The organism is Aeromonas sp. V90_14 (genome assembly GCF_029967615.1).
Classification (GTDB): domain Bacteria; phylum Pseudomonadota; class Gammaproteobacteria; order Enterobacterales; family Aeromonadaceae; genus Aeromonas; species Aeromonas hydrophila.
Genome location: NZ_JASCAS010000030.1, coordinates 1 through 56,794 on the forward strand (window position 1 = coordinate 1; position 56,794 = coordinate 56,794).

The 56,794-nt window shown below is 62.7% G+C and carries 50 protein-coding genes (1 of these 50 cut by a window edge); 26 read left to right on the plus strand and 24 right to left on the minus strand.

Translation table 11 applies throughout. The features are described 5' to 3' along the window. Positions 1-319: 319 nt before the first annotated feature. The gene (locus QLG02_RS11215) at positions 320-652 is read right to left on the minus strand and encodes a cupin domain-containing protein (protein WP_005306245.1); all 333 of its coding nucleotides are present in this window, start codon (positions 650-652) and stop codon (positions 320-322) included. Positions 653-878: 226 nt separating this feature from the next. On the opposite strand from QLG02_RS11215, the gene QLG02_RS11220 reads away from it, so the two are divergent. The 5 genes from QLG02_RS11220 (at position 879) to QLG02_RS11240 (ending at position 6,123) form a co-directional block, all read left to right on the plus strand. After that, on the plus strand, positions 879-2,237 hold the full coding sequence (locus QLG02_RS11220) for an NCS2 family permease (protein ID WP_049048057.1): 1,359 nt from the start codon (positions 879-881) through the stop codon (positions 2,235-2,237). A 231-nt stretch (positions 2,238-2,468) separates the two neighbouring features. Next, entirely contained in the window at positions 2,469-3,539 is a 1,071-nt protein-coding gene (dhaK, locus tag QLG02_RS11225; RefSeq protein ID WP_270803194.1) for a dihydroxyacetone kinase subunit DhaK, read from the plus strand. A 15-nt stretch (positions 3,540-3,554) separates the two neighbouring features. Further along, positions 3,555-4,184: a dihydroxyacetone kinase subunit DhaL gene (dhaL, locus tag QLG02_RS11230; protein WP_016352257.1), complete on the plus strand. Its 630-nt coding sequence runs from the start codon at positions 3,555-3,557 to the stop codon at positions 4,182-4,184. Position 4,185: 1 nt separating this feature from the next. Beyond that, positions 4,186-4,902, plus strand: a complete 717-nt coding sequence (dhaM, locus tag QLG02_RS11235) for a dihydroxyacetone kinase phosphoryl donor subunit DhaM (RefSeq protein WP_282465189.1) — start codon at positions 4,186-4,188, stop codon at positions 4,900-4,902. 138 nt (positions 4,903-5,040) lie between these two features. Then, complete coding sequence (locus QLG02_RS11240; protein WP_282465190.1) at positions 5,041-6,123, plus strand: glycerol dehydrogenase; 1,083 nt, start codon at positions 5,041-5,043, stop codon at positions 6,121-6,123. Positions 6,124-6,216: 93 nt separating this feature from the next. Here QLG02_RS11240 and dhaR read toward each other — a convergent pair whose 3' ends face one another. Together dhaR and QLG02_RS11250 are read right to left on the minus strand one after the other, a co-directional pair. Beyond that, positions 6,217-8,127 carry a dihydroxyacetone kinase operon transcriptional regulator DhaR gene (gene dhaR, locus QLG02_RS11245; protein WP_282465191.1) on the minus strand — a complete coding sequence of 637 codons (1,911 nt, stop codon included), beginning with the start codon at positions 8,125-8,127 and terminating at the stop codon, positions 6,217-6,219. 67 nt (positions 8,128-8,194) lie between these two features. Then, positions 8,195-9,088: a LysR family transcriptional regulator gene (locus QLG02_RS11250; RefSeq protein ID WP_282465192.1), complete on the minus strand. Its 894-nt coding sequence runs from the start codon at positions 9,086-9,088 to the stop codon at positions 8,195-8,197. A 167-nt stretch (positions 9,089-9,255) separates the two neighbouring features. Here QLG02_RS11250 and QLG02_RS11255 point away from each other — a divergent pair, with 167 nt between their 5' ends. Both QLG02_RS11255 and QLG02_RS11260 read left to right on the plus strand, forming a co-directional pair. Next, the gene (locus QLG02_RS11255) at positions 9,256-10,374 is read left to right on the plus strand and encodes an agmatine deiminase family protein (protein WP_282465193.1); all 1,119 of its coding nucleotides are present in this window, start codon (positions 9,256-9,258) and stop codon (positions 10,372-10,374) included. A gap of 430 nt (positions 10,375-10,804) precedes the next feature. Next, a complete protein-coding gene (locus tag QLG02_RS11260; RefSeq protein ID WP_282465194.1) occupies positions 10,805-11,746 on the plus strand; it encodes a hypothetical protein in 942 nt (313 codons plus the stop codon). 363 nt (positions 11,747-12,109) lie between these two features. On the opposite strand, the gene ydiK is transcribed toward QLG02_RS11260, so the two are convergent. Both ydiK and QLG02_RS11270 read right to left on the minus strand, forming a co-directional pair. After that, the gene (gene ydiK, locus QLG02_RS11265) at positions 12,110-13,195 is read right to left on the minus strand and encodes an AI-2E family transporter YdiK (RefSeq protein ID WP_164927759.1); all 1,086 of its coding nucleotides are present in this window, start codon (positions 13,193-13,195) and stop codon (positions 12,110-12,112) included. Next, on the minus strand, positions 13,192-14,571 hold the full coding sequence (locus tag QLG02_RS11270) for a phosphatase PAP2 family protein (RefSeq protein ID WP_282465195.1): 1,380 nt from the start codon (positions 14,569-14,571) through the stop codon (positions 13,192-13,194). Before QLG02_RS11270 ends, ydiK begins: the two co-directional genes overlap by 4 nt. 197 nt (positions 14,572-14,768) lie before the next feature. Between QLG02_RS11270 and QLG02_RS11275 the strand changes: the two genes are divergently transcribed. After that, a complete protein-coding gene (locus QLG02_RS11275) occupies positions 14,769-15,149 on the plus strand; it encodes a hypothetical protein (protein WP_016352248.1) in 381 nt (126 codons plus the stop codon). A gap of 54 nt (positions 15,150-15,203) precedes the next feature. Here QLG02_RS11275 and QLG02_RS11280 read toward each other — a convergent pair whose 3' ends face one another. Next, positions 15,204-15,977, minus strand: coding sequence for a transporter substrate-binding domain-containing protein (locus QLG02_RS11280; RefSeq protein WP_011707679.1), 774 nt, complete (start codon positions 15,975-15,977; stop codon positions 15,204-15,206). A 158-nt stretch (positions 15,978-16,135) separates the two neighbouring features. Further along, positions 16,136-17,374: a hypothetical protein gene (locus QLG02_RS11285; protein ID WP_282465196.1), complete on the minus strand. Its 1,239-nt coding sequence runs from the start codon at positions 17,372-17,374 to the stop codon at positions 16,136-16,138. 215 nt (positions 17,375-17,589) lie between these two features. Between QLG02_RS11285 and QLG02_RS11290 the strand changes: the two genes are divergently transcribed. Next, positions 17,590-17,916 carry a YnjH family protein gene (locus QLG02_RS11290; protein ID WP_282465197.1) on the plus strand — a complete coding sequence of 109 codons (327 nt, stop codon included), beginning with the start codon at positions 17,590-17,592 and terminating at the stop codon, positions 17,914-17,916. A 392-nt stretch (positions 17,917-18,308) separates the two neighbouring features. Here QLG02_RS11290 and QLG02_RS11295 read toward each other — a convergent pair whose 3' ends face one another. Beyond that, positions 18,309-19,757, minus strand: a complete 1,449-nt coding sequence (locus QLG02_RS11295; RefSeq protein ID WP_282465198.1) for a catalase — start codon at positions 19,755-19,757, stop codon at positions 18,309-18,311. Between the two features lie 163 nt (positions 19,758-19,920). Between QLG02_RS11295 and QLG02_RS11300 the strand changes: the two genes are divergently transcribed. Together QLG02_RS11300 and QLG02_RS11305 are read left to right on the plus strand one after the other, a co-directional pair. Next, positions 19,921-20,406, plus strand: a complete 486-nt coding sequence (locus tag QLG02_RS11300; RefSeq protein WP_270802883.1) for a GNAT family N-acetyltransferase — start codon at positions 19,921-19,923, stop codon at positions 20,404-20,406. Beyond that, on the plus strand, positions 20,403-21,260 hold the full coding sequence (locus tag QLG02_RS11305) for an AraC family transcriptional regulator (protein ID WP_044800995.1): 858 nt from the start codon (positions 20,403-20,405) through the stop codon (positions 21,258-21,260). Before QLG02_RS11300 ends, QLG02_RS11305 begins: the two co-directional genes overlap by 4 nt. A gap of 87 nt (positions 21,261-21,347) precedes the next feature. Here the strand turns inward: QLG02_RS11305 and QLG02_RS11310 are convergent, their stop codons facing one another. Both QLG02_RS11310 and QLG02_RS11315 read right to left on the minus strand, forming a co-directional pair. Next, positions 21,348-22,247, minus strand: a complete 900-nt coding sequence (locus QLG02_RS11310; protein WP_282465199.1) for a DMT family transporter — start codon at positions 22,245-22,247, stop codon at positions 21,348-21,350. 148 nt (positions 22,248-22,395) lie between these two features. Further along, positions 22,396-22,836, minus strand: coding sequence for a DUF2214 family protein (locus QLG02_RS11315; RefSeq protein WP_011707672.1), 441 nt, complete (start codon positions 22,834-22,836; stop codon positions 22,396-22,398). A 109-nt stretch (positions 22,837-22,945) separates the two neighbouring features. Between QLG02_RS11315 and QLG02_RS11320 the strand changes: the two genes are divergently transcribed. Continuing rightward, positions 22,946-24,556, plus strand: a complete 1,611-nt coding sequence (locus tag QLG02_RS11320) for a sensor domain-containing diguanylate cyclase (protein WP_282465200.1) — start codon at positions 22,946-22,948, stop codon at positions 24,554-24,556. A gap of 15 nt (positions 24,557-24,571) precedes the next feature. Here QLG02_RS11320 and QLG02_RS11325 read toward each other — a convergent pair whose 3' ends face one another. From QLG02_RS11325 to QLG02_RS11350, 6 genes are read right to left on the minus strand one after another with little or no spacing between them, the layout of a single operon-like run. Continuing rightward, positions 24,572-25,231: an HAD family hydrolase gene (locus QLG02_RS11325; RefSeq protein WP_282465201.1), complete on the minus strand. Its 660-nt coding sequence runs from the start codon at positions 25,229-25,231 to the stop codon at positions 24,572-24,574. 39 nt (positions 25,232-25,270) lie between these two features. Continuing rightward, a complete protein-coding gene (locus QLG02_RS11330; protein ID WP_282465202.1) occupies positions 25,271-26,278 on the minus strand; it encodes an ABC transporter ATP-binding protein in 1,008 nt (335 codons plus the stop codon). Positions 26,279-26,284: 6 nt separating this feature from the next. Next, positions 26,285-27,061 (minus strand): ABC transporter permease subunit, encoded by a 777-nt coding sequence (locus QLG02_RS11335; RefSeq protein ID WP_282465203.1) that lies wholly within the window; start codon positions 27,059-27,061, stop codon positions 26,285-26,287. Then, positions 27,054-27,953 carry an ABC transporter permease subunit gene (locus tag QLG02_RS11340; protein ID WP_118880225.1) on the minus strand — a complete coding sequence of 300 codons (900 nt, stop codon included), beginning with the start codon at positions 27,951-27,953 and terminating at the stop codon, positions 27,054-27,056. Before QLG02_RS11340 ends, QLG02_RS11335 begins: the two co-directional genes overlap by 8 nt. Next, positions 27,953-28,786: an alkaline phosphatase family protein gene (locus QLG02_RS11345; RefSeq protein ID WP_282465204.1), complete on the minus strand. Its 834-nt coding sequence runs from the start codon at positions 28,784-28,786 to the stop codon at positions 27,953-27,955. The genes QLG02_RS11340 and QLG02_RS11345 overlap by 1 nt, the downstream gene beginning before the upstream one ends. Positions 28,787-28,796: 10 nt before the next feature. Then, positions 28,797-29,843 (minus strand): extracellular solute-binding protein, encoded by a 1,047-nt coding sequence (locus QLG02_RS11350; RefSeq protein ID WP_282465205.1) that lies wholly within the window; start codon positions 29,841-29,843, stop codon positions 28,797-28,799. A gap of 197 nt (positions 29,844-30,040) precedes the next feature. Here QLG02_RS11350 and QLG02_RS11355 point away from each other — a divergent pair, with 197 nt between their 5' ends. Further along, complete coding sequence (locus QLG02_RS11355) at positions 30,041-30,853, plus strand: UTRA domain-containing protein (RefSeq protein WP_282465221.1); 813 nt, start codon at positions 30,041-30,043, stop codon at positions 30,851-30,853. 187 nt (positions 30,854-31,040) lie between these two features. Here QLG02_RS11355 and QLG02_RS11360 read toward each other — a convergent pair whose 3' ends face one another. Together QLG02_RS11360 and QLG02_RS11365 are read right to left on the minus strand one after the other, a co-directional pair. After that, positions 31,041-31,805: a helix-turn-helix transcriptional regulator gene (locus QLG02_RS11360; protein ID WP_011707663.1), complete on the minus strand. Its 765-nt coding sequence runs from the start codon at positions 31,803-31,805 to the stop codon at positions 31,041-31,043. Positions 31,806-32,255: 450 nt separating this feature from the next. Continuing rightward, positions 32,256-33,170: a LysR family transcriptional regulator gene (locus tag QLG02_RS11365; RefSeq protein WP_282465206.1), complete on the minus strand. Its 915-nt coding sequence runs from the start codon at positions 33,168-33,170 to the stop codon at positions 32,256-32,258. A 257-nt stretch (positions 33,171-33,427) separates the two neighbouring features. Between QLG02_RS11365 and QLG02_RS11370 the strand changes: the two genes are divergently transcribed. The 7 genes from QLG02_RS11370 to QLG02_RS11400 all read left to right on the plus strand — a co-directional run bounded on the left by QLG02_RS11370 (position 33,428) and on the right by QLG02_RS11400 (position 45,720). After that, a complete protein-coding gene (locus QLG02_RS11370) occupies positions 33,428-33,760 on the plus strand; it encodes a hypothetical protein (RefSeq protein ID WP_011707661.1) in 333 nt (110 codons plus the stop codon). Positions 33,761-33,790: 30 nt separating this feature from the next. Beyond that, a complete protein-coding gene (locus tag QLG02_RS11375; RefSeq protein WP_016352232.1) occupies positions 33,791-34,477 on the plus strand; it encodes a pirin family protein in 687 nt (228 codons plus the stop codon). A 40-nt stretch (positions 34,478-34,517) separates the two neighbouring features. Beyond that, on the plus strand, positions 34,518-34,910 hold the full coding sequence (locus tag QLG02_RS11380) for a DoxX family protein (protein ID WP_016352231.1): 393 nt from the start codon (positions 34,518-34,520) through the stop codon (positions 34,908-34,910). 226 nt (positions 34,911-35,136) lie between these two features. Then, a complete protein-coding gene (gene recC, locus QLG02_RS11385) occupies positions 35,137-38,505 on the plus strand; it encodes an exodeoxyribonuclease V subunit gamma (RefSeq protein ID WP_282465207.1) in 3,369 nt (1,122 codons plus the stop codon). A 2-nt stretch (positions 38,506-38,507) separates the two neighbouring features. Then, entirely contained in the window at positions 38,508-42,113 is a 3,606-nt protein-coding gene (recB, locus tag QLG02_RS11390; protein ID WP_282465208.1) for an exodeoxyribonuclease V subunit beta, read from the plus strand. After that, entirely contained in the window at positions 42,110-44,149 is a 2,040-nt protein-coding gene (gene recD, locus QLG02_RS11395) for an exodeoxyribonuclease V subunit alpha (RefSeq protein WP_282465209.1), read from the plus strand. Before recB ends, recD begins: the two co-directional genes overlap by 4 nt. An 83-nt stretch (positions 44,150-44,232) precedes the next feature. Next, positions 44,233-45,720 carry a hypothetical protein gene (locus tag QLG02_RS11400; RefSeq protein WP_282465210.1) on the plus strand — a complete coding sequence of 496 codons (1,488 nt, stop codon included), beginning with the start codon at positions 44,233-44,235 and terminating at the stop codon, positions 45,718-45,720. Positions 45,721-45,954: 234 nt separating this feature from the next. Here QLG02_RS11400 and QLG02_RS11405 read toward each other — a convergent pair whose 3' ends face one another. Beyond that, complete coding sequence (locus tag QLG02_RS11405; RefSeq protein ID WP_201355205.1) at positions 45,955-46,353, minus strand: VOC family protein; 399 nt, start codon at positions 46,351-46,353, stop codon at positions 45,955-45,957. 75 nt (positions 46,354-46,428) lie between these two features. Here QLG02_RS11405 and QLG02_RS11410 point away from each other — a divergent pair, with 75 nt between their 5' ends. The 3 genes from QLG02_RS11410 to QLG02_RS11420 all read left to right on the plus strand — a co-directional run bounded on the left by QLG02_RS11410 (position 46,429) and on the right by QLG02_RS11420 (position 49,118). Next, entirely contained in the window at positions 46,429-47,349 is a 921-nt protein-coding gene (locus QLG02_RS11410) for an AraC family transcriptional regulator (protein WP_282465211.1), read from the plus strand. A gap of 188 nt (positions 47,350-47,537) precedes the next feature. Then, positions 47,538-48,539: a diguanylate cyclase gene (locus QLG02_RS11415; RefSeq protein ID WP_282465222.1), complete on the plus strand. Its 1,002-nt coding sequence runs from the start codon at positions 47,538-47,540 to the stop codon at positions 48,537-48,539. Between the two features lie 159 nt (positions 48,540-48,698). Continuing rightward, a complete protein-coding gene (locus QLG02_RS11420) occupies positions 48,699-49,118 on the plus strand; it encodes a hypothetical protein (protein ID WP_011707651.1) in 420 nt (139 codons plus the stop codon). A gap of 62 nt (positions 49,119-49,180) precedes the next feature. On the opposite strand, the gene QLG02_RS11425 is transcribed toward QLG02_RS11420, so the two are convergent. From QLG02_RS11425 to QLG02_RS11440, 4 genes are all read right to left on the minus strand, one after another. After that, on the minus strand, positions 49,181-51,175 hold the full coding sequence (locus tag QLG02_RS11425) for a methyl-accepting chemotaxis protein (protein WP_282465212.1): 1,995 nt from the start codon (positions 51,173-51,175) through the stop codon (positions 49,181-49,183). Positions 51,176-51,400: 225 nt separating this feature from the next. After that, complete coding sequence (locus QLG02_RS11430) at positions 51,401-51,751, minus strand: hypothetical protein (protein ID WP_011707650.1); 351 nt, start codon at positions 51,749-51,751, stop codon at positions 51,401-51,403. Between the two features lie 219 nt (positions 51,752-51,970). Next, positions 51,971-52,297 carry a hypothetical protein gene (locus QLG02_RS11435; RefSeq protein WP_011707649.1) on the minus strand — a complete coding sequence of 109 codons (327 nt, stop codon included), beginning with the start codon at positions 52,295-52,297 and terminating at the stop codon, positions 51,971-51,973. Between the two features lie 82 nt (positions 52,298-52,379). Further along, the gene (locus tag QLG02_RS11440; RefSeq protein ID WP_244089851.1) at positions 52,380-52,559 is read right to left on the minus strand and encodes a hypothetical protein; all 180 of its coding nucleotides are present in this window, start codon (positions 52,557-52,559) and stop codon (positions 52,380-52,382) included. A gap of 180 nt (positions 52,560-52,739) precedes the next feature. Here QLG02_RS11440 and QLG02_RS11445 point away from each other — a divergent pair, with 180 nt between their 5' ends. From QLG02_RS11445 to QLG02_RS11455, 3 genes are all read left to right on the plus strand, one after another. Continuing rightward, complete coding sequence (locus QLG02_RS11445; RefSeq protein ID WP_011707648.1) at positions 52,740-53,462, plus strand: response regulator; 723 nt, start codon at positions 52,740-52,742, stop codon at positions 53,460-53,462. Between the two features lie 4 nt (positions 53,463-53,466). After that, complete coding sequence (locus tag QLG02_RS11450) at positions 53,467-54,858, plus strand: ATP-binding protein (RefSeq protein WP_257686122.1); 1,392 nt, start codon at positions 53,467-53,469, stop codon at positions 54,856-54,858. Positions 54,859-54,961: 103 nt separating this feature from the next. Continuing rightward, positions 54,962-56,449 (plus strand): sensor domain-containing diguanylate cyclase, encoded by a 1,488-nt coding sequence (locus tag QLG02_RS11455; RefSeq protein WP_282465213.1) that lies wholly within the window; start codon positions 54,962-54,964, stop codon positions 56,447-56,449. Between the two features lie 34 nt (positions 56,450-56,483). Here the strand turns inward: QLG02_RS11455 and QLG02_RS11460 are convergent, their stop codons facing one another. Next, positions 56,484-56,794, minus strand: partial view of a ligand-gated channel protein gene (locus tag QLG02_RS11460; RefSeq protein ID WP_282465223.1) — the end only. It continues 1,636 nt past the right edge of the window; the window shows 311 of its 1,947 coding nt (coding positions 1,637-1,947); its start codon lies off the right edge, out of view — the gene reads right to left on this strand; it ends in the stop codon at positions 56,484-56,486.

Genomic DNA, 56,794 nt, shown 5'->3' on the forward strand with positions numbered 1-56,794 from the left:
TACCGGCCTGTCACGCCGGGGGTCGCGGGTTCGAGTCCCGTCCGCTCCGCCACTAATTTGAAAGGCCTTCCCATCTGGGAAGGCCTTTTTGCTATCTGATTTTGGCGAATGAAATAAGGAAACAAAGGGCAACAGACTGGGCTGGGACTCGCCACTGGCAACTAGGTCCCTGTCTGTTGCCCTTTGTGCTTGAGCCGGACTCTGTCCGTCTCCCCGTCCGCTCCGCCACTACTTAAGAAGCCCAGTCTAACGACTGGGCTTTCTTTCATTTTCGGCACTGCACTCATGTCCCTGAATAACCTCTTTCGCCTCACGCGGCTCAGTAAAACACGCAGAGCCAGACGGTAGTCATGTCGGGGTGGGTCCATTCCACCCGGTGTTTCTGGCGGGCGGGAATGTTGATGTGGTCGCCCGGGCCCAGCTGTACCAGCTGCTGTTGCTGGGTCTGCGGATCGATGAACAGCAGGCTGGCTTCCCCCTGTACCACCAGGATCCACTCATGTTCATCCTGATCGTACCATTCACCCGGGGCGGTTTGATGACCGTGGGAGAGGATGCGTTCGATCCGCAGATGGTTGGTGCTGACCAGATCCTGAAAGAGTTCGGTAGGCAGTGGCGAGGGAATATCGTTCAGCAGATTGCGCGTGTGCATGGGTATCTCCCGTCTGACAGTGCGAGTGGTTCTCTGCAGTATAGGAGCGAGCCTGGTAGGCAAAGGTGAGGTCCGTGACAGGCAGGCGAGCAAATTCGTGTCCGAACGAGAACGATTGCGGCCATTTTGATGAAAAAATCAGGGAATTCGCTGCAATTCCGACAAATTCTTGCTATTTTGCGCGCCACGAAAGCAAACGATTTCCTTCACACTTTCAGGACAAGTTATGGCAAAGCAAGATATGGCCGCCCAATCAGGGAACGGCGGCTTTTTGGACTCTTATTTTTCCATTTCTGCGCGCGGCAGCAGCGTGCGCCAGGAGTTGCTGGCCGGGTTGACCACCTTCCTGGCTATGGTTTACAGCATCATAGTGGTGCCAAACATGCTGGGCGCCGCCGGTTTTGAACAGGGGCCGGTGTTTGTCGCCACCTGCTTGATCGCCGCCTTCGGCTCTTTGCTGATGGGTCTGTGGGCCAAGCTGCCGATGGCCATCGGTTGCGCCATCTCCCTCACCGCCTTTACCGCCTTCAGCCTGGTGCTGGGGCAGGGGCTGAGCATCCCGGTGGCGCTGGGCGCCATCTTCCTGATGGGTGTTCTGTTCACCCTGATCAGCGTCACTGGCGTGCGCCAGTGGATCTTGGACAACCTCCCCTCCGGCATCGCCCACGGCACTGGCATCGGCATCGGTCTGTTCCTGCTGCTGATCGCCACCAACGGCGTCGGCATGGTGATCAAGAACGAAGGCGCCGGTCTGCCGGTGCAGCTGGGTGAAGTGACGGCCTTCCCGGTCATCATGACGGTGCTGGGTCTGGCCGCCATCTTCGGTCTGGAGCGTCGCAAGGTGCCGGGCGGCATCCTGATGGTGATCATCGCCATCTCCATTCTCGGCCTTGTGTTCGACCCGAAAGTGACCTGGCAGGGCTTTTTCGCCATGCCGAGCCTGACTGGCGAGAAAGGCTCCCTGGTGGGCAGCATGGATCTGCTGGGCGCCCTCAACCCGGTGGTCATCCCCACCGTACTGGCACTGGTGATGACCGCGGTGTTTGATGCCACCGGCACCATCCGTGCCGTGGCCGGTCAGGCGGGTCTCATCAACGAACGTGGCCACATCATCAGCGGCGGCAAGGCGCTGACTGCCGACTCCGTCAGCAGCATGGTGGCGGGCGCCGTCGGTGGTGCACCGGCTGCCGTCTACATCGAATCCGCTGCTGGCACCGCCGCCGGTGGCAAGACCGGTCTGACCGCCGCCCTGGTCGGCGTGCTGTTCCTGCTGATGATCTTCCTCTCGCCGCTGAGCTATCTGGTACCGGCCTACGCCACCGCGCCGGCGCTGATGTACGTCGGTCTGCTGATGCTGGGCAACGTCACCAAGCTGGATTTCAACGACTCGGTCGATGCGCTCTCCGGCATGCTGTGCGCCGTCTTTATCGTGCTCACCTGCAACATAGTTACCGGCATCATGCTGGGCTTCGTGGCGCTGGTCGTCGGTCGCCTGTTTGCCGCCGAGTGGAAGAAGCTCAACGTTGGCACCGTGATCATCGCCGTGGCGCTGGTGATCTTCTATGCCGGTGGTTGGGCCATCTAAGGCTCCCGGTTGACGTGAAGGGCTCCTGCGGGGGCCCTTTTTGTTGGCTGTGAGACGGCTAACAGTTTTCCTCATATTGGCTCCGCACTGTTTCAGATTGAAACGCCGACGTCCCTTCTGCTGTTTCAAATCCGAACCAAACTCCCGGTTATTTTTATCCTGTTTTCTGTCGTTAGACTGGCTCCATCAACCATCTGCCTACCCGTGTGGTGGCAAGCCAAGGAGTGAGCCATGAAGAAACTGATCAATGCCGTCGATGCCGTGGTCCGTGAACAACTGATGGGGATGGCAGCCGCCCACCCCGAGCTCAAGGTCCGTATCGAGCCACACTACATCACCCGTGCCGACTCCCCCGTGATGGGCAAGGTGGCGCTGGTCTCCGGCGGTGGCAGCGGCCACGAGCCGATGCACGGCGGTCTGGTGGGCAAGGGAATGCTGGATGGTGCCTGCCCCGGCGAGATCTTTACCTCGCCGACCCCGGATCAGATGTATGAGTGCGGCCAGGCGGTCGACGGCGGCGCCGGCGTGCTGTTTCTGGTGAAGAACTACACCGGCGACGTGCTCAACTTCGAGACCGCGGTCGAGCTGCTGCACGGGGACGGGGTCAAGGTGGGTTTTGCCCTGATCGATGACGATGTGGCGGTCAAAGACAGCCTCTATACCGCTGGTCGTCGTGGTGTCGCCACGACCGTGCTGTGCGAGAAGCTGGTCGGTGCCGCCGCCGAGGCGGGTTACGATCTGGCGCGCTGCGAGGCGCTGGCCCGCCGCATCAACAACCAGAGTCGTACCATAGGCGTCGCTACCCACGCCTGTACCGTACCGGCCGCCGGCAAACCCTCCTTCACCCTGGCGGACAACGAGATGGAGTTCGGCGTGGGCATCCATGGCGAGCCGGGCATAGCGCGCCGTCCCTTCACCAATCTCGACACCCTGGTGGGTGACATGTTCAATGAACTGGCGGACAACACCCCCTATGGCCGTACCCTGCGCCACTGGGACAGAACTTCCGGCAGCTGGCAGGAGGAGCACACCTTCATCGAGCCGTTCAACAAGGGCGATCGCGTCATCGCACTGGTCAACAGCCTGGGCGGTACCCCCATCTCCGAGCTCTACGGCGTCTATGGGCGTCTCGCTACCCTGTGCGAAGAGGCGGGCATCCATCTGGTGCGCAACCTGATCGGCCCCTACTGCACCTCCCTCGACATGACCGGCATCTCCATCACCTTGCTCAAGGTGGATGACGAGCTGATGACCCTGTGGGATGCCCCCGTTCACACCCCGGCCTTGCGTCGCGGCTGCTAAGGAGCCCTCATTCCCATGCTAAGCAAACATCAGATCGTCAACTGGCTGCTCGACTGCGAGCATATCTTCACCGAGCAGCGTGACTACCTCACGGCGCTGGATACCGACATCGGCGACGGCGACCACGGCCTCAACATGCAGCGCGGCTTTACCAAGGTGGCCGAGAAGCTGCCGGCAGTGGCGGACAAAGACATCGGTCAGGTACTGAAAACCACCGGCATGACCCTGCTCTCCTCGGTCGGTGGCGCCAGCGGCCCGCTCTACGGCACCTTCTTCATCCGGGCCGCGGCCAGCAGCGATGCCTGCCAGAGCCTGACCCTCGGCCAACTCGGCAAGATGCTGAGCGATGGAGTAGAGGGGATCGTCTCGCGCGGTCGCGCAGAGCCGGGTGACAAGACCATGTGCGATGCCTGGTGGCCGGCCCTGGCCGCCCTGCAGCAGGCGGAGCAGCAAGGCTTGCCGCTACCTGAGGCGCTGGACAAGGCGGTGGCTGCCGCTGCCGCCGGCACCGAGGCCACCATCCAGATGCAGGCCCGCAAGGGGCGCGCCAGCTATCTTGGCGAGCGCAGCATCGGCCATCAGGATGCCGGGGCCACCTCGACCCTGCTGCTGCTGACTGCACTGCGTGACAGAGCGAGGTTGTGACATGATCGGAATCGTAGTGGTCTCTCACAGCGCCATGCTGGCAGCCGGCTTGAAAGCGCTGGCCGACCAGCTGGGCAGCCCGGCGAAACTGTTGCTGGCGGCCGGGGTCGATGACCCCGACCACCCCATCGGCACCGACGCCATTGCCGTGATGAGTGCGATTGAAGAAGCGGATGACGGCAGCGGCGTGCTGGTGCTGATGGACTTGGGCAGCGCCCTCCTGAGTGCCGAAACTGCCCTCGAACTGCTGCCCCCGCAGCTGAGTGCTCGGGTGCGTCTCTGCCCCGCCCCGCTGGTCGAGGGCACTCTGGCCGCCGTGGTGGCGGCCGGTTCCGGCCTGACGCTGGATGAGGTGGCCGCCGAGGCGCTCGGCGCGCTGGGCCCGAAACAGGCGATGCTGCCGGGCAGGGTGGATCCGCAGGATGTCGAGGCCGCTCCTGCCCCCGACGACGGCTGGCTGCGCTGCGAGGTGGTGGTGGATAACCCCCATGGCCTGCACGTGCGCCCCGCTGCCCGCCTGGTGGCTGCACTCAAGCCTTTCGCCGCAGAACTCAGGCTGCAAAAGGAGGAGAAAGAGGCCAACCCCCGCAGCCTGACCCGGCTCACCATGCTCAACGTGCGCCAGGGCGACCGGCTCACCCTGCTGGCGCGCGGGGAGGATGCCGAGGCCGCCTTGGCCTGCTTCCAGCAACTGGCTGACGAGCGCTTCGGCGACTGACGCCACTGTTTCAAGGCGCTGCACCCGCTTGCTGAGCCGGTGCAGCCCCATTCAAGACGAAGGAGTCCCCGGCACTGCCGCCCCTTCGCCCCTGTTAGTTTCAAAAGATGTCTTATGAACTAGAGAGAGGGATAAAATATGGACCGCATCATCATCAGCCCCAGCAAATACGTGCAAGGCAACGGGGCTCTCGCCAATATCGGCAACTACGTCAAGGCGCTCGGCGCCAAGCCGCTGATCCTGGCCGACGCCTTCGTCACCAAGCTGGTTGGCGATACCGTGGCCACCAGCTTCCACGGGGCAGGCATCCAGCCCGAGTTCGACTGCTTCAACGGCGAGTGCTCCCGCCCCGAAATAGACCGCCTGCTGGCTCGCTGCAAGCAGACCCCGTTTGACGTCATCATCGGCATCGGCGGCGGCAAGACGCTGGATACCGCCAAGTCGGTCGCCTTCTACCAGCAGGTGCCGGTGGTCATAGTGCCGACGATCGCCTCCACCGATGCCCCCACCAGCGCGCTGGCGGTCATCTACACCCCGGAAGGGCAGTTCAGCGAATACCTGATGATCCCGACCAACCCCAACATGGTCATCATGGATACCGGCGTGGTCGCCCGCGCCCCGGTGCGGCTGCTGGTCTCCGGCATGGGGGATGCGCTCTCCACCTACTTCGAGGCGCGCGCCAACAAGGTGTCCGGTTGCAAGACCATGGCCGGTGGTGCCTCCACCCTGGCGGCGCAGGCCATCGCCGAGCTCTGCTACAAGACCCTGCTGGCCGATGGCTACAAGGCCAAGCTGGCGGTGGAGCAGGGGCTCTGCACCAAGGCGGTGGAGAACATCATCGAGGCCAACACCTATCTGAGCGGTATCGGCTTCGAGAGCAGCGGGCTGGCCGCCGCCCACGCCGTTCACAACGGCCTGACTCAGCTGGCCGAATGTCATCACCTCTATCACGGTGAGAAAGTGGCGTTCGGTACCCTGGTGCAGCTGGTGCTGGAGAATGCGCCGATGGCGGAGATCGAGACAGTGCTGGCTTTCTGCCGCTCGATCGGTCTGCCCACCAACCTGCATATGATGGGGGTCAAGGAGCTGGACATGGCACGGCTGATGGACGTGGCCAAGGCCTCCACTGCGGAAGGGGAAACCATCCACAACATGCCGTTCAAGGTCACCGCCGAGGACGTGCTGGCGGCCATCGTCACCGCCCACCGGCTGGGGCTGTAACTGGCCTCTGACAAGCGTGCCATATAGAAAGGCCCCGCATCTGCGGGGCCTTTTTGTTTTCAGCGAGCCTGTTGGGGACAGCTCGGGCCGGCGTCAGCCGTGATAGTCGGCAGGATCGATCTCGAGCAGTTTCAGCCGTCGCCAGAGGGTGGTGCGGCCGATCCCCAGTTGCTGGGCCATCTGGCTCACCTGCCCCTTGCAGGCGTGGGCGCAGCGCAGGATGGCTTGCCGCTCCAGCTCGGCCAGGGTGAGCAGCGGTTGTCCCACCACCTCGTCCGCCACCAGTTGATGGCCGTGGCGAATGGCGGCCGGCAGCGCCTCGGGCGGGATCTGCGATTGGCTGGAGTGAAGCAGGGCATGCTCGATGGCACTGCGCAGCTCCCCCAGGTTGCCGGGCCAGGGGTAGGCGAGCAGGCAGTCGAGGGCCGCCGGGTTGAACTGGCGCCCCGGCTGGCGCCCCTGCGCCCCCAGCTGCTGGCTGATGAGGCCGGGCAGATCCGCAGTGCGCTCGCGCAATCCCGGCAGCCACAGCTCGCACGCCTGCAGCGCATAGAGCAACTGCCGCCCGAAGTGCCCCGCCTGCACCTTCTGCTCCAGCGCGGCGCTGCTGGTAGCGATGATCCTTACCTTGAGCGGCAGGATGCGGGCCGAGTCGAAGCGCTGGAGGCGGCCGGTTTTGAGCAGTTGCAGCAGCGCCGCCTGCATGGGTGAGGAGAGGCACTCCACCTGCTCCAGCACCAGGGTGCCGCCGTGGGCCAGTTCGAACTTGCCGGCCCGCTCCTGTCCCGCTTCGTCGGAGCCCATCAGTTCCAGCGCCATCCGCTCGCTCGGCAGCGCCTGGCAGTTGAGGGTGACGAGCGGGCCGGCGGCCTGCTCGCTGCCGAAGTGGATAGCCTCCGCCAACTGGGCCTTGCCCACCTCCTCTTCGCCGCGCAGCAGGATGGGGCCCGGGCTTTGGGCCGCCTGCCTGGCGTAACGCAGCAGCTTGCGCATGGCGCTCGATTCCCCCACCAGCGCCGAGAGTTCGGGCACCGTCTGGCGCAGCTGATGGATGGCTCGCAGCCGATCGACCGGGTGCAGCAGCACGATAAAGCTGACGCCGTCCGGCCCGGGCAGCGGCTTGAGGCTCACCAGCGCACTGATGAACTCCGCCTCCTGCCCGCCCACCCGCTCCAGGGTTACCTCCACATGGCTCAGGGTAGTCTGCCCCTTGATGGCGAGCTGCAAGCGCTGGGGCAACAGCAGGTGCTGCTCCAGCGGCTGGCCGAGACAGAGATCCGGGTCGAGCCGCAGCCGTCTGGCCGCCAGGGCGTTGAGGTAGCGCAGCCGGCCCTGGGGATCCCAGGCCAGTACGCCATCATCCATGCCGTCCAGCAGGGCGTAGAGCTCGCTCAGGTGGTGCTGGGACTCCTGCATCAGGGTCTCCATCTGCAGCAGGTGGGCCAGCTCGCGCCCGGCGCTGACGGTGAGCGCCAGATCACCGGCGCTCGCCTCTTCCACCTTGCAGGTCAGCGCCATGATGGCGACCTGACGGCCGTTGCTGTTGTAGACCGGGCTGGCGCAGCAGTGCCAGGGGTGCAGGGTCTGGTTGAAGTGCTGGGTACCGCTGATGCAGAGCGGCATCCCCTCCAGCGCGGCCAGGTTGATGGCGTTGGTGCCGATGCGCCCCTCGCTGAAGAAGGCGCCGGGGCCAAATCCCAGCGCTGCCAGTTCGCGCAAGGTGTCGGGGTGGCCGGTGCGCGCCAGCAGGCAGCCGCTCTCGTCGGTGAGCAGCAGGGCGCAGGGGCGCCCCTCCATGAATTCGTAAAGATCCTCGAGCGCCATCTCGCCGGTGGTGAGCAGGTCGCGCTTGCGCTGGCGCAGGCTCTGCAAGGTCTGCCCCTTGGCGCTGTGGGGCGGATGCCAGAGGGTGGCGCTGGTCTGGTGGGCGCAGCGCAGCCAGGAGGCTTGCAGATAGTCAGGCCAGGCCCGGGCTGGCGGCATGGAGGCGGACAGGATGGTCACGACAAGATCCGGCAAAGAGACGAACGCCCATTTAACCACCCTTGCCGGCCCGATTCAGTGACCTGCCTCAGAGGGATGGCAAACCATCCTCGGCGGGAGCCGGGTCGGCAAACTGCAACTCAAGCCAGCGGCAGAAGGCGCGGCACTCCGGCATGGTCTCGCTCTCCTGATGCACCAGCAGATGCCACTGCGGCCCCTTGACCCTGTGGGTAGAGAGCGGCAACAGCAGCCCCTGCTGACGAGCGGGATGGGAGAGCCGCTCGCTTACCAGGGCGATGCCGAGCCCCTGGCAGGCAGCGTCCAGCAAGAGGCCAGGATCGGAGAAGTTGAGGCCCCGGGTCTGCAGGTGCAGATCCTCTCCACCCTTGAGGGTCCAGTGGTGCCAGTCCAGTTCCCGCTCCCCGTGCAGGGTGGTGCGCTCTGCCGCAGGTAGCGCCAGCACGGCGGGGGCAGCCACCGGCAGCAGACGGTCTGCCAGCAGCAGCTGGTGGCGGCACTCGGCCTGGGGGGCCAGCTGCCAGCGCAGGGCGAGATCGATGGTCTGCTCGGCCATGTCGGGCTCTTCGTCGCTGGTGAACAGCCAGAGATCGACCTCGGGATGGGCGCGATGAAACGCCCCCAGCCGCGGCAGCAGCCAGTGGCGGGCGAGGGCTGTGCTGGTGTTAAGCACCAGCTGGTTGGGCTTGCGGTACTGCTCCAACCGCTGGATCCCCATCGCCAGCTGCAGCAGCACGCTCTGGGTGGTCTCCAGCAGATCCTGCCCCGCATCGGTGAGGGCGACCGAGCGCCCCTGCCGGTGAAACAGCGGCTGGCCGAGCAGCTCCTCCAGCGAGCGGATCTGCTGGCTGATGGCGGACTGGGTCAGGTGTAGCGCCTGCGCTGCCTGATGAAAACTGCCGAGCCGGGCCGCCGCTTCAAAGCCCCGCAGCACGTTGAGCGGGGGCCACTGCTTGAACACCATTGATTAGCTCCACTTATCACTTTTACGGAAAATCGATCGTTTGTTCGCCATCCATGCAGCGGATAGTCTATTACTCAGCGTGATTCGATTAACAGCGCTTGTTTTTGATCCCCCTTTTGTTGGGCCAGGACGCTCAGGTTCGCGCCCGTTTTCACAGGAGTCATCTCATGTCATCCCGTCGCCATGTTCTGAAACAGCTGGCCGCCCTCGGCGCCTTGGTCGGGCTGGGTACGCTGCCAAGGGCCAAGGCCGCCGCAACCGTCGCCAGCCCGGCAGACCCCCGCTTCTACATGCCGGAAGAGTCAACATTTCAGACCCGGGTCTGGGTGGCGTTTGCCGCCAGCGAGGCCATCTGGGGCCGCGACTATCCGGCGGTGCAGGCCACCATAGGCCGGCTGGTGCAGGCCATGGTGCCTTATACCCAGGTGAACGTGCTCTGCCGCGAAGCCGAACAGGCGCTGGCCCGCCAGCTCTGTGGCGAGCAGAACACCCGCTTTGTCGTCGCCGAGCTGGACGACATCTGGCTGCGGGATACAGGCGGCGTCTTCGTCCAGAACGAGGAGGGGGAGCTGGGGCTGGTGGATTTCAACTTCAACGGCTGGGGTGACAAGCAGGAGCACGAACAGGATGCAGGTGTGGCCGAGCTGGTCAGCCAGCAGGCCAAGGTCCGTTATCTGCAGAGCAAGCTGACCGGCGAGGGGGGTGGCATCGAGGTGGATGGCAACGGCACCGCCATCCTGACCGAGAGCTGCTGGCTCAACAGCAACCGCAATCCGGGGGTGAGCAAGGTGCAACTGGAGGTGGAGCTGAAAGCCAATCTGGGGCTGCGCAAAATCATCTGGCTGCCGGGCATCAAGGGCAAGGACATCACCGATGCCCACGTCGACTTCTACGCCCGCTTCGTGCGCCCCGGGGTGGTGGTGGTCAATCTGGACAACGACCCCCAGTCTCACGACTACGAGGTGACCCGCCGGCATTTGGCCATCCTCAAGCAGGCCACCGATGCCGACGGCAACAAGCTGGAGCTGCATGTGCTGCCGCCACCGCTGGACGGGCGGGACAACCGCTTCAGCCGCAGCCGCGATTTTGCCGCCGGCTACATCAACTATCTGCCGATCAATGGCGCCGTCATCGCCCCCGAGTTTGGCGACAAGGCCGCCGACAGCTACTGCCACGAGCTGCTGACCCGCCTCTATCCCGGCCGTGAAATCGTGCAGATCAATATCGATCCGGTCGCCGCCGGTGGCGGCGGCATTCACTGCATCACCCTGCACCAACCCGCCTGACCCTCCCCTACCAATCGATAACCCGGGGCATTGCGATGCCCCGGGTTATATCGCCATGCCCATTCTTGTTAACCACGAGCCACATTACCCGCCGCCATAAATCTTGGCCCACTACGCCCTATGGGGTGTCACTTCGATCACACTCCTGACCTGTTCACAACTCCGAGGCCGTGTGGCGCTTTCCATTGCCGCCCCTTAAGTGTATTTTTGCCCGATGGTCAAAAGTAGAGCCAAAAAAGGATGCGTGGCGAATACGTTCAGCACCCGAGGCTGGCTGGTAATGTTGTAATTTAAAATAAACTTTTCGTAGCGGCGATCAGGGCGGTTCGGAGTTATCTGGAAGGCTCTATGAACGGATTAGTACCGCCCTCCATCTACTCACTTTTATAAACTTTACTAGCATATTGTTCCATCAAAAAGGTAGTTGTATATGGTTCTAGATATTCCAAGTAAGGATGATTTTTTCAACATGGGTGATTCGTTGTTGAATTCGGCATGGGACAATTTAATTGCTTTGCTGAAAGATTACAGCGAGTACAAATCTGTAAGTTGTGAAGATGGGTTTGAAAAAGCCTTCTTTTTGCATGCTAAACCAACGCTAATGTCATCATTTACACTTGTTCAGCAAGCTGTCGAGTTTTACCTAAAAGGAAAGATCGCAGAAGTTTCACCTTATATATTAATTTCGAATGACTCACGGAATTGGCCAAAAGCCGCTGACAAATCTGATATTGATTTTTCAGAGTTTAGGACTATAGATGCTCAAGATTTAGTGAAAATACATAATACATTTTCAGAAACCAAACTAGATGAACAATTCAAGGTATGGTTTAACGAAATGCGAAATATCCGTAACAAAATCATGCATTCCGTCAGTTCACAAGACTTTATCAAGCCTACTCATCTGGCCGAATCAATTTTAACTGCTCACAGTAATTTTTTCGGTGAAAATCAATGGATAAGGTCTCGTTTTATCTACCACCTAAACTCTCCAAGTAATCGAATAGAGTTTATGACAGAGTATGAGAAAGAAGGCTACAGGTATTTCGAAATTCACGAAGAGATATCTATCGCAGTAAAAGCCCTAAAACCAAGCTCAGTTGAAAAGTTTTTTGGTTTTAACAAAAAAGCTAAAGCCATGGAGTGTAAATTTTGTGAGGAGCACTTCGAAAACATTGCATTTTATGATCATGGGCGCTGGCGAACGCACTTAATTGATACGCTGGTACAATCAGACATTAATAAACATTCATATACCTGTATTATTTGCAAAAACACTCTGAATGTTTTTGATGCGCAGTGTGTCGAATGTAGGAATACAAAAATTAATGTTGAGAGCGGCCTTTGTGTCTGGTGTAAAAACGATCTTTGAAATAGGGCTGCAAGATTAATTGTAGCCCGTAGGTTCGATTAGCCGTCAGGCGTAATCGGACGTTCGCGTAAATCTATTTCCCCGCTATAACGGCGACTCTAATTTCCCCTCTGGCAGATGCCGCTGACTTATGGATACAACCGGGACGGTGGCATCTCGATCGTCCGATTACGCTTCGCTAATCGAACCTGCATGGGACAGTAATATATGGTGAATGCAAGTTGGCGCGGATCAGCCAATCTGACGCCATCGCCATCGCCATCGCCATCGCCATAATCACAATCACCACAAATAACAGAGCCGCCCTTGTGGGCGGCTCCTGGTATCAGCTATGGATGGCTGAATCGTCTTTTTACTGAATCGTTATTGGGCCTTGGGCGCTTCAACCGCTGCGGCCGCCGGTTGGTCATCTTCCTTGATCCAGGCATCCAGCAGGGTGTAACCCACCGCCAGCACCACCGGGCCGATAAACAGACCGATGATCCCCATCGCCAGTAGGCCGCCGATAACCCCCACCAGAATGAGGATCAGCGGCAGGTCGGCGCCGCGCTTGATCAGGAAGGGGCGCAGGAAGTTGTCCATGGTGCCCGCCAGCAGCGACCAGACCAGCAGGAAGGTGCCCCAGGTGGTGTCGCCGCTCCAGTAGAGGTAGCCGACACAGGCCAGCAGCACCGGGAAGGGGCCGATCTGGGCGACGATCAGCAGGAACATCACCACCACCAGGATCATGGTGTAGGGGATGCCGGCAATCAGCAGACCCAGCCCAGCCACCGAGGATTGCACCAGCGCGGTCACGACGACCCCCATGGCCACGGCGCGGATCGCCTGGGAGGCCAGCACTGTGGCGTTGTCGCCGCGCTCGCCGGCCAGCCGGTGGGCGAAGCGGCGAATGCCGGTCGCCACCACTTCACCCGAGTGGTAGAGCAGGCCGCAGATGCCGACGGTCAGCAGGAAGTGGACGAACAGCAGCCCCAGGTTGCCCGCCTGGGAGGCGAGCCAGCGGGCAGTCTGGCCGAAATAAGGGGCCAGCTTGGCAAACAGTACCTGACCGCCGCTCGCCAGAATTTGCTGCCAGAAGTCGTAGAGCTTGCCGCCCACCAGCGGCACCTGCTGCAGCCAGAGCAGCTCGGGTGGCGGGGAGTGGCTGATGGTGGTGCCGAGCTCAATCAGCATGGGCGCCTTCTCCGCCACGTTGGCCAGCGCCATGAACAGCGGAATGACGAACATCAGCAGCAGTACCAGGGTCATGCTGAGGGCCGCCAGGGCGCGCTTGCCCCACAACAGGCGTTGCACCATCAGCATCAGCGGCCAGGTGGCGATGGTGATCATGGTGGCCCACACCAGGGCGGGCAGGAAGGGGCGCAGCACCATGAAGCAGGAGACGATGAGGAGGCTGAGAAACAGCACTCCCAGGGTTATCTTGGCCAAATCCACTTTTTTCATATTCATAGCAATCCCTTGTCAGGGCCTGAGCCCTTGGGTAGCGGGTAATTATTCACGAGTGAGAGTATCCACCAGAGACCGGCGCTCAACCAGAGCCCCAGGCAACAATAAAGCAGCCACTGGCCGAGCAGGATAAGCCAGGAGCTGGTCAGCCAGAGCGGCAGTGCCCACCAGAGCGCTCCCAGCGGCAGGCCGCCGAGCAGCGCCAGCAGCGGGGTACGCCAGCCGGTCTGCGTCGTACGCGGCAGCGGCAACATCATGCCGAGGGTCAGCCCCAGACTGAAGGTGGCCAGGCCCGCCAGCGCCGAGGATTGGCTCCACCCGGCGGCCAGCGCGCAGGCGAAGGTGAGCCCGGTCCAGCTCCACGACTTGGCCGCCAGGTTGGCGAGGCGGGGATGCAGGGCCAGCAGCAGGGCGCCAAGCAGCAGGCCGGCCGCCACATCTGACAGGAAATGAACCCCGAGCCAGACCCGGGCCAGCCCGGTCAGGGTGGCCAGCAGCAAGGCCAGGGCGGCACTGCGCCAGGGGTTGGCGGGCCAGCACCCTCTGAGCAGCACGCCCCAGAACAGCAGCGCCGAGGCGGCGTGGCCGCTCGGCATACCGAAGCCCTGGGCGCTGCCTTGTGCCAGCGCGGGATCGAGGTGGAAGGGTCTGGGCCAGCCAATCCCCTCCTTGGCCAGCTGCACCAGCAGGGTGAGGCTCAGCATGGCCAGCAGCAGCTGGCGCACCCGGGGCCAGCCCAGCCAGGGCAGCAGCAAGGGTAGCAGGGCAAGCTGAAAGGCGGCTGAACCGAACAGGTTGCTGACCTCGAGCCAGCGCACCTGGGCACCGAGCCAGGTCTGCAGCTGGTGGATCAGCGGCACTTCCATTTGGTGCAGTGCATTGCCCTCGCCACGAAAATCGGGCAGCCACAGCACAGGGCTGTCGGGAATGGCGGCCAGTTGGGGGGCCAGCCAGTCGAGCTGCGCCGGAAAGCGGCGTTGATCATCCGGCAACCGGACCAGAGCGATCAGCCTGGCATTGAGGATCTCGCCGCCCAGATTGGGGGCCCGCAGCAGGGACACAAAGCCAGAACCGGTCTGTGCGCGAATGGGTTCCAGAGTCTGGCAGGCGAACAGCAGAGCGCGCTGCCATGACCCCAGCTCGGCGATGACCCGGCCCCGCAGGCCGGTCTCTTCGTACAACTCCCGCAGTGCCGCCTGCTGCGGCGTCTCGCCCGCATCTATGTAGCCGCCGGTCAGGCTGTAGCGGGACGAGACCCTGTCTTGTACCAGCAACAGCTGTTGTTGATGTTTGACGACGCAGACGGCGGCGCCTGGCGCGGCCAGGGCGGGCAATCCCGCCAACAGAAGACAGAACAGCAAAAAACAGTAGCGCGACATGACCGCCTGACGAGTGAGGGAGAATGGGCACAAGCGTCACAGAAATCAGATAGTTGGGCAATGGTTTCCGGTCTGGCTGCCCTACTTGGGGCCGCTGGACGAGGGGCCGGCCGGCTGCGCAAGGATTGCCGTGGGGAGAGGCAGTCCCTAGTATTGGCAGCTATGTTATTTTCATGCAGCAAACCTTGGGACCTTCCATGAAACAGTTTGGCTTTTTTCTGGGTATCGCCATCGGCGTCATCCTGATCCTGTTCGGCAGCATCGTCATCTTCCAGGCCCTGCCTGCCGCGCTGGACGTGCTGGAGATGCCGAGCCGCATCCCCTTCGTGCGCGAGGTTTACACCTGGCTGATGACCAGCGCCAGCGGCCTGACCGGCCAGCTGGAGCAGAACTTCCTGGAGGCGTTCCAGACCGTGCTCAAGCTGATCCTGCTCATCACCTTCATGTGGGTCTGCGTCAAGCTGGTCAACATGGGGGTCTTGATCATCCGTGCCGGGGTGGACCTCATCCGCACCGCCATTGAGCACAGCGAAAGTGCCCAGCCCAAGAAATCCGATCACGACCACCACTTCCAGTGAGTGGATCGCACCATGAAACAGGCCACCTTCGGGTGGCCTGTTTGTGTCTTGGGTTTATTCGATCGTGGGCAGGTGATCCGCCGGCGGTGACTGCACCACATCCTGATAGCGGGCGATGAGCCGCTTGAAGGCCTCCCCCTGTCTGACCTTGTCGAGCGCCTGCTGCAGGCGGGCGACCTGCTGTTTGTCCGCCGCCGGGTTGAAGGCGAAGCAGTTGTCCTGATCCGCCAGGGTGGCGACGGTGACGAAGGTATCGGACGAAAAGCCGAGCTGCCTTGCCTGGTGGAACAGCATGACTTCGTTGCCGGCCACCAGATCGGTGCGGGCCATGATGAGCTGGCGCACCACCTGATCCATGCGCTCCACCGACATCAGGTTGGCGGGGCTGATGCCCCGGTTGAGCAGCAGTTGCTCCCCCACATCCGCCTGCATGACCCCGATCTGCAGCTTGGTCAGATCGGCCTTGCCGGTCACCTTGGGGGCATCCCGCTTGCGCCCTACCAGTGAGACCCGCGAGTGGCTGATGGGGCAGACCCAGAGAAAGTGCGGATCCCGCGCCTGGGTGTGGGCTGTGGTGAACAGCACCGCATCCGGCTGCTGGGTCAGCAGGTACCAGGCCTTGGCCCAGGGCATGAAGTGGATGGGCTGCTCCGGCTCGCCCATCTCCTGCCACATCAGCCGCAGCAGCTCCACCGCTAGGCCGGTGCTGTTGCCCTGCTCATCCTGGCCGTTGAACGGCATGTTCTGCTCGGAGTAATAGGTGAACGCCGAGGCGGGCAGGGCTGTGCCAAGACAGCAGCAGATCATCAGGCTGAGCAGACGCGACATGGCAGCACTCCTTGCAACAAATCGTCTTTCCAGTTTAGGGGGCTATATCGAGAAGTTCATGATTTCCCGCGCCCGGTAGCGTGGGTGGTGAGGGGTTGTAGTGGGGCGCGAGGGGGCGGAAAACAGCTAGGCCATCTTGCGATGGCCTGGTGAGGGGCTTACTTGAGCAGGGCTTCCATCTCGGCTTCGGCTGCGGCGCGCGCGGCCTCGGCCTTGGCGGCCGCATCCGTTGCGGTGGCAGTGGCGCTGCTGGCCGCCTGCTTGGCCGGTTCGGTCACGGCCTTGGTGGCCTGCTGCTGCACGGTGGCAGTGGCGCTGCTGACCGCCTGCTTGGCCGGTTCGGCCACGGCCTTGGTGGCCTGCTGCTGCACGGTGGCAGTGGCGCTGCTGAGCGCCTGCTTGGCCGGTTCGGTCACGGCCTTGGTGGCCTGTTGCTGAACGGTGGCAGTGGCGCTGCTGACCGCCTGCTTGGCCGGCTCGACCACGGCCTTGGTGGCCTGCTGCTGCACGGTGGCAGTGGCGTTGCTGCCCGCCTGCTTGGCAGGCTCGGTCACGGCCTTGGTGGCCTGCTGCTGCACGGTGGCAGTGGTGCTGCTGACCGCCTGCTTGGCGGGCTCGGTCACGGCCTTGGTGGCCTGCTGCTGCACGGTGGCAGTGGCGCTGCTGACCGCCTGCTTGGCGGGCTCGGTCACAGCCTTGGTGGCCTGCTGCTGCACGGTAGCAGTGGCGCTGCTGGCTGCCTTGCCGGCCTGTTGCTGGGCCGAGGTAGCGGCGCCGTTCACGACCTGCTTGGTGGTGTCAGCCATGGTCTTGCTGGCGCCCTGCTGCAGGGAACCCAGCACGCTGCCAAATACCGAGCTGGTGGTGGCCGCTCCGGTCAGGCTCTTGGTCGCCGAGCCGGTCAGACTGTTGGTGGCGCCGGTGAGTGCGCTGGTCGCCGGATTGCCCTGCGTCTGCCAGTTCTGCATCTCGGTTGGCCAGCTCGGGGCGCCGGCCGCCAGGTTCTCGCCAAAGACCTGGGGCGTACCGTCCCCCTTGAGCAGCATGACGGACATCTGGTTGGTCTGTGAGTTCCACACCATGCCGGCCTGCTTGGCGACGTCCGGCACGGGGGCGTAGCGGGAGACCACGTAGAACAGCGGCCCCTCCTGCTGCAGCTCGTTGGCGGTCTTGAGCAACTGCATGGTGCTGTCGTAATTGGGGCCGAGGATGCTGGTCATCCGGTCCTTGATCAGCGGCTGTTCAAACAGGTTGGCTTCATTGGGGTCGAAGCCGACCAGGGGTTTGAGCAGGGCCCACATCAGCTGGCTGGTGGGGCTCATCATCAACAGGGGGGCGACGCAGGCGGACAACATCAGGCTCAGGCAGGCCGCCTGGAGCAACGGCATGATACGCATTGGGATAATATCCAAATAACGATTTGATTAATAAGGTTATATTTGTCGAGAACCGACAAATCCACCGGGGTTTTCCTGCACCTGTTTTGACGGGCATGAGCAGGCGCTGGCAGGCTATCATATTGGCTTGGGAATGCCAGCGAGGGCGCTGCTTATTAATCAAGTTTGTGTCGTTTCCGGTCGCCTGAACCTTCTATCGAGCAAGGAGAAACATCATGTATCTGGGCAAGAGGGTAGGTGGCTGGCTGTGGCTGGCGCTGCTGGGCGGGGCGACCGGCACTGGCGTGGCGGCAGAGCCGAAGCGGGCGGAAGTGGGAGCCGAACTGGTGCTGCCGCTGGGCTCGCTGCCGGAGCGAGTCTGCTGGTATCAGGATCAGAAATATTCGCTGGGCGCCAGGATCCAGCAGGGCGACAGCTGGCTGGAGTGCGCCCCGCAAAACGAGCTGGAGAGCAACGGGTCACTGGCCTGGCGCGAGCCGCAAAGGGCGTCGGATGCGGCCGGCAAGGCGACGAAGAGCGGCACCATCAGCGTCGGTCAGTGAGGTTTTTCTTGATCCAGCTAAAGACATGGACGTGACCTCTATCGCATAATGCGGCTCTTTTCCTCTCTTGGCTGGAACCTAAGAAATGGCTCGTCGCTCTTCCAATGCACAACGTCGTCGCAGTAGCTGGTGGTACAAACGCCTGTTGGCAAGGGAGCGGGAAGAGCGCGAAGCGCGTTCCGTCCGGGATTGATACAGCAGTGAAAACAGAGCCTTGGGCTCTGTTTTTTATTCATCACCGCAGACGGAGCACGGCGGCGCTGCGTCCGGGATGGATACCGCAGTGAAAACGGAGCCCTGGGCTCCGTTTTTTATTTATCAAAGACCGTCATGACGAGAACGGGGGCCAGCAGGCCCCCGTTTTGCTTTTGCAGATGTTGGCTGCCTGCGACTTAACGCTGCAGGGCGGCCAGCGCCAGCTCGACCCGCTTGGCGTACTCGGGGTCGGCCTGCTCGAAGTGCTTGAGCTGGGCCGCGATGATGGCGTCATCCTCCACGTTGACGAGGGAACGCGCCAGGTTGGCGGCGAGGCGCGAGCGCTGCCCCTCGTCCATGATCCGGAACAGGTTGCCCGGCTGGCTGTAGTAATCGCTGTCGTAGTCGCGAAAATCGTAGTGCAGGGCAGCCCCTTCCAGGCTCAGCGCCGGCTCGTGCTGCTCGCTCGGCTGCTGGGTGCCGAAGCGGTTCGGCTGGTAGTTGGGGCTGGCGCCGCCGTTGCTGTCGGCCCGCATGGCGCCGTCGCGGTGGGCACCGTGGTGGAACGGGCAGCGCGGGGCATTGACCGGCAGCAGGCCGTGGTTGACGCCGAGGCGATAGCGCTGGGTGTCACCGTAGGAGAACAGGCGGCCCTGCAGCATGCGATCCGGCGAGAAGCCGATGCCGGGCACCACGTTGGCCGGGGTGAAGGCGGCCTGCTCCACGTGGGCGAAATAGTTGTCCGGGTTCTGGTTGAGCTCCAGTACGCCGACCGGGATCAGCGGGTAGTCGCTGTGCGGCCACACCTTGGTGAGGTCGAACGGGTGGATCTGGTAGGTCTGGGCTTCGGCCTCCGGCATCACCTGCACATAGACCTTCCAGCGCGGGAAGTCGCCCCGCTCGATGGCGTTGAACAGATCGGCCTGACTGGTCTCCCGATCCTGGCCGACGGCGGTGGCGGCCTCTTCATCGGTGTAGAAGCTGTGGCCCTGTTCGGTCTTGAAGTGGAACTTGACCCAGAAGCGCTCGTTGGCATCGTTGATGAAGCTGAAGGTGTGGCTGCCGTAGCCGTTCATCTCCCGCAGGCTCTTGGGGATGCCGCGATCGCTGAACAGTATGGTGACCTGATGCAGGGACTCGGGATGGCGGGACCAGAAGTCCCAGGCGGCGGTGGCGCTGCGCAGGTTGGTGCGCGGATCCCGCTTCTGGGTGTGGATGAAGTCGGGGAATTTCAGCGGATCGCGAATGAAGAACACCGGGGTGTTGTTGCCCACCAGGTCCCAGTTGCCCTGCTCGGTGTAGAACTTGAGGGCGAAGCCGCGCACGTCGCGTTCTGCGTCGGCGGCGCCCTTTTCACCGGCCACGGTGGAGAAGCGCAGGAATACCGGGGTCTGCTTGCCGACGGCATTGAACAGGTCGGCCTTGCTGAAGGCGCTGATGTCATGGGTCACGGTAAAGGTGCCGTAGGCGCCCGAGCCTTTAGCGTGAACCACCCGCTCCGGGATCCGTTCCCGATCGAAGTGAGCCAACTTTTCCATCAACCAGATGTCTTGCATCAGCACCGGGCCGCGGGGGCCGGCAGTGAGGCTGTTGTTGTTGTCGACAACGGGGGCGCCATTGGCACTGTGCAGGGTCTTGTCGTTCATGGTGCTTCTCCTTGTTGGTGAGCCTTGAGTCTATAACAAGGAAAAACCAGGGAACCAATGGGCCCTCCCTCGCCCTTTGATAGGCATCACAAATGGGTGGAGCTGGGGGGATGACCGGACCCTTCTGATGCTGCATGATGAGGTTTTCGAGAAGGAGCCTCAGATGCAGATCACCATTCGTCACGCCGAACCGGCCGATGCCCCCGCCTTGCGGGATCTCTATGCCATGCCCAACGCCCAGGCGGGCACCCTGCAACTGCCCTATCCGACCCTGGGCGTCTGGCAGAAGCGGCTGGAGAGCGGCAGCGTGGTGGCGTTGGTGGCCGAGATCGATGGCCTGCTGGTGGGCCAGCTCTCGCTGCATATGGAGCCCAACCCCAGGCGCAAGCACGTGGCCTGTATCGGCATGGGGGTGCGGGATGACTGGGTCGGCAAGGGAGTGGGCTCCGCCCTGCTGGGGGCCGCGCTGGAGATGGCCGACAACTGGCTCAACCTGCAACGCGTCGAACTCACCGTCTACACCGACAATCAGGGGGCGCTGGCGCTCTATCGCAAGTTCGGTTTCGTCGAGGAGGGACTGGCCCGTGGCTACGCCTTCCGCCAGGGTGAGTACGTGGATGCCCTCTACATGGCGAGGATCCGGCCATGATCGACTACCGCCGCCGGCTCATCCCGGTGCTGCGGGCGCTGGAGCAGGATCCGGATCTCTCCATCGAGGCGTTGGCGGAGCGGGCCTGCCTCTCCCTCTACCATTTTCACCGGGTGTTCACCGCCGTGGCGGGCGAGGCACCGGGGGAGATGTGCCGGCGCTTGCGCATGCAGCGGGCCGCCTGGCAGCTCTGCTACACCGATGCCAGCATCACCGCCATCGCGCTGGGGGCGGGGTTAGGCAGCTCCCAGGCGTTTGCCAAGGCCTTTCGTCGCTACTATGGCTGCACACCGGGTGCGTTTCGCAGTGACAAGAGCAAGAATGGACACCTGGAGAGCAAGGATGGACACGCATGGGATGGCCCGTCCCCTTATGCTGAAGGCCACTCATCAGCAAGGAGCAACACCATGAAAACTGTCGAGATGGACGCCCGCACCCTGGCTTATATCCGGGTCACCGGTCCCTATGGCGAGGGTTATGATGCCGTCTGCGGCCGCCTGCACCAGTGGGCCGCTGCGCGCGGGCTGGAGGGCGGAGAGTGGATCTTCATCTACCACGACAACCCGGAGGTGACACCGCCGGCCCAGTGCCGCACCGACATCGGCATCACTGTGCCGCCCCAGACCCGGGGTGAGGGCGAGGTGGAGATCCAGCTCATCCCGGCCGGCCGTTATGCCCAGTCCCGTTACCTCATCACCGACCGCAACCAGTACGGACCGCGCTGGCAGGAGCATGTGGGTGACATAGTGGCGGCCGGGCTGGAGTTTGGCAGCGGCCCCTGCTTCGAGCTCTACCACAGCGTGAGCAACGACCCCCTGCGCGACGACGTGAGCTTCTGCTCCAGCGTGCGCTAGGCGTGCGGCAATAAAGCGAGGCGCCCTTGGGCGCCTCGTTTTGTTTGGGATGGAGACCGGTCGCTTGCGCTGTCGGCTGCAACCGTATCAGGGCTGGCTCGGCACCTTGTCCCGACGGGATTTCCACCACCAGCGCAGCCGGATCTGGGAAATCAGCATACCTGCCAGCATCAAGGCGCAGCCCACCATGGCGCGCTCGTCGAGGGTTTCCCCCAGCAACAGCACGCCACCGATGGCGGCGAACACAGTCTCCAGGCTGAGAATGATGGCGGCATGGGCCGGATGGGCGCCGCGCTGACCCACTACCTGCAGGGTGTAGCCCACCCCGACCGATACCAGACCGGCATAGAGCAGGGCCTGCCAGCCGGCCACCGCGCCGCTCAGACTGGGGGTCTCGATGACCAGCGCCGTACCCAGACTGAGCAGGCCGCACACCAAGAACTGAACGCCGGCGAGGCGAATGGGGGCGACCCGGCTCGAGTAGTGATCCAGCACCAGCAGGTGTACGGCCCAGAACAGGGCGCCCACCACCTGCAGCAGGTCGCCGTAGCCGATGGTGAAGTCCTCGGTGACGCTGAGGTAGTAGAGGCCTGCCATGGCGATGAGGGCGCCAACCCAGGTGTTGGCCCCCGTCTTGTGGCGCAGGGCGAGCCCGATCACCGGCACCAGTATGATGTAGAGACCGGTGATGAAACCCGCCTTGGCTGCCGTGGTGTAGAGCAGCCCCACCTGTTGCAGCGAGGCGGCGCTGAACAGCACGGTACCGGCGATGAGGCCGCCGGTCAGCAGCAGACGCCGATCACCGGGCTGGGCCCTGGGTTGGCGGGACTTGAGCCACCACAGTAGCGGCAGCAGAGAGGCGGCCCCCAACAGAAAGCGCAGGCCGTTGAAGGTGTAAGGCCCCATGTGATCCATCCCGAGCCGCTGGGCCACGAAGCCCAGCCCCCAGATGGCGGCGGCCATCAATAACATCATGTTCGAACGCATAGATTCATCCCTGAAAGACGGACGGGCAGGGCCGTGCCGCAAAACTCCAGCCTCCAAGATAACCGTGCGCGGGGGGATTTGTCTTTAGCTGTCGATGAGGTTGGCAGTGTGAGCGGTTATCCCACGGCCTTGCCGCAGCTCGTGCGGCTCAGCCGTTGGCGATGCCGGCCAGCAGAGGGATGAGGGCGAGAAGCAGCAGGTTGCCGCGCAGGATCCAGATCACCCAGAACTGCTGCTGGATGGAGACCATGGGGGCGCGCCCCTGGCGCAGGGAGCGGCGCCAACGGTAGAAGAGACGGCTGGGATAGCCAAAGCTGATGGCCATCACGCAGAACAGCAGCAGCTTGGTGCGGTAGCCCGGATTGGCGAGCAGCACGGAGGGCTCGTCGGGGTGGGCAAGCACTTGCAACACCCCGGTGATGAAGATGAGCAGCAGGGCCAGCGCCGCCAGGCCGTCGGCCAGCAGCAGCTTGCGCACCTGCTCGATGGACATGCCGCGACGGAACAGAAAATATTCGGAGGTGATCGCTCCGGTCAGGGTGATCACGGCGCAGTAGTGCAGCGCCATCAACAGATCCGGGTTCAGCATCCTTGTCGATTACCTCTCGTTGAGCAGATGGTCAGCTTCCCTTTGGACGCCATCTCGCGCTGCTGATATTCTGACACTACGCGTTGTCTGGCAATAGCAGGAGTCAGGATTGGATAAACGAGCGGTCTCCAAAAAAACCTGGTCCCTGGTTGCCCGGATGCGTCTGGGCCTGCTTCTGCTGTTCATCCCGGTATTGATGCTGGGGGGAATCTATTACCTGCACATGGAACGCAGCCTGCAAAACGAACTGCAGCAGCGCCTGCTCGCCACCAATCACCAGCTGCGTCACGTCTTCATCGAACCCTATCTGCACGAGATGGAACGCCAGTTCACCCTCATTTACGACCAGGTGCAGGTGGCGGACATCAGCGGCCCTCGTCTACACAACACCGAGACCTATCTGAAGGAGTGGCAGCTCTACAAGGGGGTCATGGCCGATCTGGTCTACATCTACATAGGTACTGCCGAACGCCAGATGCTGATCTACCCCGCCTGGCAGGCGGATGCCAACTTCGATCCCAGGGTTCGCCCCTGGTATCAGCTGGCCAGCCAGCACGTGGGCAAGATGGTCTGGACCGAGCCCTATTACGACTACACCAACGGCAATCTGGTGATCGCCTTGGCGCGGGCCCTGACCGACCGGGAGGGCAAGGTGCGCGGGGTCTTTGCGATGGATGCCATCCTGGTCCCCTTTTCCGCCCAGCTGAATCGCCAGCTGGGGGATGGCTACCAGATGGTCGTCAACCAGTCCGGCAAGGTGCTGGCACATCCTGACACCGCCCAGCTGCTCAAACCCATGGCCCATCCCGAGTGGCTCTCTCGCTTCAGCCAGGAGGACGGCATCTTTCTGGACAAGGCATCCAGCCAGTTCGTGGCCTACAGCAAGCTGCCCGAGCGCAACTGGGTGCTGATCAGCGTGCAGCCGGCGGCCAGCGTGATGGCGGTGGTGGAGCGGGTCTCCCTCAACGTGCAGCTGATGGTTGCGCTGGCCTGCGTGCTTTACGTGATGCTGGCGCTGGTCTGGTCCCGCTATTTTCGCCGCATGCTCGACGAGATCTCCAGCATGATCCGGGCGAGCCGGATGCAGCCCGATGACGTGCCGCAGGGAGGGATGCGCGAGCTCAGACACGTCTATGCCGAGCTGGCGGAGGTGAGCAAGGATTATCACGAGGCGCGCCAGCAGGCCAACCTCGACAAGCTGACCGGCCTCTACAACCGCCGTTTCTTCGATGAACGCGTCAATCGTCTGCTGTTCGAGCATCAGCCGTTCTGCCTGGCCATGGTGGACCTGGACGACTTCAAGCGGGTCAACGACACCTTCGGTCATCAGACCGGGGACGTGGTGCTCAAGCGGGTGTCCAAGCTGGCCATGCGACTGCTGGGGGATCACGGCTGGGTCTGCCGCTACGGTGGCGAGGAGCTGGTGGTGCTGCTGGTCAACCCGGACATCCACTTCTGCCAGATGCTGCTGGAGCAGTTCCGCAAGGGGGTGGAGTCACTGGACTGGCGCGAGCCCGAGCTCAGGATCACCTTCAGCGGCGGGCTGGTGGCCAGTCAGGCGGGGATGGATGGCAAGACGCTGCTGGAGATCGCCGATGCCGAGGTGTACCGCGCCAAACGCGACGGCAAGAACCGCATCTATCTGGGCAGGCCGGAGGCGAAGAGGCAGGAGGATGCGCCCCCTGCCGACGATGCACTGCTGAGCAAGGAAGAGGCCTGAGGGCCTCTTCTTCATTCAGGAGGCCAGCTGCCAGTCGAGGGTGGGCCAGGCCTGCTCGATGGCGATCTGGCGCAGACCGGGCGCCGGGTTGACTGCGTGGGGGTGAGTCACCGCCTGCAGCAGCGGCAGGTCGTTGTGGGAGTCGCTGTAGCCGTGGCTCTCCTGCCAGGGGTTGGCGCTGGCGGCAAACAGCTGGTTGATGCGGGCGACCTTGCCCTCGCGAAAGCTGAGGGTGCCGCGGGTCTGGCCGGTGAGCATGCCGGCTTCTTCGTCGAGCAGGATGGCCACGCAGTGATCCATCCCCAGCATCTGTGCCATGGGAGCCACCAGATGCTCGCCGGAGGCGGAGATGAGCACCAGCTCGTCGCCGCGCTGGCGGTGCCACTCGATGCGTGCCAACCCCTCCGGATAGATACGATCGCGCAGTACCTGCTCGGCAAAGCGGCTACAGAGCGAGTCGAGCCACTGGCGCGTCTTGCCCGCCAGCGGTTGCAGGGTGAAGGCCATGTACTGGTGCATGTCCATCTTGCCCTGATGGTAGAGGGACATCATCGCCTGCTCCTCGGCGATCATGCTGGCCGGAGCCAGCTCCTCGGCCACCATGTACGCCAGCCAGAGGCTGGCGGAATCCCCGGCAATCAGGGTCTCGTCCAGATCAAACAGTGCCAGTGCCATGGGCGCTCCTCGCAGTAAAAATGGAAATGAAATGCGGTGTCATGCTACCTCACAGAGCTGATCCCGGGCCACCACCAGGGTCACGGCACTGCCCATCGGCAGCAGATCGCCGGCACAGCGGTTGAGGCAGTCCACCGTCAGCAGGCCCGCCGCGCAGCTCACCTGATAGCGGATCACGTTGCCGAGCAGTTGCTGCCCGCTGATGACCCCCGGCAGGTGAGGTTCGTCGCTGCTGGCGCCGGCCGGCAGCAGGGAGAGGGACTCCGGCCGCAGCGCCAGCTTGCCCTGAAAACGGGGGCCGAACAGGGCGCTGGCCTGCTCACCATCGAGCAGGTTGTAGTTGCCGATAAAGCTCGCCACGAACTCGCTGGCGGGGCGGGTGTAGATCTCCTCCGGCGTACCGCTCTGCACGATAGATCCCTTGTTCATCAGGAAGATCCGGTCCGACAGGGTCAGTGCCTCCTCCTGATCGTGGGTCACGAAGATGGTGGTGAGCTCAAGGCGCTGCTGGATCTCGCGGATCTGCTGGCGCAGGCTGCGGCGGATACGGGCATCCAGCGCCGAGAGTGGCTCGTCCAGCAGCAGGATCCGCGGCTGCACCACCAGAGCCCGGGCCAGCGCGACGCGCTGGCGCTGGCCGCCGGAGAGCTCGGCCGGATAGCGGCGCTCGAAACCGGTCAGCTCCACCAGCGCCAGCGCCTCTTGCACGCTGGCGGCGAGATCCCGTCCCGGCTGGGGCTTCATCTTGAGGCCAAAGGCGACGTTGTCCCGCACCGTCATGTTGGGGAACAACGCGTAGCTCTGGAACACCATGCCGATGCCCCGCTTCTGGGGTTCCTGCCAGGTGATGTCTTCACCGGCCACCCGCACCTGACCGCCATCCACCGGGGTGAGCCCGGCCAGCGCCCGCAGCAGGGTGGATTTGCCGCAGCCGGAGGGGCCGAGCAAAGTCACCAGTTCCCCCTTGCGGATGCCGAACTCTATCCCCTCGAACACTCTGGTGTCGCCGTAGGATTTGTGCAGTTGATTCACTTCTAGATGGAACATGTTGATTCACCGATGAAATCTGTTCGCTGCCCAGGTGAGCAGCAGGGTCAGCAGGAAGTAGCTCATCACCAGCGCGCTGGTGAAGTGGCCCGAAGTCGCCCGCATGTTGTAGAGGTAGACCTGCAGGGTCTCGTAACGGGTGCCCACCAGCATGTTGGCAAACACGAACTCGCCGAGCAGGAAGGAGAGCGACAGAAACAGCGCCGCCAGCAGCCCCTTGCGCAGGCAGGGGATCACCACCAGCAGGAAGGCGCGGGCGCTGCTCGCCCCCAGCAGGTGGGCGGCATCCATCAGATCTTTCAGTGGCACCCCTTGCAGGCTGTTGGCCAGCGCCCGGTACATGAAGGGGAGCACCACGGTGAACCAGGTGCCGATCAGGATCCACGGCGTGCCGATAATCGGCAGGGCGCCGTCGGCGTAGATCTGCAGTAGCCCCACCGAGGAGACCACCGGCGGCACCGCGAAGGGGAGCAGGATCAACAGGTTCATCCAGGGATCCAGCTTGGGGAAGTAGTAGGCCACCACCAACACGGTCGGCACCAGCACCAGCGTCCCCAGCAGCAGGGTGGCGAAACAAACCAGGAGGCTGCGGCCAAACGCCGCCAGAAAGCGCGGGTCGCCCCACAGCTTGAGATACCAGTCGAGGGTGAAGCCGTCCGGCAACAGGGTCGCCCCCCAGCGGGTGGAGATGGAGTAGAGAAAGGTGGCCAGCAGCGGCAGCAGCAGGGTGGCGACCAGCCCACCCAGCACCCACTTGGGCCAGCTCGGCGTCAAATCATGCATGGGATTGCCCCTTGTTCACATAGCTCTTTTTCAGCAACCACTGGTTGGCGGCTGTCACCACCCCCAGCAGCACCATCAGGATCACCGCCAGCGCCGCCGCCATGTTGGGCTCGAGGAAGATGTCGCCGGAGACCAGACTGGCCACCCGGATAGTCACCAGATTGAAGTTGCCTGTGGTGAGGGCGTAGGCGGAGGCATAGGCTCCCACCGCGTTGGCAAACAGGATGATCAGGGTACCGAGCAGCGCAGGCGTCAGCACCGGCAGCGCCACGTGCCACACATACTGCCCCTTGCTCGCCCCCAGCAGTGCGGCCGCTTGCGGCCACTCATCCTGCAGCGCATCGAACGCCGGGTAGAGCAGCAGCAGAGCGAGCGGGATCTGGAAGTAGGTGTAGATGAGGATGAGGCCGCTGCCTGAGTAGAGGTTGAAACCGTCGATGAGGCCCCAGGATTTCAGCAGCAGAGTGACCGCGCCATTGATGCCGAGAATGATGATGAAGGCGAACGCCAGCGGCACCCCGCTGAAGTTGCCGGTCATGGTGACAAAGGCCAGCAGCACCCGTTTGACCCGCTCGCCACTGTGGCGCAGCGCCGCCGCCCCGAGCGTGCCGATGGCAAGTCCCGCCAGACTGGCGATACCGGCGATGCGCAAGGAGTTGCCGAACGATTGCAGGTAGAAGGGGGAGCTCAAAATCTCCCGGTAGTAGTCGATGCCCCAGCCATCCGGGGTCTGAAAACTGCCCACCAGCACCCACACCATGGGGGCGAGCTGGAACAGGAGCATCAGCAGGATGAAAGGCAGCAGCACCAGCGCTGGCAGCCAGTGGCGGCGCACCTTGTGCTTGGTTGCCATGGGTTGATCCGCCAGGATCTCGGTGGTGGCGGGCATCATCAGTGCACCTCCGGCTGGTTGCCGGCCTTGAGCAGCGGCGGGCCGCTCGGCTTGTCGTGGGGCACCCCCAGCAGATCCGCCATCAGGGCGCAGAGCTGGGTCTGCTGCATGGCGGGGCCGGCGGGCCACTGGGTCACAAACGCATCGCCAAACAGCCAGAGCGGTACTCGGCGCTCTTCGGCCAGGGTGCCGCCGTGGCTCAAGTCGTTGTTCATGCCGTGATCCGAGGTGATCACCACCTGATACCCCTCCGCCAGCCACTGGGGCAGCAGGTCGGCCAGCAGGCTGTCCATCCGGCGCGCCTGATTGCGGTACTGGCGGGAATCGAGACCAAACTGGTGGCCGGCGTCATCCACCCCCATCGGGTGGATCAGCAGGAAATCGGGGTCGTACTGGCTGCGCAGCCACTCGCCGTCCATCAGCAGATGGCTGTCGGGGTAGCCGTCATCCCAGTAGAAGCAGCCGTGCTGGATGGGCAGCCGCTCGTCATGGGTGAAGCGATCGCGGGCCGCTTGCCAGGGGCTCTGGTTGTAGAGCTCGCTCACCCAGTGGTAGGCCGCCGCCGCGGTGCGTTTGCCGCCCGCCCGGGCCAGATGGAAGATGGACTCCTGCCGGCTGAGACGGCTCACCCCGTTATGGGTGATGCCGCTCTCCACTGGCGTCGACCCGGTCAGGATGCACTCGTAGAGGGGCCGGGAGAGGGAGGGCAGGGCGCAGCTCAGAGTTGCTTGCAACCCCTGGCCCGCCTCCACCATGCCTGCGAGGTAGCCCATGCAATGGGCTACCTCGGCAGAGAGGCCATCCACAAGTACCACTATCACCTTGTGTTGCACTGGCCGCTCCTTATTGCATGTTGATCATGACGGTTTCCTGCCACTGGCGCGGCAGGGCCTTGGAGCTCTGCTCCCAGGCGGCGTGATCCTGTACCGGCTTGGCATTGGCGTACTGCTCGGCCGGCAGCAGCTTGGCCTTGACGTCGTCCGGCAGGGTCACGTTGCTGCGAATGGGGCGGGCATAGCCGCGCGCCAGGTTGATCTGGCCGGCGTCGGAGAGGATGTATTCCCGTGCCAGCTTGGCGGCGTTGGGGTTCTTGGCCCATTTGTTGATGATGGTGGTGTAACCGGCGATGACGGAGCCGTCGCTCGGGATCACCACCTCAAACTTCTTGGGGTCGATCTGGTCGCGGTAGTTCAGCGCGTTGAAGTCCCACAGCACACCCACTTCCACCTCGCCCTTCTCGATGTTGGCTATGGTGGGGTCGTTCAGCGACAGGCGGCCCTGCTGGGCCAGCTTGCCGAACAGCTCCAGGGCGGGCTTGAGATTCTTCTCGCTACCTCCGGTGGCATAGGCCGCCGCCAGCACGCCGTTGTTGGCCTGGGAGGCAACACCGACGTCACCCAGGGTCACCTTGTAGTCGCCACCCAGCAGGGACTGCCAGCTGGTCGGGGCAGCCTTGACCAGATCCTTGTTGATCAGGAAGGCGATGGTGCCGGTATAGGCCAGCATCCAGTGACCGTCGGCATCCTTGGCCCAGTTGGGAATGTCGGCCCAGGTGGAGGGCTTGTAGGGCTGGGTGACCCCCTGCTTGACCGCCACCGGGCCGAAGGCGCCGCCCACGTCACCGATGTCGGCGGTGGCATTGGCCTTCTCGGCGGCAAACTTGGCGATCTCCTGCGCCGAGCTCATGTCGGTATCCTGATGCTTGATGCCGTAGATGCTGCCGAGCTGCTGCCAGGTATCCTTCCAGTTGGCCCAGCTGTCGGGCATGCCGATGCTGCTGAGCTGGCCTTCACCGCGAGCGGCCTTCTCGAGATCCGCGATATTGTCGGCGGCAAACAGTGGCTGACTGATGGCCACCAGGGCCAGTGCACTTGCGATCACGCTTTTCATCATCCCATCCCTCTGGACTAGGTCAGTTAAGGTTCGAGAGGGATGCTAGAGGGGAAATATGACGGTGGCGGGGCGCTTTGATGGCAGTTTGATGACAATCGCCCTGTCATGGCGCTGTCATCCACAGCGGTTACAACTCTGAACCCAAGTGAAGCTGGACTACTCCAGCAATGGCTAAGCCAGCCGCCGCAGTCAGGATGAGCGACAGGGACATGAGCGTGATTGAATCGAGATTGAGCGAGCGGGTCGCGGCCGATGGCCGCGCCTCCAAGTGTGAACAGATTTGCCAGACCCTGCGCCGCTATATCGGCAGCGGCCAGCTGGGTGCGGGGCAGCAGTTGCCCGCCGAACGGGCCCTGAGCGAGCGCTTCGCCACCACCCGCATCACCATCAAGGAGGCGCTCTCGAGCCTCGAGGCGGATGGCCTCATCTACCGGGCCGAGCGCCGAGGCTGGTTCGTGGCGCCGCCAAGACTCACCTACGATCCCGCCATCCACACCCACTTTCACCAGTGGATCGGCGAGCAGCAGCGCACCGCCGAAACCCGGGTGCTGGCCCACGGCAGCGAGCTCGCCAGCAGCGAGCTGTGCCGCTGGATGGGGCTGGATCCTTTTACGCCGCTGTATGAAATCCGCCGCCTGCGCCTCATCGACGGTCGCCCTGTGCTGCACGTCAGCCACCACCTGCTGGCCAGCCGCTTTCCCGATATCGCCAGCGCGCCGCTGGCCAGCTCCCTCACCGAGCTCTATCAGCAACGCTATGGCATAGGCCAGGGGGGGGCGAGTCTCGAGATCACCCCCTCGGCGGCGCGCGGCGCCATCGCCCGCGCCCTCAATCTGGCGGATGGGAGTGCCGTGCTGCGGCTGGTGCGGGTCAACTACGACGAGCGGGGAGGGCTGGTGGATTGCGACATCGAGCACTGGCGACCGGATGCGATCCGTATCTGCCTCGATACGCGAGTATTGCAGCCGCTCGCAGGCAAGCTGCAGCAAACCCGGCTCGCCGACTAGGGGATATCCAAAGCACTGGCGGTTACAGTGGCCATCCGCATCTGTCTCGATACGCGAGCATTGCAGCCACCTGCATTCGACAGGCCGGCGCAGATCCAGCTCGCGGATCAGGGATGATCCGGCCCGCTCTGGCGGGCCATGTCTGCGTGGAAAGGAGGGGAGGCGGATCCCGCAGGATCCGCCGGGATCAGTTGTCGATATTGGGGATCAGGTCGTCGAAGCTCTGGTAGCCGCAGTCGGCCAGCTGCAACGACATGGTGTAGGTCTTGCTGCCCTCCCGCTGGCCGATGGCGGGGCGGTTGAGTTTGAGCTCCTGGTGCCAGTACTCCTTCATCCGCTCGATCAGCGCCATCGCCTCGCTCTCGTCCAGATGGAGCTGGCACAGCGCCATGTAGTTGTTGGACTTGTGCATGTTCTCCACCAGATAGTCCCCCAGCACGGACATGGCCTGGCGCGCCTGCTGGCGGGCGAAGCGGCTGTGCTGCTCGAAGCTGATCCGTTCGCTGATGAGGAAGTGGTAGCTGTTGTCGATGCCGAGCTGCAGGATGCCGAGCTTCTCCAGCTTGCGCAGATAGAGGTAGCAGGAGGCATCGGTCAGGCCGTACTCCCGCTTGAGATCGATTAACGTCTTGTCGCGCCAGAAGATGTTGGCGAGAAAGGCGTAGAGGCCGGGCTCCTTGTGGAATGCCTCGTCCTGCTCCTGGGTGAAGACGGCACGGCGGCTCTGGGCGTCCTGGGTGCGGTCCAGCAGCTCCTCGAACGACAGCCCCACCAGGTGGCAGATCTCCAGCAGGGTATCGAACGGCAGGGAGGGCTTGTTCATCATCCGTTTGACGGTGGCGATGGAGACGCCCATGGCTTCTGCCAGGGTCTGATAGCGGATCCCCTTGTCGGTCAGGGTCTTCTTCAGGGTGTCGAGAATATTGTTGGCCAGGGTCTGGCTGTAGGTCATGCAACTATTCCTTTATCTGCATCTTTATGTTGTGTCAGAAACTGAGTTCTTTTGTCGTTATGGGCTCAGATACTGACACTTAAAAAAACCAGAGGAAACAAACCCGGCGTAATCGATGGAAATGGCCAGACCAGTCTGAGTGGAAGGTTGCAGATAGTGATACTCTGCGGTGCATATCCTTCAACCATTCAACATTTTGCTGGTGGCGCATAAAACATCGCGCATAATTCAACACGAATCGGATTCAAGACCTTCCTGGTTGAGAAATCGATTGTTTGCTTCCAATTTAAGGGTTTTTTAAACCGCAAGGTTTTTATTCTTTCCTGGCATTGAGCGGAACTCGCAAGAGGGCCGCTTTTTTCTTTTCTCCGAATTTGCGCCCGCCGTCAAGCGGCGGGGCACCGGCAGCCCGCAGTTGCTGCTTGCGCCCCCTTTCTGTTAGCGCCCGCCTTACTCCCCCTTGCAGGGAAACAGCTTGGGGATCTCCCGGATCAGCCAGCTCTTGGCCTTGCCCATGGTGTCGCGCCGCCAGGCCAGCACGACCTGGATCTGGTGGCGATACTCGGGGCTGATCACCTTGAGCCGTCCGGCCCGGATGTCCTCTTCTATCCAGCTCAGCGGCATGGTGCCGACCCCGATCCCCGCCAGCAGGGCGTCGCGCTTCTCGCCCATGGTGCTGACGGTCAGCCGCGGCTGCTTGTCGAGCAGGCGATAGGTGAGCACCGGCTTGCGCAGCGCCGTGTCGGCCACTGCGATGGCGCGGTAGCGGCGCAGGGTATCGTCCGCCAGGGGCTCGGGCTCCTGATGCAGCGGGTGATCCGGGTGGGCGACGTAGAGCATCACCTCCTCCTGCAGCGCCTGATGCTTGATGCCGGTCAGCATGATGTCGGGGTTGAGGGAGGAGATGAGCAGGTCGGCCCGGCCATCTTCCAGACACTCCCAGCTGCCCGCCAGCACCTCGGCGCGAAACCTGAGCCGGGTATCCGTCAGCTCCGCCAGCCTTTCGACCAGGGGATAGAGCGCCTGCAGCGGTACCAGGGCATCGACGGCTATGGTGATGTCGGTCTCCCAGCCACGGGCCAGCGCCCGGGTCTCGCCAACCAGATGCTCGGCCGCCTCCAGCAGCACCCGGCCCCGCTCCAGCAGCATGCGGCCGGCCGGGGTGAACTTGGTTCTGTGGCCGCTGCGGTCGAACAGCATGGCGTCTAGCTCGTCTTCCAGCTTCTGCACCGTGTAGCTCAGCGCCGAGGGCACCTTGCCCAGTTCGTCGGCCGCCGCCGCGAAGCTGCCACGGCGGTCGATGGCATCCAGCACCCGGATGGCTTCCAGGGTCAGCGCCCGCTCCTTGTTCAGTTCCTTGGCCATAAATTGCCTTCAATTTTTTTGAACATGTTTGCCAGTTTATCTCGCTAACAAGTTAGGCCAAGTGTCTTTAATATTCAATCAACGCTTAGGCAGGAACGCCAAGCAGCCAAATAAACGGGTAGTTCCAGACTGTGACTCCATCAATCAGGGAGTCTGACTTCGGTGAAAGAACAACACACTATTTGAATGACCTCTTGCATGGATGCATTGATTCTGGCCACAGCGGCCTTGGCAATGACATAAAACCAAGAGAGTGAATGAACATGAAAAACGTAATCAAGATGCTGGCCGTTGCAGGCCTGATGACCGCAGGTTTTGCTCAGGCTTCCGTCCCGGCTGACCTCAACGCCGCCCCGGGCGTGCTGTTTGTGAACTGGCACGCCACCGCCGCGGTGGAAGGCAAGGGCAACCCCATGCTGGAAGTGCGTGACGAGTCTGGTGACCTGGTTGCCTCCGTCCATGCCAACCTGATGGGCAGCCAGCAGGTACAGATCCCGAGCCGCACCCAGGGCAACCTGACCGTGAGCCTGGGTGAGCAGAGCAGCGACTACCGCATTCCGTTCGGCATCGGTAGCGGCAAGCAGCGTTAATCAACCGTATCGGTACGTGAGGAGCACACCATGATGAAATTGAGAGCCGCAGAAGCGCGCGGCAAGGCCAACTTCGGCTGGCTGGATGCGCGCCACAGCTTTTCCTTCGGGCACTACTACGACCCGGACTGGATGGGGCATTCAGTGCTGCGGGTCATCAATCAGGATCTGGTGGCGCCGGGTGGCGGTTTCGCGACCCACCCTCACGCCAACATGGAAATCCTGACCTGCGTGCTGCAAGGCACCATAGAGCACAAGGACAGCCTCGGCCATGCCGAGCAGATCCCGGCGGGGGATTTCCAGCTGATGAGCGCGGGGTCCGGCATCCGGCACAGCGAGTACAACCCCTCGCAGACCGAGCCGCTCTCCCTGCTGCAAATCTGGATCGAGCCGAACGAACACGGCACGACACCCGGCTATCAGCAGAAGAAGATTGAAGCCAATCCGGGCATGACGCTGGTGGCGTCACCGGACGGCGAAGCAGGATCCTTCAGGATCCGCCAGCAGGCCCGCGTCTGGCGTTTGCAGCTTGAACCGGGTGAGAGCCTCACCTGGGAGCTGGCCGGCCGACACGGCTACCTGCAGATGATTTCAGGGGAGCTGACCGCCAACGGTCTGGCTGCCCGACCCGGCGACGGGGTTCTCAGTCGTGATGAGCCCAAATGGGATCTGGTGGCCGCGAGTGCCAGCCAAGCCCTGTTATTTGACCTACCCTGAAGCAGTCAGCGGTGATGTGACGCAAAACGAGGATATTGAAATGGACAAGATGAAAGATTTGGCACTGCTGGTGGGTCGCGTTCTGCTGGCTCTGATGTTTGTGATTGCGGGCTGGGGCAAGATCGGCGGTTACGCCGGTACCCAGGGGTACATGGAAGCCATGGGCGTGCCTGGTTTCATCCTGCCGCTGGTGATCCTGCTGGAGCTGGGCGGTGGCCTCGCCATCATGCTGGGCCTGTTTACTCGCAGCCTCTCCGTGCTGATGGCCGGTTTCACCCTGATGGCCGCCTTTATTTTCCACTATCAGCCTGCCGACCAGATGCAGATGCTGATGTTCATGAAGAACGTCTCCGTGGCCGGTGGTTTCCTGGCCCTGGCGGCAGCCGGTGCAGGGGCCTTCAGCCTGGATGCCCGCTTCGGCAAGAACTGGTAAACCCCGCAGGTTCGAGTTTTCCAACGCCTTTTGGCCGGTGCAATCGCACCGGCTTTTTTATGCCCGTCACATTTGCCTGCGGCAGATGACGGCGACGTGATCGGCGACAACAAGCGCCTTTTGCATCTTCCCCCCCGATCCCCGACAATCCCGATACCTGTGAAGTGACGGGGATCCTTGAGGTTTTCCCGCGCTGACCCCTCTTTTGCTCTGGCGGGAATTGCCCATGTTTACCCTCTACCACTCCAATCAGCTGGATCTGCTCAAAGAGCTGCTGGTGAGCCGCATCCGGCAGGCGCCTCTCTCTCACCCCTTCGATAGGGAGCAGATCCTGGTGCAGAGTCCGGGCATGGCCCAGTGGCTCAAGCTGGAGCTGGCCAAAGCCTTCGGCATCGCCGCCAATATCGACTTTCCGCTGCCCGCCAGCTTTATCTGGGAGATGTTCACCCAGGTGCTGGCGGACGTGCCGCGCCAGAGCCCCTACAACAAGGGCGCCATGAGCTGGCAGCTGATGACCATTCTGCCTGCCCTGCTCGATCGCCCGGCCTTTGCGCCGCTGGCCGCCTATCTGGGCGGGGAGGATGCGGATCCTGCCAAGGATCCCGAGCAGGTGCGGCTGTGGCAGCTCTGCCAGAAGGTGGCGGATCTGTTCGACCAGTATCTGGTCTACCGGCCGGACTGGATCGCCCGCTGGGAACAGGGGGAAGGGTTGAGCCAGGAGCTGGCCGGGGTGAGCGGTCAGGATTGGCAGCCCGAGCTGTGGCGCGAGCTGGTGGCTCGCACCCTGGCGCTCTCTCCGAGCGGCTACCACCGCGCCAACCTCTACGAGGAGTTTATCCACGAGCTGGCGCGTACCGCCACGCTGCCGGGCAAGCTGCCGCAGCGGGTCTTCGTGTTCGGCATCTCGGCACTGCCACCGCGCTATGTGGAGGCGTTGCTGGCCCTCGGCAGCCGGCCGGAGGTGGAGGTGCACCTGTTCGTCACCAACCCCTGCCGCTACTACTGGGGTGATCTGCTCGATCGCAAGACGCTGGCGCGGTTGGAGAACAAGCTCAAGCCCGGCACCGACATCGAGACTCTGCAGGGCACCGCCAACCCGCTGCTTGCCTCCATGGGCAAGCTGGGGCGCGACTACCTGCATCAGCTGATGGAATTGGAGGTGCCGCAAATAGAGGCCTTCGTCGATATCGACGAGCTGGATGGCAAGGGCAATATCAGGCTGCTGCACGCTATCCAGAAGGATGTGCTGGAGCTGGCCGAACGGGGTGCCGGCCAGTTCGATCTCGACGCCAGCCACCACAAGAGCCCGCTCGATCCGGCGGATGGATCCCTGCAGATCCACGCCTGTCATGGCCCGATGCGCGAGCTCGAGGTGCTGCACGACCGGCTGCTGGCGCTGTTCGAGCAGGACAAATCCCTCACCCCGAAAGATGTGGTGGTGATGATGCCGGACGTGAACAGCTACGGCCCCTACATTCAGGCGGTATTTGGCGCGCGCGGCCAGATCCCCTTCGCGGTGTCGGATCGGGCGGCCAGTCAGGAGAGCCCGCTGCTGCAGAGCTTCCTCGCCCTGCTCAGGCTGCCCAACGCCCGCTTCGGGGCGGGCGAGCTGCTCGCCATTCTCGAGGTGCCCGCCGTGCTGCGCCGCTTCGAGCTGGATGACGAGGAGTTCAACCAGCTGCGGGTCTGGGTGCAGGAGACCGGCATCCGCTGGGGGCTGGATGACGGCTACCCAGAGCGCTTCGATCTGCCGCGCCTCTCTGGCAACAGCTGGCTGTTCGGCCTGCGCCGCATGCTGCTCGGCTTTGCCATGGGTGACGGCGAACCGGTGGTGGGCATCTTGCCTTACGCCGATATCGAGGGTCAGCAGGGGTTGGCGCTCGGCAAGCTCGCCTGGTTTGTCGACTCGCTGGCCGAATTTTTGCCCCGCCTGCAACAGGCGCAGCCGCTGGGGGAGTGGGTCGCCTGCCTCAACGCGCTGCTGGAGCGCTTCTATCTGGCCGACGAGGATGAAGAGCGCCAGCTGCAGCTGATCCGCAGCCAGCTGGCCGACTGGCTCGCCCAGCTTGGCGAAGCCCGCTTCGAGCAGCCCATCAGTGCCGATCTGCTGCAGGATTACCTCGGCAGCGTGCTGGGGGAGTCCCGCTCCAGTCAGCGCTTCCTCGCCGGTCAGGTCAACTTCTGCACCCTGATGCCGATGCGCTCCATCCCCTTCAAGCAGGTCTGCCTGCTCGGCATGAACGACGGCGTCTACCCGCGCACCCTGCCACCCATGGGGTTTGACCTGATGGCGGTGGCGGGCCGGCGGGGGGATCGCTCCCGTCGCGACGATGACCGCTACCTGTTCCTCGAGGCGCTGCTCAGCGCCCAGCAGGGGCTCTACATCAGCTATCAGGGCTTCAGCGCCCAGGACAACAGCGACAAGGTGCCCTCGGTGCTGCTGGCCGAACTCATCGACTATGTGCGGCAGGGTTTCGTGCTGGCGGGGGATGAGCACCTCGATGACGAAAGCTCCGGCAAGCGGCTGCTGGCGCACCTGATCACCCAGCATCCGCTCACCCCCTACAGCCACGCCTACTTCTATCCGGCGGCAGGTTCCGGCCTCTTTACCTATGCCGCCGACTGGCTGCCGGCCCTCCATCCGCAGCGCGGGGCGGCCAACTTCCAGAGTGGCGAGCTGCCCTTACCTCCCGAATGGGGCAAGGAGCAGGGGCTGGAGCTGGCGGAGCTGCTGCGCTTCTATCGCCAGCCAGCCCGCTACTTCCTCAACCGCCGTCTCAAGGTGTGGTTCGAGCTTAATGAGGCCAACATCGAGGAGAGCGAACCGTTCGAGCTGGATGGCCTGCAACACTATCAGCTGAAAGACCTGCTGCTCAATGCTCACCTGGCCGAGGGGGACAGTCCAGAGCGGAGCGATAGTGTGAGCAAACGGCGCGAGCGGCTGCAGCTCACCGGTCTGCTGCCGCAAGGGTGGTTCGGCAGCCTGCTGCTGGAGGATCTGGATGCCGAGATGGGCAAGCTGGCGGATCGGCTGCGGCCCTGGGTGGCAGCCAATGAGGCGGAGAAACAGGCGGTGGAGGTCGATATCGCGCTGGCCCAGGGTCAGCTGCAAGGGTGGATCGACACCCAGAAGGGACGCTTGCTGGTGGTCAAACCCGGCAGCTTCAACGGCAAGGATCTGTTGCTGGGCTGGATCCAGCACCTCTGCCTCTCCTTGAGCGACGCCCCCGGCGACACCCTGCTGTTTGACGCCAAGCAGAGTCTGCGGCTGGCCAGGCTCCCGGCTGACGAGGCGCGGCCCAAACTGGCGGCGCTGGTGGCGCTCTGGATGCAGGGGATGAAGCGGCCGCTGCCCTTCTTCCCGAGCACCGCCTGGGAGTGGCTCAAGGCGATCGAGAAGGATCCGGAGAAACCGGAGGCGGCCGACAAGGCGGCTCTCACCCGCTTCAACGGTGGCTACATGGCCAAGGGGGAGGGGGAAGACGCTTATGTCGCCCGCTGTTTCCCGGAACTGGACGAGGCCGTGCTGGCCCAGTTGCAGACGCTGGCCCGTGAACACCTGACCCCGCTGCTGACCACCATGGAGATGATGTAATCATGGCTAACCCGCTCAATACATTACGTTTTCCCCTCCATGGTGAACGACTGATCGAGGCCTCTGCCGGCACCGGCAAGACCTACACCATTGCCGGTCTCTACCTGCGCCTGCTGCTGGGTCATGGCCCGCTCATCGAAGAAGGTGAAGACGCCGGTCAGCCCAGCGCCCACGAGCGGCCGCTCTCGGTGACCGAAATCCTGGTGGTGACCTTTACCGAGGCGGCTACCGCCGAGCTGCGCGGGCGGATCCGCGCCCGCATCCATGAGGCGCGCCTCGCCTTTATGCGCGGTGAAAGCAAGGACGCCCTGCTGAGCCAGCTGCTGGCGGAAGTGGAGGATCACGAACTGGCGGCCCGCCGGCTGCTGGCCGCCGAGCGCCAGATGGACGAGGCGGCGGTCTTCACCATCCACGGCTTCTGCCAGCGGATGCTGAAACAGAACGCCTTCGAGTCGGGCGCCCTCTTTGAAACCGAATTTCTCACCGACGACAGCCAGCTCAGGCTGCAGGCGGTGAGCGACTACTGGCGATCCGAGTTCTATCCGGTGGACGAGGCGCTGGCCCGCGCGGTGCGTGCGCTCTGGCCGAGCCCCGCCGCCCTGCTGCGGGAGATGGGCAGCTGGCTCGACAACAGCGAGCTGGAGATGCGCCCGCCGGCGGGGGACGAGACCCTCGCCGCCCGCCATCAGGCGGCCATGGCCCGCATTGAGGCGGTGAAACGCGAATGGCTGGCGCAAGGGGACGAGATCCGCCGTCAGACCGATGGGCAAGTAAGCCGCTACACCGGCAAGAACTACGAAGGGTGGCTCGCCAAGATAGCCGACTGGGCACAGGACGAGGCCAGCGGCTACGCCATTCCCAAGGAGCTGGAGCGCTTCGGCCAGACGGTGCTGGAGGAGAACCTCAAGAAGGGGGGGGCGGTACCGACCCTGCCGCTCTTTAGCCAGATCGACGAATTGCTGGCGAGCCGTCCCGGTATTCGCGATCTGATCCTGCAACGGGCGGCGGTGGTGGTGCGCAGCCGGATGCAGGCGAGCAAGCGCCAAGCTCATCAGCTCTCGTTCGATGACCTGCTCAAAGACCTCGACGGTGCGCTCGGCTCCGGCCTTGGCGAGCGGCTGTGCGAGCGCATTCGCGCCACCTACCGGGTGGCGATGATCGATGAATTTCAGGATACCGACCCCCAGCAGTACCGCATCTTCCACCGTCTTTACGGTGGCCACACCGACACGGCACTGCTGATGATCGGTGACCCCAAGCAGGCCATCTACGGCTTTCGCGGCGCCGACATCTTTACCTACATTCAGGCGCGGCGAAATGTGAGCGCCCACTACACCCTCGGGCGCAACTGGCGCTCCAGCAGCGCGCTGGTGGCGGCGGTCAACGGTCTGTTCGAGCGGGCCAAGGATCCCTTTATCTACGAGGCGGATATCCCCTTCCTGCCGGTGGAGGCGCAGGGCAAGAGCAAGGCGCTGCAGCTGGATGGCGAAGCCGCTCCCGTGCTCCACTGCTGGCAGCTGAGCGGCCAGCCCACCTTCAACAAGGGGGATTACCAGAGCCGGATGGCCCGCGCCACGGCGGTGGAGATCCACCGCCTGCTGACCCAGGCCCGTGATGGCAAGGCGCAGATTGGTGACCAGCCGGTGAAAGCGGGGGACATCGCCGTGCTGGTGCGCACCGGCGCCGAGGGCAAGCTGGTGCAGCAGGAGCTGGCACGGCTCGCCATCGCCTCCGTCTACCTGTCGAATCGCGAGAGCGTGCTGGCGCAGGTGGAGGCGCGGGAGATCCTGCTCATTCTGCACGCCTGTCAGAACCCGGGGGAGGAACGGAGCCTTAGGGCGGCGCTCGCCACCGGGCTGTTCGATTTGGACGCCAAGGCGCTCGACGAGCTCGCCAGCGACGAGCGGGCGTGGGAGAGCGCGGTGCAGGAGTTTATGGAGTACCGCAAGATCTGGCACAAGCGCGGCGTGCTGGCTATGCTGCGCGCCCTGCTGCACCGGCGCAATCTCGCCTCCTCCCTGCTGGCGAGCCCGAATGGCGAGCGGCGGCTGACCAACTTCCTCCACCTCGGCGAGCTGCTGCAACAGGTGAGCTGCGAGCTGGATGGCGAATATGCCCTGCTGCGCTGGCTGGGGGAGGCGGCGAGTCGCCCCGACGGCCAGGATGCGGAGCAGGTACTGCGGCTGGAATCCGAGCGCAAGCTGGTGCAGATCGTCACCATCCACAAATCCAAGGGACTGGAGTACCCGCTGGTGTTCCTGCCCTTCATCTGCAGCCACCGCGCTGCCGATACCCCGCTGTTCCACGAAGCGGACGGCGCAGGCAATCGCACCGTGCTCGATCTCACCGGCGCCGAGGCGTCCCTGGCCGAGGCCGACCGCGAGCGGCTTGCCGAAGATCTGCGGCTGCTCTATGTGGCGCTGACCCGGGGCGTCTACGCCACCTGGCTGGGGCTGGCGCCGGTGCGCTCCGGCAATGGCAAGTCGGAGCAGACCGACCTGCACCAGACCGCCATCGGCTACCTGTTGCAAAAGGGTGAGGAGGGGGATGCCACCACACTGGCGACTGCCCTGACCGAGCTGGCACAGGCGCTGCCCGGGGTGGCCGTCGGTGAGCCCTCGCTCACTCGCCCGGCCCCCATGGCGGCGGAGGCGGAGCAAATGGGCGAGCCGCAGGTGCGCTACTTTACCGGCACCCTCGAGCGGGACTGGTGGATCAGCTCCTACTCCGGGTTGGCGGCGCAGGGCCACGGCCACAGCAAGGGGGTGCTGGCCAATCCCGGCTTCGATGACGAGGTCGTCACCGAGGCGGCTGCGCTGGCGGTTGAACAACCGGAAGAAGCGCCCCAGCCCTCCATCTTCACCTTCCCGAAAGGGGCGCGCCCCGGCACCTTGCTGCACAGCCTGTTCGAGACCATCGATTTTCAGAGCGCCGGCGGCGAGCCGCTGGCGGAGCACATCGCCACCCTGCTGGCGCAAGATGGCTTCGACGAGAGCTGGGCGCCCGTGCTGCAACAGCAGGTGGAGGCGGTGCTGGATACCCCGCTGGAAACGGGCTTTGGCGAGCCGGTACGGCTGCGGGATCTGGCCCCCGAGCGCAAGCAGGTGGAGCTGGAGTTCTTCCTGCCCATGGGACGGGTGACGGCACCGGCGCTGACCGCGCTCTGCCAGCAGTACGACCCGCTGTCGCGGGGCAACAAGCCGCTCAGCTTTGCCACCGTGCAGGGGATGCTCAAGGGCTTTATCGATCTGGTGTTCGAGTGGCAAGGGCGCTGGTATCTGCTCGACTACAAATCCAACCACCTCGGCATGAGCCCGGCCGATTACAGCCGCTCGGCGCTGGAGCAGGCGATGGCCGAGCACCGCTACGACCTGCAATACCAGCTCTACTCGCTGGCCCTGCACCGGTTGCTGGCCCTGCGCCTGCCGGGTTACGACTTCGAGCAGCACTTTGGCGGGGTCTTCTATCTGTTCCTGCGTGGCATGCCGCAGAGGGGGATTTTCCATACCCGTCCCAGCCGTGAGCTGGTGCTGGGGCTGGATCGGTTGTTTAGCGAGGGGGCGGCGCCCGCCCTCGCCGGGGTATCGGATAACGGGGTAGAAGCATGAACGGCACCATGATGATTGAACGGCTCAAGGCTTTGGCGCTGGCGGGCCGCATCCGCCAGCTGGATCTGCAATTTGCCAAACTGGTGGCCGATCTGGGCGGCAGCCCCGAGCTGGTGCTGGGGGCGGCGCTCACCTGCTTCGAGCTGGGGCGCGGCCATGTCTGTCTGCCGCTTGAAATGCTGACAGCTGGATCCTTGCGCCCGTTCGGGCTGGATCCGGATCAGAGCCGGGATCTGCTGGCCGATCTGGCGGATCCTGCCCGCTGGCCCGCCCTGTTTGTGGCAAGCCCGCTGGTTGGCACCGAGCAGGATGACGGGCTCGCCCCGCGCTGGCCGCTACGGCTGTGGCGCGGGCGCCTCTACCTCACCCGCTACCACGATCATGAACAGGGGGTGGCCCGCCACCTGCGCGCCTTGAGTGAAAGAGCCGAATGGCCGGAGATAGCCCCGGCCCTGTCGCGGCTGTTTGCCCGCGACTACGGCCTGGTGTTCGCGACACTGCTCAAGGCCCGCCTTGCCCCTGACTTTTCGGCTCGCCACTTTACCCTGAAGTACCTGGATCTGGTGTTCCCGAGCGAGGTGGATTGGCCCGCCATCGAGGCGCTGCTGGCCAGCGCCCAGGCGGCGAGCGACTTGAGCAAGCTGGATGCGCTGGTGCCCGAGGCGCTCTGCTGCAACGGCCAGAAGCTGGCGGCGGCCACCGCGGCGGCGCGCCCCTTTGCGGTCATCTCCGGCGGTCCCGGCACCGGCAAGACCACCACGGTGGCGAAGCTGCTCGCCATTCTGGTGGAGACCGGCCTGCAAGCGGGCAAGGCCCCGGCGATCCGGCTGGTGGCCCCCACCGGCAAGGCGGCGGCGCGCCTCACCGAGAGTATCGGCTCTGCCCTGCAGGCCCTGGATCTGCCCCCCGAGTGGGTGGAGGCGATTCCCACCGAAGCGGGCACCCTGCATCGGCTGCTCGGGGTGATCCCGGGGCGCAGCCAGTTCCGCCACCACGCGGGCAACCCGCTGCACCTCGACTTGCTGGTGGTGGATGAGGCCTCCATGGTCGATTTGCCGATGATGGCGCGTCTGCTCGATGCACTGCCGAGCCACGCCCGCCTGATCCTGCTTGGCGACAAGGATCAGCTCGCCTCGGTGGAGGCGGGGGCCGTGCTCGGCGATATCTGCAGTTTTATCGAACAGGGCATCAGCCCGGCGCAGGCGGATTGGCTCTCCCGCCAGACCGGCTACCGCTTGCAGGGCACGCCCGCGGGGGCACCGGTGCGCGACAGCCTCTGTTTGCTGGCCAAGAGCTGGCGCTTTGATCAGCATTCGGGCATCGGCCAGCTGGCGCGCGCCTGCAACAGTGGCGATGCCACGGCGGTGGAGGCGGTCTGGGGAATGGGCTTTGCCGATATCAGCCTGCACCCCTGGGCGGGGGAGGCCTACGACGCCCTGATTGCCCAGGGGGTGGCCGGTTACGGCAGCTATCTGAAGGCGGCCCGCGCGGGGGAGGCTCCCGCCGCCGTGTTCAAGGCATTCAACAGCTTCCAGATCCTCTGCGCCCTGCGTGACGGCCCGTTCGGGGTAGTGGGGCTTAACGAGCGGCTGGAACTTGCCCTGTCACGGGCCGGCCTGATTGCCCGCGATGGCGACTGGTATGCCGGTCGCCCTGTGATGGTGGTGCGCAACGACCACGGCGTGGGCCTCTACAACGGCGATATGGGGCTCTGCCTGCCCGATAAAACCGGGCGGTTAAAGGTCTGGTTTGAGCAGCCGGATGGCACCCTGCGGGCTCTCTTGCCAAGCCGGCTGCCGCCCCACGAGACGGTCTACGCCATGACCATCCACAAATCCCAGGGCTCGGAGTTTGCTCATACCGTGCTGGTGCTGCCCGACAGCCCCAGCCCGCTGCTGACCCGCGAGCTGGTATATACCGGCATCACCCGCGCCAAGGCCCGCCTCGATCTTTACGGCGATCGCGCCCTGCTGGCACAAGCGGTACGGAAAAAGACCGAGCGTTATTCCGGATTGGCGGAGAGGTTGGGGGAGTGATTGGGGATTATAAGGTCAGCTTGGTTTCCGCTCGTGTTTTTTAATAATTTGATTGATGCATCAGTCTAAGACCATAAAGTTAAATGAAATTGATAGGTGTTGAAATGTTGGAAGAAAAAATAAGGGAGTTTGTATCCAAAAAAGCCCTCGATTTCTCTGAAAATCTCCCGAAGTTCCAAGGTGGTATAATCCATCGAATGCAAAGAGTCAGAGCGACAGAGCGAGAAATTGCAAAAGAAAATGCAACTTTAGCCAAATGTCCCGATGATGTTAAAATTGAGTTGGAAAGTATTTCCATGCTTTTTGTATACGAATTTGAAAACTTTGAGAAAGTTCATTCGTCTCTACAGAAGTTATTTCCTGGAAATAAGAAAATAGCAAAAATAATTAATGATATACGCAATAGTCAAAATGATATTGACGGCGCTAGTTGGAGTGAGATCGGTTTAATTACTAGAGAGCACGAAGAATACTATTTCATTGATAGAGTAGAAAAAAGCACTCTTCCAGATTTAGTGAGTAGAGTTTTAGTTTCTCATTTTAAATTATTGCCATCACTCGCTTGTTTACAATTTAGAGTTATGCCGAGTGACGAGGTTAAAAAAAACTTGAATAGTCTCGCTGAAAGAACTTATCTTAATCACACTGTTTCCAGTAGCATTATGCCTCGTAAAATATTTAAAGGATATCACCGTAAATTTGAGAGCGTGGCTGCTGCGGTGGTTTCTGAAAAAATACAGAGTGTAGTGAAAATTACTAACAAGTGGCTGATGAAAGAACTAGGTATTAACCCTAAGAATATAGATGAAAGTGTCATACATCCGCTATATAAAATTGTTCATGGTTTACCGATAAATATTGAAGAGTTTTCGAAGGAAAATAGTATATGGCTTTCTAAATATGGCTTTATTCCATCTAGCTATAACTCGTACTACTCAGACATCGCTATCTTCAGTCCATCACTGAGCTATAATAATCGCTCCCATAGGCTAGACCCTTTGTTCTATGTTGATCGTAGTAAGGATCAATTTGATGTAGATGTTGATGGTTTGCTAAGAGGTGCGATGTCTTCATCTGTGCTTTTGTCTCGTCTATTTATATATAAGTCTACGATAGAGAGTTTGCGTTCAAAGGGGCTTATGGATTTAACCTCTAAATGGAAAGTTATTAAGAATTCAGGAGAGACACTATACAAACTAAAACATGTATTACTACGGCTTGATAGAATGCTCGTTGAAGCTGAAAAATTAAAACCTTGGTTGTATCACTCATTCGATAGTGCCTGCGTTATGAGCAGGAGATTTAATGGGGAAACGTCTACGCTACCGTCAGACATTATCGATATTGTTAACAATGAATTGATAGCTATTAAAAAATCTGCAGTAATGCTAGATAAAGCGCTCTCAGACCGCTTAGCCACCGAGAATATATATGCAATGTACCAACTGCAGCGTAAGGTTTTTTATCTTACTATAGTGGCTGTGATTATTGCTGGTGTCGGCCTCATATCAATATGGGATAAGATTACATTATTTTTAAAATCAATCATTCCTTTCTTTGAAAACTTATAAAAGTATTTTTATCTCGTATGTTGGACTTCGCAGGCTCAGCACCAACCTACCGATTATGTAGGTTGTGGTTGAGCGTAGCGAAGCCCAATGTTTACCGCGCGTTCTCTTTTTCTTTCCCCTCATCCCCAACCCTTCTCCCGCAAGGGGAGAAGGGAGCAATGCCGTTACCGCTGTTCGATTACGTTTCGCTAATCGAACTTACGAGAGGGTCAGGGTGAGGGGATCATTCAGGTATTAGATGGTGAGCTCCAGTCGGTTGCCTTCCGGGTCGAGGAAGGTGCTCTCGTAATAGCCGTCGCCGGTCCAGCGGGGGCCGTCCAGATGTTTGACCTCGGCGCCCTTGAGCAGCTTGAGGCGGGCGGTCATCTTGTCCACCTCCTCAGTGCTGCCGAGGGAGAAGGCGATATGGGCCAGCCCCTGCAACGGGTGTGGCAGGTGCAGATCCGCCGGAAACAGGATGGGGGTGTGCATCAGCTCCAGGCTGGCGCCCCCTTCGAAGCGCACGAAGTAGGAGCTGAACTGTTTGCTCGGGTTGTGATAGCGCTCATTGGCCTGCCCGCCAAACAGGGTGCAGTAAAATGCCTTGAGCGCCTCCAGATCCTGCGCCCAGATGGCGACGTGATGGATATGCATGGCTTGTCTCCTGTGACTTGATGCCCTTAATGCTATGCTGGGGCCTATTCCTTCGACATGGCTGAGCCCGTCCTGATGATGTCTGAAACTGCCAACACCGATCTTGTCGATGTCTCCCCCGACTGCCGCGAACAGATCTGCTGTGACAGCCTGCTGCCGGCCCTCGCACAGGAGCAGGTGTGGCTGGCGGGCTATTCCCGTCTCAAGACCCGTTACCGCATCGCGCGCCGCTTTGCCGATGTGCACTGTTTTCTGCTGACCCTGGGCGGCGAGGGAGAGGTGCAGGTAGGAGATCGCCGCGAGCGGTTGCAGGTCGGGGAGTGGGCGCTGATCCCGGCCGGGGAGCCGCTCTGCTATCAGCTTGGCGAGCAGCTTAGTGAGCAGGTGAACGAGCCGTTGGATCAGCCGTTGAGTGAGATGGGCGAGTGGGAGCTGGTGTGGCTGCTGCTGCACAAGGATTCCCCCTGGGATGCCTTCGCCAGCCACCCCCGGCTCGGTTGCACCTCCCAGCAGGCAACCGTGCTGCGCACGATCGAGAACCTCTATGCGGAGCAGGAGCGCCATCAGGACCCGCTGCTCAGCGCCCTGCTGGTAGAGCAGCTCGGCTTTTACCTGCGCCGTCTGCTGCAGAAGGGGGAGGGGCAGCGGCGTGGCGAGCGGCTGGCGCTGCGCCTCGAATTGCTGCTCAAAGAGGCGCTGACCGAGCCGTGGGACATAGCGCGCATGGCTGGTGCCCTGCATCTCTCCGAACGCCAGCTCTACCGGCTCTGCCAGCAGCACTTTGCGCTGGCGCCCATGGCGCTGCTGCAACGGCTGCGGCTACAACGGGCGGCGCTCTTGCTGGCCAGCCGGGCCGACTCGGTGAAGCGGCTGGCCGAGCAGTGCGGCTTCAAGAACGAGTACCACTTCTCCACCGCCTTCAAACGCCAGCACGGGCTGGCGCCCAGCCACTATCGCAGCCTGCATCATCCCGCCTTTAAAACCGGACAAGTGTGAAATATTGAGCCACACTGGTTGCTACTGTTATTCAGACGAACCCGATGGCGGCCGATAACCGGAATAAGCGGTGGCGGTTTTCATCGATCAACGGATAGCGGGCTGTGCAGCCGTCTGCCGCTGTCATTTCTCAACATCAGGCTGGAATGCCCCGCACCCTGCGGGGCGGCAAGACAAGGATGGTCTCCATGCTGCAGGACAGCGACACGATCAGGATCTCGGACGTCAGCGAGGCCGTGATACACGGCATTCTGGCGGTGGTGAGCGACGGGATCTGGGACTGGAATGCCAACACCGGCTTCGTCTATCGCAACCCGGGCTGGTATCAGATGCTGGGCTACGAAGCCCACTCCCTGGGCAACAACGTCTTCACCTGGGAGAGCGTGATCCACCCCGACGACATGGATCGGGTGATGGCCAGCTTCGATGCCTACCTGAGCGGCGCCGCCCCCGACTACCGGGTCGAGTATCGCTGCCGCAGCCGCGGCGGCGACTATATCTGGATTGAGGATTGCGGCCGCATCATCGCCCGCAACCCGGATGGGTCGGTGGCCCGGATGATCGGTGCCCATCGCAACATCCACGCCCAGAAGCTGCTGCTGGAGCAGCTGGAGCGGCGCAACCACACCCTGGAGCAGCAGATTGCCGAGCGCACCGCCGAGCTGGTGCGGCTCAACGAGGCGTTGCAGCAGAAGGCGGAGGAGAACCGCCAGCTGGCGGAGACCGACGCCCTGACCGGTGCCGCCAGCCGCTACCGGCTGGAGCGGGCCATCCGCCAGGAGTGCGAGCGGGCCAAGCGCTTTCACCAGCCCTTCTCCGTCATCGCCATGGACGTGGATGACTTCAAGCAGATCAACGACAACCACGGCCACCACGCCGGGGATCAGACCCTGATCAACATAGTGGCGCTGGTACGCGGCCATATCCGCGAAATCGACCTGATTGCCCGCTGGGGCGGCGACGAGTTCATGGTGGTGCTGCCCAATACCGGCCGGCTCGATGGCCGGCTGGTGGCCGACAAGCTGCGGGAGCTGCTGGTGCAGTCGCGGGTCTGCCAGCACTTCGACATCACCATGAGCTTCGGGCTGGCCGAGTACCAGCCGGACGAGCCCATGAGCCAGCTGATGGTGCGGGTGGATCGGGCCCTCTACCAGGCCAAGCTGACGGGCAAGAACCAGATCTGCGAGTAGTCCGCCCATAGCCGGCGTCGGCGGTCCGGCTAAGCCGCCGCCATGTCGGATTATTCTGGTTATCCCCCCCGAATGCGTCTTGACCGATCGATCGCCTTGACTCCGATCGAGGGCGCTGGTCTGATGCGCGCTCTTTAATCCCCCGCGAGAGATGAAACGATGAAAAAGAGCATCCTGGTTGCCCTGACTGCACTGCCGCTGATGGCCAACGCCGGTCTGATGGATTCCCTGACCGACACAGTGACCAGCAGCGTGACCAGCACTGCCAAAGAGATGGCCGGCTCCGCCATGGACAGCGCCTCCAATGAAGCGATCAAGAAGGCGCTGGACATCAAGGAAGGCGGCTCCAACAAGCAGGCCATCAAGGACAAGCTGGGCGCACCGGCCAGCACCAAGACCGAAGCCGGTCTGGAAGTGTGGACCTATGACCTGGGCGCCCTGAACAAGGTTTCCCCCATGCTGGCAGAGACCTCCAAGACCCTGTTCAAGGATGCCGAAGCCGCTCAGAAGAACGTGCTCATCAAGTTCGAAGGCGAGACCGTCAAGACCCTGAACCTGGTCGACAAGACCAAGGCTTGAGTCTGAACGACGTGCATGAAAAAAGGGGCCCGCGGGCCCCTTTTTGCTGCCTGATGCGGCCATCAAACCTTGAAGCGATGTACCAGCGCCAGCAACTGGCGATTGGAGCTGAGCAGCGCCGCTGCACTCTGTTCGGTGTGCTGGCCGTTTTCCAGCAGCAGGTTGAGCATGTCGCGAATGCTCACCATGTTGCGGTTGATCTCCTCGGTTACCCGGCTCTGCTCCTCGGCGGCGGTGGCGATCTGGCTGCTGAGGTCGTGGATCCGCACCACTGAGTCGGCCATGTTGTCGAGCCCCCCCGTCACCTGGCCCGTGGTATCTGCTGCCGTCTGACAGCTGCGCTTGGTATGTTCCATGGCGACCACGGCTTCGGCGACGCCCTGGGTGAGGCGCGACAGCATGCTGCCCACCTCGGCCGTGCTGTTCTGGGTGCGCGCGGCCAGGGCACGCACCTCGTCGGCGACCACTGCGAACCCGCGTCCCTGTTCACCGGCCCGCGCCGCCTCGATGGCGGCATTGAGCGCCAGCAGGTTGGTCTGGGCAGCGATGCCGCCGATCACCCCGAGCACGCTGCCGATCTGCTGGGCATCCTCCTGCATCTCCAGCACCTTGGCGGCCGCCAGATCCACCTCGTCGATCAGGGCCACCACGCTGGCGGAAGCCGATCCCACCACTGTGCGTGAATTGGCGGCCTGGCCGTTGGCGGCGTCGGTGAAGCTGGCCGAATCGCTGGCGTGTTGCGCCACGCTGTCGGCGGTGGAGCTGAGCTCGGTGAGTGCGGTGACCACCTGCTCCGTCTCGGCGGCGTGTTCGTTCAGGATCCGCCTGGCCTGGCCGGTCTGCTGATCGAGGCGTGCCAGCTCCTGGGTGATGAGATCGGTGGCGTCCGTCACCTGTACCATCATCTGCTGCAGATAGGCGATGAAGCGGTTCACCGACAGGGCGATGTGATCCAGCTCATCGTGCCCCTTCACCTGAATGCGGGCGGTCAGGTCGGCATCACCGGCACTGAGGGCATCAATATTCTGCTTGAGGGTCTGCAGCCGGTTGCCGAGTTGACTGACGGCGAGCAACATCAGCCCGAACAGCAGTCCTACCAGTGGCAGCTGGATAGAGGCCAGGGTGGTGAGCACGTCCCTGCTGTCTTGTGTCAGCAGGCTGGTTGGCAGGGCAGTCGCCAGCAACCAGGGCGTCCCCTCGATGGCTTGCAGCAGCAGGGTCTGTTCTTCCCCCTGATCCTGGAAAGTGGTGCGCAACTGCGCCTGGCTGCGGGCTTGACCGAGCAGGCCGGCAATGGCGCTGGCGAAGGGATAATCGGCGTGAGCGGAGAGATTGCCCAGCACCACATCACCGTTCAGGCGGGCGTTTCGGCTCAGGATCTTGCCGTCAGCCTCGACGATCATCACCTGGCCACCGATCTCCTGCTCCTTGCTGGCCACCAGATCGTTGAAGAAGCCCAGGGTCACGTCTATGGTCGACACCCCGAACAGGGTGCCATTACGGTAGATCCCCATGGCGCAGTTGGTTCTCGGTTGCTGGCTGGCGCCGTCCTTGTAGGCGGCGGCCCAGGCACACATGCCTTGAGGGGCTTGCTGTCCCGCCTTGTGCCAGGGTTGTTCGAAGTAGTTGGGGGCCTCAGCCGAGTTCCAGTAGGTGTTGGGGATCAGCTTGTTGGCTGTATCTCTGTGATAGAAGGTGCTGAACTTGGCGCGACCGGCTTCCCGCTGATCCGGCAGTGGCCAGATGCCGCCGCCAAACACCATGGCATTGCCGTATTGATCGATCAGCGCTGGCAGCAGAGCATCGATCTGTTCGCTCGGCAGCTGGGCGACTAGCTGGGTGATGCTGCGGGACTGGCTCTGCACCCCGTTGAGCTGATCGCGGATGTCGGTGGCGATCTCGCTGACCCGCAGTGCCACGTTCTGTTCACCGGCCTTCTGCAGCGCTGGTTTGATCCAGAGCTGGATGCCAAATACCGTCAGGGCACACACCAGCGCCATGAATCCCACAAAAACGGCGCTATAGCGCCCCTTGATTGTCCCCAGACTCCACCCCATAACGACTCCTGTCTTTTGTTGGCTCGCCGATGTGCGACCTTGTTATGCGAGGCGCCATTATTAGCTATTTCGAACATAAAACGTTTGTTATCGCTCACAGAACTCGGAGCAGGGAGGAAGGGAAGTAAGGGATGTTGGAGTGGAGTTCGGCGGGTAACCGGCCGAGCGGGAGGGCGGAACGAAAAAAGGGTGGCCGAGGCCACCCTGTTGCAGGTCGAAGTGCGTTTACTGATGCGCTTCGGCGAACTGCTTCATCGCTTCGGCGTGCTTGGTCATGCCGTCGGCACGCAGGCTCAGGTTCTTCACGAATTCAGCCTTCTTGGCCGGATCTTCGATCTTGTCGTAACGCTGCTGCAGGTGAGTCTGGATCTGCTCCGGCGTCATGTTCTGCATGCGGGCCATCTTGTCGTGGCGGCCGCCATGGTGCTTGCCGCCCATCATGCCGCTGCCATCCATCGGGCAGTCGGTCATCATGCCGGGCTGGGCGGTGGTGACGGCTTCGCTGGCGGCATAGGCGCCGAGCGGCAGGCCAAGGATCAGGGTGGCGGTCAGCAGGGTCTTGGTCAGTTTTTTCATGGTCTATCTCCTTGCGGATTGAGTTCGGGGTCGGCTTGCTCGCCTTGACCCTAAGTAAACACCAGACTGGTGTCTGAACTTTGCCAGTTGAAGCCTATTTTGTAGCAGAGTGTGACACGGTGACGCTGTACAGGGCTTGACCGGGCGCATGCCGGACGGGAAATAAAAATACCCCGTCAGCGTCGCCCGCTGGCGGGGTATTTTTAGGCTGGGGCCGGCTTAGCGCTGGCGACCGCTGCCGACGCTGTAGGGCATGCGATAGCTGCTGCTCTCACCGTCCAGGCTGAGGGTCAGGTCACCCTGGGCCCGCATCGGCAGACGCACCTGCTGCATCCCCTGCAACTCGGCAGGCACCCGCTTGAGCACGTCGCCGGTGGCGTTGCGGATCACCAGGGTGGGGTGTGCCTCATTGCTGCTGACGGCGTCGTGCCAGTTGACGAACAGCAGACCGGGGGCGGCACTGACGTCGGCGGGCAGGGCGGCCTGGGCCAGGCCGGTGTGGGCCAGGCCGGCCAGCATTAACAGAGTCAGGCTCTTGTTGATCATGATATTGCTCTCCTTGGTATGACTCGCCGCAAGATGGCGGCAGAAAAGTCAGGGTGCGCAGCCGCCGCCTGGCGGCCGCACATCATGACGAAGGGGATTCGGTCGCTCCCTTGGCGTCGCCGCGGCCGGGGGCCCTGTCGGCGGGGGATGTCTGCTTGTGGTTCGGGGGGCTCGCCGGTTGGGGTGAGCTGCCGCTCGCCTTTCTGGCAAGGGCTTCGCTGGCGGCAAAGGCCAGCAGCAAGGGGGTGGTGAGGGCCAGCATGGCCTGTCTACTCCTGCAACCGATGGGATGGCCACAGTAAACAGCCGGCTTGTGTCTCAACTTTGCCGAACGGGCGCTTTTTTGTAGCAGAGTGTGGCATCTTGCTGATCTGGCACACTTTGACACAAACCGTCCGGCAGATTTTCGTATACTCGTGCCAGCTCTAACAGGAGAGGCCTCATGAACCAAAGCAGCACCCACATTCTGGTGGTCGACGATCACAGCGAGATCCGCGATCTGCTGAAGCGTTTTCTGGAACAGCACGGCCTGCGGGTTAGCTGTGCCCGGGATGGCAAGGAGATGAAGCGGCTGCTGGAGGAGCGGGAGTTCGATCTGCTGGTGCTGGATCTGATGATGCCGGGGGAAGACGGCCTGACCCTTTGTCGCGAGCTGCGGGCCAAGTCCAGCCTGCCGATCATCATGCTCACCGCCATGGGGGAGGAGACCGACCGCATCATAGGGCTGGAGATGGGGGCCGACGACTACCTCGCCAAACCGTTCAATCCGCGCGAGCTGCTGGCCCGCATCAAGGCGGTGATGCGCCGCACCCAGGTCGAACCGCAGCCTGCGGCCGAGACCTTGACCCGGGATCTGCGCTTCGATCGCTGGCTGCTCGACATCAACCGGCGCGAGCTGGTGGATGAGGAAGGGGTGGGCCTGAGCCTCTCCACCGCCGAATTTGACCTGCTGCGGGTCTTTCTGGAGCGGCCGCAGCGGGTGCTGAGCCGGGATCAACTGCTGGATCTGGCCCGTGGCCGCGAGGCAGTGGCGTTCGACCGGGCCATTGACACCCTGGTGAGCCGGCTGCGGCGCAAGCTGGAGCGGGATCCCAAGAACCCGGAGCTGATCAAGACCATCTGGGGTGGCGGTTACCTGTTCGCCGCCGATGTGACCCAGGTATAAGGCCGTGGGGATCCTCAAGCGTGGCTGGTCGAAACTGTGGCCCAAGGGGCTGACCGGCCAGATCATCCTGGTGGCGCTGGCCGGGCTGGTGTTGATCCAGCTGCTCAGCATCCAGATCTACCGTACGGATCGGGAGGAGGCGCTCGGCTACATCAACAGCCGCAACGCCATGCAGCGCATCGTCTCAGTGGTGCGGCTGCTGGCCCTTTCGCCCCCCTCCCTCTATGACGAAATCATCAAGGCGAGCCGCAGCGAGACCCTGCTGCTGCGTATCGCCGACGAGCCGCTGCAACCGGACAACCGCAGCCCCCGCTTCGAGCAGCTGGTGCGCTCCCGGCTGGGCTACCCCTCGACCCTGATGGTGGAGATCAGCGCCGAGCTCAAGCAGGATGCCCAGCGCAGCCGCGCCTGGCAGCACCACAGCCGGATGATGAAGGATCGCAAGGGGATGCCGCCACCGCAGGACATGCGGCTGTACGGCTCCATCCAGCTGCCACGCGGTGGCTGGCTGCAGTTCAGCTCGCTGGTGGACAAGGAGTCGGCCAGCTGGTCCTGGCAGACCACCCTCAACCTGATGCTGGTGGCGAGCCTGGTGATCGGCCTGATGATCTGGCTGTTCCGCCGCGCCACCCTGCCGCTCAAGCAACTGGCCGCCAACGCGGATCGGCTCGGCCGTGGCGAGGACATAGAGCCGCTGCGGGAAGAGGGGCCGACCGAGGTGCGCGAATCCATCCAGGCCTTCAACCGCATGCACACCCGACTTGACCGTTTCGTGCAGGACCGCACCCGGATGCTGGCGGCCATCTCCCACGATCTGCGCACCCCCATCACCAGCCTGCGGCTGCGTACCGAATTCCTGGACGAGGGGGAGGACAAGGAGCGGATCCAGCAGACCCTGCAGCAGATGGAGCAGATGCTGGCGGCGACCCTCAGCTTTGCCCGGGAGGAGGGGCAGCAGGAGGCGACCCGGGAGCTGGATCTGGTCAGCCTGCTGGAGAGCCTGTGCGACGATTATGCCGACACCGGTCAGCCGGTTACCTGCCTGGCCGAGGGCAAGCAGGTCTATGCCTGCCGCGCCAATACCCTGCGCCGGGTGCTGCAAAACCTCATCGGCAACGCCATCAAGTACGCCGGCAGCGCCGAGGTGTCGCTGGAGCGCACCGACAGCGAGCTGGTGATCCGGGTCTGCGATCAGGGGCCTGGCATCGATCCGACCAGGCTGGAGGACGTGTTCAAGCCGTTCGTGCGGCTCGACGAGGCCCGCAACACCGAATCCGGCAGCGTGGGGCTGGGGCTCTCCATCGCCCGCACCCTGGTGCACCAGCACGGCGGCGAGCTGACCCTGCACAACCGGGAACAGGGCGGGCTGGAAGCGCGCATCAGCCTGCCGCTGTAAGAGCGGTGGGAGCATGGCGGGGAGGATGGCGACCAGCCTCCTCCCCGTTTTTTATCTTGCACTTATCTGACTGAAATCACGCCTATTTCATACTCGCTCATGCTTGTTCTTCTATGCTGAAGGTGGCGATAATCGATGGCCGCACAGACGGCCAAACAGCAAGGTTGGTGCAGGGATGGCGGGCGATTCTGGTTTTCGGTGGCGAGTCTGGTGCGGGGTGTGGTTGTTGCTCTTGGCACAGGCGTGGCCCGTGTTGGCGAATACGCCCCTCAAGCCGCTCATCGTGACCAACTCCAAGGCCTGGCATCCCTTCTCCTACCTCAATGAAGAGGGGGAACCCGATGGCCTGCTGATCGATCTGTGGCGCGAATATGGCAGGGTCACCGGTCGTCCGATCCAGTTCAAGCTGGTGGACTGGCAGGCCTCGCTGGACCTGGTTCGCAACGGTCAGGCCGATGTCCATGGCGGCCTGCTCTGGTCGCCGGAGCGCAATCTGGTCTACGACTACGGTCAGGCCCTCTCCCATGTCGACTCCCAGCTCTTCTTCGCCAACTCCCTGCGTGGCTCGGACGTGAACTACTACCTGCTGCACGAGAGCGTGGGTGTGGTGACGGGGGGCTACGAGGAGTACTACGCCCGCAAGCACTTCCCCACCACGCGCCTGCGCACCTTCGATGACAACGATGCCATGTTGCGGGCGGCCTTCAGCGGCGAGCTGGATGCCTTCATCGCCGATCTGCAGGTGGCCAACTTTTACATCTACACCTCGGCGGATCCCACCCGCTTCATCCCGGTGCGCCACCTCTACAGCGACGAGATCCGTTTCGCCGTCGCCAAGGGCAACCAGGCGCTGCAGCAAGAGCTGGAGCAGGGCTTCTCCCGCATCGGCGAGGCGGATCGGGAACGGATCGTCCGCAAGTGGATGCACATCGAGACCGTCTACCCGGTCCACCTCTGGCCCTGGCTGCTGGCCATCGGCGGCCTGGTGCTGATGGCCTACATCATCCAGTTGCGGCGGGCGGTGGCCAGCCGTACCGCCGAGCTTATTCAGGCCAACGCCAGACTGGAGCGCCTTGCCGGCACCGACTCCATGACCGGCATCCTCAACCGGCGCGCATTTTTGCCGCTGCTGGAGCTGCGGCTGGCCAGCGGTCAGGCCTCGGCCCTGCTGCTGTTCGATCTCGATCGCTTCAAGGGGATCAACGATCACTTCGGTCACGGGGTGGGGGACGAGGTGTTGTCGGCCATGGTGGCGCAGGTACAGCGGGTGCTGCCCGCCAGCGCCCTGTTTGCCCGCATCGGCGGGGAGGAGTTTTGCATCAGCCTGCTGGTGGCGGACATGGCGACGCTGCAGCAGTGGGCTGCCAGGATCGGGCGGGAGGTCAATAGCCACAAGTTGCCAACCAGTGCCGGTGCGCTCGGCATCTCCATCAGCACGGGGGCGGTGTGGGTGCCGGCAGGGGGCGGGGCGGAAGGTCGACGGGTGTTGTTGCAGGCGGATCAGCTGATGTATGGCGCCAAATCGCAGGGGCGCAATACCTGGCAGGCGGCCAGCTACGTGAAAGAGTCGTCTAGCGAGCCGGGGAAATAAAAAACCGCCGCCCGGAGCGGGCGGCGGCGTGACATCAGAAGTTGTAGGTCATGCCCAGGGTGTAGCGACGACCATCCAGCACGGTACCAAAGCTGGTGTAATCCACCGTCTTGTCGAACAGGTTGTAGACGCCGGCGGTGACATCCAGGTGTTCGTTGGCCTTGTAGACCAGACCGGTGTCGAAGAAGGTGTAGGAGGGGGTACCCTCGGCCATCTTGACCCGGCTCAGGTAATCGGAGGTCTTGCTGCGGAAGTTGACCCGTGACCAGAGGCTGACGGTTTCGGTGGTCTGCCAGTCGACCGTGGTGTTGAACATGTGGCGCGGCATCTGGTTCAGCGGCTTGC

Excerpts from the sequence above, each read along its gene's own strand:
- dhaK (WP_270803194.1), top strand. The coding sequence starts at position 2,469 with ATGAAGAAACTGATCAATGCCGTCGATGCCGTGGTCCGTGAACAACTG.
- dhaL (WP_016352257.1), top strand. The coding sequence starts at position 3,555 with ATGCTAAGCAAACATCAGATCGTCAACTGGCTGCTCGACTGCGAGCAT.
- QLG02_RS11325 (WP_282465201.1), bottom strand. The coding sequence starts at position 25,231 with ATGGCACTGGCACTGTTTGATCTGGACGAGACCCTGATTGCCGGGGAT.
- QLG02_RS11335 (WP_282465203.1), bottom strand. The coding sequence starts at position 27,061 with ATGCATGATTTGACGCCGAGCTGGCCCAAGTGGGTGCTGGGTGGGCTG.
- QLG02_RS11220 (WP_049048057.1), top strand. The coding sequence starts at position 879 with ATGGCAAAGCAAGATATGGCCGCCCAATCAGGGAACGGCGGCTTTTTG.
- QLG02_RS11410 (WP_282465211.1), top strand. The coding sequence starts at position 46,429 with ATGATGTCTGAAACTGCCAACACCGATCTTGTCGATGTCTCCCCCGAC.
- ydiK (WP_164927759.1), bottom strand. The coding sequence starts at position 13,195 with ATGAATATGAAAAAAGTGGATTTGGCCAAGATAACCCTGGGAGTGCTG.
- QLG02_RS11445 (WP_011707648.1), top strand. The coding sequence starts at position 52,740 with ATGAACCAAAGCAGCACCCACATTCTGGTGGTCGACGATCACAGCGAG.
- QLG02_RS11240 (WP_282465190.1), top strand. The coding sequence starts at position 5,041 with ATGGACCGCATCATCATCAGCCCCAGCAAATACGTGCAAGGCAACGGG.
- QLG02_RS11405 (WP_201355205.1), bottom strand. The coding sequence starts at position 46,353 with ATGCATATCCATCACGTCGCCATCTGGGCGCAGGATCTGGAGGCGCTC.
- QLG02_RS11365 (WP_282465206.1), bottom strand. The coding sequence starts at position 33,170 with ATGGCCAAGGAACTGAACAAGGAGCGGGCGCTGACCCTGGAAGCCATC.
- QLG02_RS11435 (WP_011707649.1), bottom strand. The coding sequence starts at position 52,297 with ATGATCAACAAGAGCCTGACTCTGTTAATGCTGGCCGGCCTGGCCCAC.
- QLG02_RS11440 (WP_244089851.1), bottom strand. The coding sequence starts at position 52,559 with ATGCTGGCCCTCACCACCCCCTTGCTGCTGGCCTTTGCCGCCAGCGAA.
- recB (WP_282465208.1), top strand. The coding sequence starts at position 38,508 with ATGGCTAACCCGCTCAATACATTACGTTTTCCCCTCCATGGTGAACGA.
- QLG02_RS11420 (WP_011707651.1), top strand. The coding sequence starts at position 48,699 with ATGAAAAAGAGCATCCTGGTTGCCCTGACTGCACTGCCGCTGATGGCC.
- QLG02_RS11260 (WP_282465194.1), top strand. The coding sequence starts at position 10,805 with ATGGTTCTAGATATTCCAAGTAAGGATGATTTTTTCAACATGGGTGAT.
- QLG02_RS11310 (WP_282465199.1), bottom strand. The coding sequence starts at position 22,247 with ATGCGTTCGAACATGATGTTATTGATGGCCGCCGCCATCTGGGGGCTG.
- QLG02_RS11270 (WP_282465195.1), bottom strand. The coding sequence starts at position 14,571 with ATGTCGCGCTACTGTTTTTTGCTGTTCTGTCTTCTGTTGGCGGGATTG.
- QLG02_RS11300 (WP_270802883.1), top strand. The coding sequence starts at position 19,921 with ATGCAGATCACCATTCGTCACGCCGAACCGGCCGATGCCCCCGCCTTG.
- dhaM (WP_282465189.1), top strand. The coding sequence starts at position 4,186 with ATGATCGGAATCGTAGTGGTCTCTCACAGCGCCATGCTGGCAGCCGGC.
- QLG02_RS11285 (WP_282465196.1), bottom strand. The coding sequence starts at position 17,374 with ATGCGTATCATGCCGTTGCTCCAGGCGGCCTGCCTGAGCCTGATGTTG.
- QLG02_RS11430 (WP_011707650.1), bottom strand. The coding sequence starts at position 51,751 with ATGAAAAAACTGACCAAGACCCTGCTGACCGCCACCCTGATCCTTGGC.
- QLG02_RS11375 (WP_016352232.1), top strand. The coding sequence starts at position 33,791 with ATGATGAAATTGAGAGCCGCAGAAGCGCGCGGCAAGGCCAACTTCGGC.
- recC (WP_282465207.1), top strand. The coding sequence starts at position 35,137 with ATGTTTACCCTCTACCACTCCAATCAGCTGGATCTGCTCAAAGAGCTG.
- QLG02_RS11280 (WP_011707679.1), bottom strand. The coding sequence starts at position 15,977 with ATGTCGCGTCTGCTCAGCCTGATGATCTGCTGCTGTCTTGGCACAGCC.
- recD (WP_282465209.1), top strand. The coding sequence starts at position 42,110 with ATGAACGGCACCATGATGATTGAACGGCTCAAGGCTTTGGCGCTGGCG.
- QLG02_RS11380 (WP_016352231.1), top strand. The coding sequence starts at position 34,518 with ATGGACAAGATGAAAGATTTGGCACTGCTGGTGGGTCGCGTTCTGCTG.
- QLG02_RS11370 (WP_011707661.1), top strand. The coding sequence starts at position 33,428 with ATGAACATGAAAAACGTAATCAAGATGCTGGCCGTTGCAGGCCTGATG.
- QLG02_RS11415 (WP_282465222.1), top strand. The coding sequence starts at position 47,538 with ATGCTGCAGGACAGCGACACGATCAGGATCTCGGACGTCAGCGAGGCC.
- QLG02_RS11360 (WP_011707663.1), bottom strand. The coding sequence starts at position 31,805 with ATGACCTACAGCCAGACCCTGGCCAACAATATTCTCGACACCCTGAAG.
- QLG02_RS11305 (WP_044800995.1), top strand. The coding sequence starts at position 20,403 with ATGATCGACTACCGCCGCCGGCTCATCCCGGTGCTGCGGGCGCTGGAG.
- QLG02_RS11255 (WP_282465193.1), top strand. The coding sequence starts at position 9,256 with ATGTCATCCCGTCGCCATGTTCTGAAACAGCTGGCCGCCCTCGGCGCC.
- QLG02_RS11340 (WP_118880225.1), bottom strand. The coding sequence starts at position 27,953 with ATGATGCCCGCCACCACCGAGATCCTGGCGGATCAACCCATGGCAACC.
- QLG02_RS11275 (WP_016352248.1), top strand. The coding sequence starts at position 14,769 with ATGAAACAGTTTGGCTTTTTTCTGGGTATCGCCATCGGCGTCATCCTG.
- QLG02_RS11425 (WP_282465212.1), bottom strand. The coding sequence starts at position 51,175 with ATGGGGTGGAGTCTGGGGACAATCAAGGGGCGCTATAGCGCCGTTTTT.
- QLG02_RS11330 (WP_282465202.1), bottom strand. The coding sequence starts at position 26,278 with ATGTTCCATCTAGAAGTGAATCAACTGCACAAATCCTACGGCGACACC.
- QLG02_RS11350 (WP_282465205.1), bottom strand. The coding sequence starts at position 29,843 with ATGAAAAGCGTGATCGCAAGTGCACTGGCCCTGGTGGCCATCAGTCAG.
- QLG02_RS11400 (WP_282465210.1), top strand. The coding sequence starts at position 44,233 with ATGAAATTGATAGGTGTTGAAATGTTGGAAGAAAAAATAAGGGAGTTT.
- QLG02_RS11315 (WP_011707672.1), bottom strand. The coding sequence starts at position 22,836 with ATGCTGAACCCGGATCTGTTGATGGCGCTGCACTACTGCGCCGTGATC.
- QLG02_RS11250 (WP_282465192.1), bottom strand. The coding sequence starts at position 9,088 with ATGGTGTTCAAGCAGTGGCCCCCGCTCAACGTGCTGCGGGGCTTTGAA.
- QLG02_RS11215 (WP_005306245.1), bottom strand. The coding sequence starts at position 652 with ATGCACACGCGCAATCTGCTGAACGATATTCCCTCGCCACTGCCTACC.
- QLG02_RS11290 (WP_282465197.1), top strand. The coding sequence starts at position 17,590 with ATGTATCTGGGCAAGAGGGTAGGTGGCTGGCTGTGGCTGGCGCTGCTG.
- QLG02_RS11355 (WP_282465221.1), top strand. The coding sequence starts at position 30,041 with ATGAGCGACAGGGACATGAGCGTGATTGAATCGAGATTGAGCGAGCGG.
- QLG02_RS11295 (WP_282465198.1), bottom strand. The coding sequence starts at position 19,757 with ATGAACGACAAGACCCTGCACAGTGCCAATGGCGCCCCCGTTGTCGAC.